Annotated in this window: 55 protein-coding genes and 1 riboswitch (2 of these 56 running past the window's edge); of the genes, 28 read left to right on the top strand and 27 right to left on the bottom strand. The window is 56.7% G+C overall.

Annotated elements, in window-relative coordinates; all coding sequences use genetic code 11:
- Together crtE and folD are read right to left on the bottom strand one after the other, a co-directional pair.
- Nucleotides 1-769 carry the 5' portion of a geranylgeranyl diphosphate synthase CrtE gene (gene crtE, locus H6F57_RS11670; RefSeq protein ID WP_190629768.1) on the bottom strand. The gene continues 161 nt to the left of window position 1, outside the view, so the window shows 769 of its 930 coding nt (coding positions 1-769); it begins with the start codon at nt 767-769; the stop codon falls past the left edge of the window.
- Between the two features lie 57 nt (nt 770-826).
- Nucleotides 827-1,687: a bifunctional methylenetetrahydrofolate dehydrogenase/methenyltetrahydrofolate cyclohydrolase FolD gene (gene folD / locus H6F57_RS11675; protein WP_190629766.1), complete on the bottom strand. Its 861-nt coding sequence runs from the start codon at nt 1,685-1,687 to the stop codon at nt 827-829.
- Between the two features lie 151 nt (nt 1,688-1,838).
- Here folD and H6F57_RS11680 point away from each other — a divergent pair, with 151 nt between their 5' ends.
- The 3 genes from H6F57_RS11680 (at nt 1,839) to nadB (ending at nt 4,645) form a co-directional block, all read left to right on the top strand.
- A complete protein-coding gene (locus H6F57_RS11680) occupies nt 1,839-2,267 on the top strand; it encodes a hypothetical protein (protein ID WP_190629764.1) in 429 nt (142 codons plus the stop codon).
- A gap of 115 nt (nt 2,268-2,382) precedes the next feature.
- Complete coding sequence (gene psbU, locus H6F57_RS11685) at nt 2,383-2,823, top strand: photosystem II complex extrinsic protein PsbU (RefSeq protein WP_190629762.1); 441 nt, start codon at nt 2,383-2,385, stop codon at nt 2,821-2,823.
- A 130-nt stretch (nt 2,824-2,953) separates the two neighbouring features.
- The gene (nadB, locus tag H6F57_RS11690) at nt 2,954-4,645 is read left to right on the top strand and encodes an L-aspartate oxidase (RefSeq protein WP_190629760.1); all 1,692 of its coding nucleotides are present in this window, start codon (nt 2,954-2,956) and stop codon (nt 4,643-4,645) included.
- Between the two features lie 121 nt (nt 4,646-4,766).
- On the opposite strand, the gene H6F57_RS11695 is transcribed toward nadB, so the two are convergent.
- The 12 genes from H6F57_RS11695 to H6F57_RS11750 form a co-directional block, all read right to left on the bottom strand.
- Nucleotides 4,767-5,294 (bottom strand): metal-binding protein, encoded by a 528-nt coding sequence (locus H6F57_RS11695; RefSeq protein ID WP_190629758.1) that lies wholly within the window; start codon nt 5,292-5,294, stop codon nt 4,767-4,769.
- Nucleotides 5,295-5,352: 58 nt separating this feature from the next.
- Entirely contained in the window at nt 5,353-7,425 is a 2,073-nt protein-coding gene (locus tag H6F57_RS11700; protein ID WP_190629756.1) for a response regulator, read from the bottom strand.
- Nucleotides 7,426-7,427: 2 nt separating this feature from the next.
- Nucleotides 7,428-7,997 (bottom strand): chemotaxis protein CheB, encoded by a 570-nt coding sequence (locus tag H6F57_RS11705; protein WP_190629754.1) that lies wholly within the window; start codon nt 7,995-7,997, stop codon nt 7,428-7,430.
- Nucleotides 7,997-8,812: a protein-glutamate O-methyltransferase CheR gene (locus H6F57_RS11710; protein WP_190629753.1), complete on the bottom strand. Its 816-nt coding sequence runs from the start codon at nt 8,810-8,812 to the stop codon at nt 7,997-7,999. Before H6F57_RS11710 ends, H6F57_RS11705 begins: the two co-directional genes overlap by 1 nt.
- Nucleotides 8,813-8,979: 167 nt before the next feature.
- Complete coding sequence (locus H6F57_RS11715; protein WP_190629751.1) at nt 8,980-12,639, bottom strand: response regulator; 3,660 nt, start codon at nt 12,637-12,639, stop codon at nt 8,980-8,982.
- A 369-nt stretch (nt 12,640-13,008) separates the two neighbouring features.
- A complete protein-coding gene (tkt, locus tag H6F57_RS11720; protein WP_190629749.1) occupies nt 13,009-15,015 on the bottom strand; it encodes a transketolase in 2,007 nt (668 codons plus the stop codon).
- A gap of 237 nt (nt 15,016-15,252) precedes the next feature.
- The gene (gene fabF, locus H6F57_RS11725) at nt 15,253-16,506 is read right to left on the bottom strand and encodes a beta-ketoacyl-ACP synthase II (protein WP_190629747.1); all 1,254 of its coding nucleotides are present in this window, start codon (nt 16,504-16,506) and stop codon (nt 15,253-15,255) included.
- A 154-nt stretch (nt 16,507-16,660) separates the two neighbouring features.
- Complete coding sequence (acpP, locus tag H6F57_RS11730) at nt 16,661-16,900, bottom strand: acyl carrier protein (protein ID WP_190629746.1); 240 nt, start codon at nt 16,898-16,900, stop codon at nt 16,661-16,663.
- A 236-nt stretch (nt 16,901-17,136) separates the two neighbouring features.
- A complete protein-coding gene (locus H6F57_RS11735) occupies nt 17,137-17,733 on the bottom strand; it encodes a nucleoside triphosphate pyrophosphatase (protein ID WP_190629743.1) in 597 nt (198 codons plus the stop codon).
- 263 nt (nt 17,734-17,996) lie between these two features.
- The gene (gene psbP / locus H6F57_RS11740; RefSeq protein WP_190629741.1) at nt 17,997-18,539 is read right to left on the bottom strand and encodes a photosystem II reaction center PsbP; all 543 of its coding nucleotides are present in this window, start codon (nt 18,537-18,539) and stop codon (nt 17,997-17,999) included.
- 59 nt (nt 18,540-18,598) lie between these two features.
- Nucleotides 18,599-19,375: a methyltransferase gene (locus H6F57_RS11745; protein WP_190629739.1), complete on the bottom strand. Its 777-nt coding sequence runs from the start codon at nt 19,373-19,375 to the stop codon at nt 18,599-18,601.
- A gap of 54 nt (nt 19,376-19,429) precedes the next feature.
- The gene (locus H6F57_RS11750) at nt 19,430-20,017 is read right to left on the bottom strand and encodes a DUF2854 domain-containing protein (protein WP_190629737.1); all 588 of its coding nucleotides are present in this window, start codon (nt 20,015-20,017) and stop codon (nt 19,430-19,432) included.
- Between the two features lie 166 nt (nt 20,018-20,183).
- Between H6F57_RS11750 and H6F57_RS11755 the strand changes: the two genes are divergently transcribed.
- From H6F57_RS11755 to purD, 7 genes are all read left to right on the top strand, one after another.
- On the top strand, nt 20,184-20,357 hold the full coding sequence (locus tag H6F57_RS11755; RefSeq protein ID WP_190629736.1) for a hypothetical protein: 174 nt from the start codon (nt 20,184-20,186) through the stop codon (nt 20,355-20,357).
- Between the two features lie 137 nt (nt 20,358-20,494).
- The gene (locus H6F57_RS11760; RefSeq protein WP_190629734.1) at nt 20,495-20,812 is read left to right on the top strand and encodes a 2Fe-2S iron-sulfur cluster-binding protein; all 318 of its coding nucleotides are present in this window, start codon (nt 20,495-20,497) and stop codon (nt 20,810-20,812) included.
- A 154-nt stretch (nt 20,813-20,966) separates the two neighbouring features.
- On the top strand, nt 20,967-21,158 hold the full coding sequence (locus H6F57_RS11765) for a hypothetical protein (RefSeq protein ID WP_190629949.1): 192 nt from the start codon (nt 20,967-20,969) through the stop codon (nt 21,156-21,158).
- On the top strand, nt 21,155-22,240 hold the full coding sequence (locus H6F57_RS11770; RefSeq protein ID WP_190629732.1) for a DUF3326 domain-containing protein: 1,086 nt from the start codon (nt 21,155-21,157) through the stop codon (nt 22,238-22,240). The genes H6F57_RS11765 and H6F57_RS11770 overlap by 4 nt, the downstream gene beginning before the upstream one ends.
- A 206-nt stretch (nt 22,241-22,446) precedes the next feature.
- On the top strand, nt 22,447-22,878 hold the full coding sequence (locus H6F57_RS11775; protein WP_190629730.1) for a response regulator: 432 nt from the start codon (nt 22,447-22,449) through the stop codon (nt 22,876-22,878).
- A 49-nt stretch (nt 22,879-22,927) separates the two neighbouring features.
- Nucleotides 22,928-24,202 (top strand): hybrid sensor histidine kinase/response regulator, encoded by a 1,275-nt coding sequence (locus H6F57_RS11780; RefSeq protein ID WP_190629729.1) that lies wholly within the window; start codon nt 22,928-22,930, stop codon nt 24,200-24,202.
- Nucleotides 24,203-24,365: 163 nt separating this feature from the next.
- Nucleotides 24,366-25,643 carry a phosphoribosylamine--glycine ligase gene (gene purD, locus H6F57_RS11785; RefSeq protein ID WP_190629727.1) on the top strand — a complete coding sequence of 426 codons (1,278 nt, stop codon included), beginning with the start codon at nt 24,366-24,368 and terminating at the stop codon, nt 25,641-25,643.
- A 195-nt stretch (nt 25,644-25,838) separates the two neighbouring features.
- Here purD and H6F57_RS11790 read toward each other — a convergent pair whose 3' ends face one another.
- The 4 genes from H6F57_RS11790 to H6F57_RS11805 form a co-directional block, all read right to left on the bottom strand.
- Complete coding sequence (locus H6F57_RS11790; protein WP_190629725.1) at nt 25,839-26,672, bottom strand: DUF3598 family protein; 834 nt, start codon at nt 26,670-26,672, stop codon at nt 25,839-25,841.
- A gap of 43 nt (nt 26,673-26,715) precedes the next feature.
- Nucleotides 26,716-27,204: a molybdenum cofactor biosynthesis protein B gene (locus tag H6F57_RS11795; RefSeq protein ID WP_190629723.1), complete on the bottom strand. Its 489-nt coding sequence runs from the start codon at nt 27,202-27,204 to the stop codon at nt 26,716-26,718.
- A gap of 14 nt (nt 27,205-27,218) precedes the next feature.
- Nucleotides 27,219-27,554, bottom strand: a complete 336-nt coding sequence (psb28, locus tag H6F57_RS11800) for a photosystem II reaction center protein Psb28 (protein WP_190629721.1) — start codon at nt 27,552-27,554, stop codon at nt 27,219-27,221.
- 123 nt (nt 27,555-27,677) lie between these two features.
- On the bottom strand, nt 27,678-28,337 hold the full coding sequence (locus tag H6F57_RS11805; RefSeq protein WP_190629719.1) for a hypothetical protein: 660 nt from the start codon (nt 28,335-28,337) through the stop codon (nt 27,678-27,680).
- A gap of 134 nt (nt 28,338-28,471) precedes the next feature.
- Between H6F57_RS11805 and H6F57_RS11810 the strand changes: the two genes are divergently transcribed.
- Nucleotides 28,472-29,896 carry an MFS transporter gene (locus H6F57_RS11810; RefSeq protein ID WP_242024978.1) on the top strand — a complete coding sequence of 475 codons (1,425 nt, stop codon included), beginning with the start codon at nt 28,472-28,474 and terminating at the stop codon, nt 29,894-29,896.
- Between the two features lie 248 nt (nt 29,897-30,144).
- Nucleotides 30,145-30,750 (top strand): fasciclin domain-containing protein, encoded by a 606-nt coding sequence (locus H6F57_RS11815; RefSeq protein ID WP_199294728.1) that lies wholly within the window; start codon nt 30,145-30,147, stop codon nt 30,748-30,750.
- A gap of 126 nt (nt 30,751-30,876) precedes the next feature.
- Here the strand turns inward: H6F57_RS11815 and plsY are convergent, their stop codons facing one another.
- Together plsY and H6F57_RS11825 are read right to left on the bottom strand one after the other, a co-directional pair.
- Nucleotides 30,877-31,527: a glycerol-3-phosphate 1-O-acyltransferase PlsY gene (gene plsY, locus H6F57_RS11820; protein ID WP_190629717.1), complete on the bottom strand. Its 651-nt coding sequence runs from the start codon at nt 31,525-31,527 to the stop codon at nt 30,877-30,879.
- 224 nt (nt 31,528-31,751) lie between these two features.
- Complete coding sequence (locus H6F57_RS11825) at nt 31,752-32,036, bottom strand: hypothetical protein (protein ID WP_190629715.1); 285 nt, start codon at nt 32,034-32,036, stop codon at nt 31,752-31,754.
- A gap of 115 nt (nt 32,037-32,151) precedes the next feature.
- Between H6F57_RS11825 and H6F57_RS11830 the strand changes: the two genes are divergently transcribed.
- The 6 genes from H6F57_RS11830 to H6F57_RS11855 all read left to right on the top strand — a co-directional run bounded on the left by H6F57_RS11830 (nt 32,152) and on the right by H6F57_RS11855 (nt 37,687).
- Nucleotides 32,152-32,553 carry a VOC family protein gene (locus H6F57_RS11830; protein ID WP_347279968.1) on the top strand — a complete coding sequence of 134 codons (402 nt, stop codon included), beginning with the start codon at nt 32,152-32,154 and terminating at the stop codon, nt 32,551-32,553.
- 206 nt (nt 32,554-32,759) lie between these two features.
- A complete protein-coding gene (locus tag H6F57_RS11835) occupies nt 32,760-33,842 on the top strand; it encodes a D-alanine--D-alanine ligase family protein (protein WP_190629711.1) in 1,083 nt (360 codons plus the stop codon).
- 178 nt (nt 33,843-34,020) lie between these two features.
- Nucleotides 34,021-34,698 carry a response regulator transcription factor gene (locus H6F57_RS11840; protein WP_190629709.1) on the top strand — a complete coding sequence of 226 codons (678 nt, stop codon included), beginning with the start codon at nt 34,021-34,023 and terminating at the stop codon, nt 34,696-34,698.
- Between the two features lie 313 nt (nt 34,699-35,011).
- Complete coding sequence (locus H6F57_RS11845; protein ID WP_190629707.1) at nt 35,012-36,028, top strand: ABC transporter substrate-binding protein; 1,017 nt, start codon at nt 35,012-35,014, stop codon at nt 36,026-36,028.
- Between the two features lie 61 nt (nt 36,029-36,089).
- Complete coding sequence (locus H6F57_RS11850) at nt 36,090-36,884, top strand: ABC transporter ATP-binding protein (RefSeq protein ID WP_190629706.1); 795 nt, start codon at nt 36,090-36,092, stop codon at nt 36,882-36,884.
- Nucleotides 36,885-36,976: 92 nt separating this feature from the next.
- Nucleotides 36,977-37,687, top strand: a complete 711-nt coding sequence (locus H6F57_RS11855) for an ABC transporter permease (protein ID WP_347279969.1) — start codon at nt 36,977-36,979, stop codon at nt 37,685-37,687.
- A 145-nt stretch (nt 37,688-37,832) separates the two neighbouring features.
- On the opposite strand, the gene infC is transcribed toward H6F57_RS11855, so the two are convergent.
- The 4 genes from infC to H6F57_RS11875 form a co-directional block, all read right to left on the bottom strand.
- A complete protein-coding gene (infC, locus tag H6F57_RS11860; RefSeq protein WP_347279970.1) occupies nt 37,833-38,327 on the bottom strand; it encodes a translation initiation factor IF-3 in 495 nt (164 codons plus the stop codon).
- 237 nt (nt 38,328-38,564) lie between these two features.
- Nucleotides 38,565-40,322 (bottom strand): CHASE domain-containing protein, encoded by a 1,758-nt coding sequence (locus tag H6F57_RS11865; protein WP_199294729.1) that lies wholly within the window; start codon nt 40,320-40,322, stop codon nt 38,565-38,567.
- 30 nt (nt 40,323-40,352) lie between these two features.
- Nucleotides 40,353-41,354: an adenosylcobinamide-phosphate synthase CbiB gene (cbiB, locus tag H6F57_RS11870; protein ID WP_199294730.1), complete on the bottom strand. Its 1,002-nt coding sequence runs from the start codon at nt 41,352-41,354 to the stop codon at nt 40,353-40,355.
- Nucleotides 41,332-41,775 carry an Rrf2 family transcriptional regulator gene (locus H6F57_RS11875; RefSeq protein ID WP_190629701.1) on the bottom strand — a complete coding sequence of 148 codons (444 nt, stop codon included), beginning with the start codon at nt 41,773-41,775 and terminating at the stop codon, nt 41,332-41,334. Before H6F57_RS11875 ends, cbiB begins: the two co-directional genes overlap by 23 nt.
- A gap of 234 nt (nt 41,776-42,009) precedes the next feature.
- Between H6F57_RS11875 and H6F57_RS11880 the strand changes: the two genes are divergently transcribed.
- The 10 genes from H6F57_RS11880 to H6F57_RS11925 all read left to right on the top strand — a co-directional run bounded on the left by H6F57_RS11880 (nt 42,010) and on the right by H6F57_RS11925 (nt 53,786).
- Entirely contained in the window at nt 42,010-42,414 is a 405-nt protein-coding gene (locus tag H6F57_RS11880; RefSeq protein ID WP_073608402.1) for an AbrB family transcriptional regulator, read from the top strand.
- A 271-nt stretch (nt 42,415-42,685) separates the two neighbouring features.
- A complete protein-coding gene (locus H6F57_RS11885; protein WP_190629699.1) occupies nt 42,686-44,194 on the top strand; it encodes a hypothetical protein in 1,509 nt (502 codons plus the stop codon).
- Between the two features lie 11 nt (nt 44,195-44,205).
- A complete protein-coding gene (locus H6F57_RS11890; protein WP_190629697.1) occupies nt 44,206-44,922 on the top strand; it encodes a C40 family peptidase in 717 nt (238 codons plus the stop codon).
- 33 nt (nt 44,923-44,955) lie between these two features.
- Complete coding sequence (locus H6F57_RS11895; protein WP_199294731.1) at nt 44,956-45,939, top strand: lysylphosphatidylglycerol synthase domain-containing protein; 984 nt, start codon at nt 44,956-44,958, stop codon at nt 45,937-45,939.
- Nucleotides 45,940-46,005: 66 nt separating this feature from the next.
- Nucleotides 46,006-47,013, top strand: coding sequence for a glycosyltransferase family 2 protein (locus H6F57_RS11900; RefSeq protein WP_190629695.1), 1,008 nt, complete (start codon nt 46,006-46,008; stop codon nt 47,011-47,013).
- A gap of 81 nt (nt 47,014-47,094) precedes the next feature.
- A riboswitch (cyclic di-AMP (ydaO/yuaA leader) is annotated at nt 47,095-47,248 on the top strand.
- Nucleotides 47,249-47,354: 106 nt separating this feature from the next.
- Entirely contained in the window at nt 47,355-48,692 is a 1,338-nt protein-coding gene (locus tag H6F57_RS11905) for an SLC13 family permease (RefSeq protein WP_190629693.1), read from the top strand.
- Between the two features lie 639 nt (nt 48,693-49,331).
- Complete coding sequence (locus tag H6F57_RS11910) at nt 49,332-50,198, top strand: hypothetical protein (protein WP_190629691.1); 867 nt, start codon at nt 49,332-49,334, stop codon at nt 50,196-50,198.
- 335 nt (nt 50,199-50,533) lie between these two features.
- Nucleotides 50,534-52,153, top strand: a complete 1,620-nt coding sequence (locus H6F57_RS11915; protein WP_190629689.1) for a 2-isopropylmalate synthase — start codon at nt 50,534-50,536, stop codon at nt 52,151-52,153.
- A 454-nt stretch (nt 52,154-52,607) separates the two neighbouring features.
- Nucleotides 52,608-53,333, top strand: a complete 726-nt coding sequence (locus H6F57_RS27150) for a tetratricopeptide repeat protein (RefSeq protein ID WP_199294732.1) — start codon at nt 52,608-52,610, stop codon at nt 53,331-53,333.
- 3 nt (nt 53,334-53,336) lie between these two features.
- Nucleotides 53,337-53,786: a hypothetical protein gene (locus tag H6F57_RS11925; protein WP_190629687.1), complete on the top strand. Its 450-nt coding sequence runs from the start codon at nt 53,337-53,339 to the stop codon at nt 53,784-53,786.
- An 81-nt stretch (nt 53,787-53,867) separates the two neighbouring features.
- Here H6F57_RS11925 and H6F57_RS11930 read toward each other — a convergent pair whose 3' ends face one another.
- The 3 genes from H6F57_RS11930 to H6F57_RS11940 form a co-directional block, all read right to left on the bottom strand.
- Nucleotides 53,868-54,380, bottom strand: coding sequence for a hypothetical protein (locus tag H6F57_RS11930; RefSeq protein WP_190629686.1), 513 nt, complete (start codon nt 54,378-54,380; stop codon nt 53,868-53,870).
- A gap of 334 nt (nt 54,381-54,714) precedes the next feature.
- Nucleotides 54,715-56,727: a response regulator gene (locus tag H6F57_RS11935; RefSeq protein ID WP_190629684.1), complete on the bottom strand. Its 2,013-nt coding sequence runs from the start codon at nt 56,725-56,727 to the stop codon at nt 54,715-54,717.
- Nucleotides 56,728-56,736: 9 nt separating this feature from the next.
- On the bottom strand, nt 56,737-57,671 hold the 3' end of the coding sequence (locus tag H6F57_RS11940) for an ATP-binding protein (RefSeq protein ID WP_190629681.1). It continues 1,195 nt past the right edge of the window; 935 of the gene's 2,130 nt are visible here — the last part of the coding sequence; the start codon falls outside the window, past its right edge — the gene reads right to left on this strand; the stop codon is at nt 56,737-56,739.

Genomic DNA, 57,671 nt, shown 5'->3' on the forward strand with positions numbered 1-57,671 from the left:
TAATGTCCTTGCCGACCGACTTGCCCAAAGTTTCAGATGTCGAGGTGATATCGAGAATATCGTCCACAATTTGAAAGGCCAAGCCAATGCGCTGGGCGTAGTGGCGCAGGCTTTCAATCGCCTCTTCATCAGCCCCCGCCAGTATGGCTCCGGAGGTCACCGAAATTTCGAGCAGGGCCGCCGTTTTGTGGTTGTGAATATAGTTGAGGGTTTCCAGCGTCACATTGGGGTTGCCCTCACTGGCCAAATCGACAACTTGACCGCCCACCAGACCTTCGCCCCCCACCGCTTTACCCAGTCCGGCAACCACCCGCAGCACGCGCTCAGGAGATGCCCCCTGGGTTTGGGTCGCCACATGTTCAAAGGCGTAGGTCAGCAGAGCATCGCCGGCTAGAATTGCCACGTCATCGCCGTAGACCTTGTGGTTGGTGAGCCGGCCCCGACGGTAGTCATCGTTATCCATCGACGGTAGGTCGTCGTGGATCAGCGACATAGTGTGGATCATCTCCAGAGCACAGGCCGTAGGCATGGCCATCGCTATACTGCCGCCAACAAGTTCACAGGTGGCTAAGCAAAGAATAGGGCGCAGGCGCTTACCTCCAGCCAGCAACGAATAGCGCATGGATTCGTAGAGGGTCTCGGGATAGCGCAGGGCCAGGGCCTGGTCGAGGGCCGCCTCTACTTGGGGGCGACGCTCCTTTAGATAGGCTTCTAAATCAAAGGGGCCAGCAGCAGCGGGTCTAGAATCGAGGGAGTTGGTTGGCACCATGGCGGCAGGCAGGTTGAAAGGCGACAAAAACGAGTTTGAAACTGGGTAAGCCCGCATTTATAGGCGGTTGCGGTAGCTGGTTACGGTGTTCTCAAGCAGCATGGCTACTGTCATCGGGCCAACGCCCCCCGGCACTGGAGTAATCGCCGAAGCCACCGGCTCCACCGAGGCAAAATCGACATCTCCCACCAGCCGAGCTGAGCCGTCGGACTGCTCGACTCGGTTAATGCCCACATCGATGACAACGCCGCCGGGCTTAACGTCAGCCGCTGTAATCATACCGGGGCGGCCCACCGCCGCCACTAGAATATCAGCTTGCCGCATCACCGCGGCTAAATCGGGGGTGTGCGAATGAGCCATCGTTACGGTGGCGTTGGCCTCTAGCAGCATCAGGGCCATGGGCTTACCCACGAGAATGCTGCGCCCCACCACCACGGCCGTAGCCCCAGCGGGGTCAATTTTAGCGGCCTCTAGCAGGCGCATCACGCCGTAGGGAGTGCAGCTGCGCAGGCCCGGTTCGCCGCGCACCAGCCGCCCTAGGTTGATTGGGTGCAGCCCGTCGGCATCTTTGTTGGGGTCGATGGTGTGGAGCAGAGCCACGGCATCGAGGTGGTCGGGCAGGGGCAGCTGCACCAAAATGCCGTCTACGTTGGGGTCGGCATTGAGCTGCTGAATTAGATCAGCGACTTCTTGCTGAGAAATCGTGGCGGGCAGGTGTTTACCGTAGGAGGCAATGCCCACTCGACTACAGGCCCGCTCTTTGTTGCGCACGTAGGCGGCACTGGCGGGGTTGTCACCCACCATGATCACTGCCAGCCCAGGGGGACGATGCCCCTGGGCGGTAAAGACCTGAACAGCGTCGGCTAGATCGGTTTGAATTTGGGCCGCTAGGGCTTTGCCGTCGAGCAGTTGGGTCATGGCCGGGTGCGCTAACCTGTATCTCGGAAACGATCGCAGTTGGAACCCCAGGGCGAACTTTGCCCAGGTTAGGATTCGACGCCTTCTCAGTGTCTCAGATTTTGATCCTCTAAACGCCTGCGATCGGCGCTCAGCGCCTTAAAAAGCTTTTATGAACTATCTAAAGCGTCAGTTTACCTACTATGGAGTGGTTGGCTTGGCCCTGGTGGCGGTCACTAGCTGCGGGGCCAGCGTCGATGCCACGGTGGGCTATTCACTGCGCGATCGCCTCAGCAACTGGCCTGGCCTCGCCTGGCTTGACCCCGTTACCCCCATCGGTGAAGCGATCCAGAGCCAGCGCGATACGGTTTATCTGGCTGGCACCGTCGGCCGCCATCTACCCCTAGTGGGCCAGGGACTGTACGAGCTGGTGGATGACTCAGGCTCCATCTGGGTGCTCAGCGCCGTCGCACCGCCGCCAGTGGGTGAGCCAGTCGCCCTGCGGGCAGCGATTCAGTACGAGCAAGTTTTACTGAGCGGGCAGGACATTGGCGAGTACTACGCTGAAGAGTTAGAACGCCTGCCCCAGGAATCTCGCTGAAGACTACAGCAACGGCGCGATAGCGTTCTTTCTCCGTTGTGGGAGCCTGGAAAATGGTAGTCTCTTAGAAATGCTGTGTATAGTCATTCACACTGGTAGGAGAGGATTAGGGTAAATGAAACAACTGGTTGGCCTACTCGTTGCGCTGGCAGTGCTGTTGGGCTGGGTGAGTAGCCCCGCTGTGGCGCAGCCTATCTCTGGGCCCATCTTTGGGGCAGACCTTCTGAGCACCCCCATTGTGGCTACGGCCTGGCTGGCAGAATCGCCGCAGAATTCGGTAGACGCCAAGCTCAAGACAGAATACGGGGCTAAGTTGGACCTCAACAACGCCAACGTACAGGGCTTTAGAAAGTTTCCTGGACTGTACCCCACCCTGGCGCGCAAGATTCTGCTCAATGCTCCCTACGAGAGCGTTGACGACGTGCTCGACCTGCCGGGTCTGAGCGAGGCGCAGCTTGAGATTCTGCGCAAGAACCTGGATAACTTCACGGTTACTGTGACTGACTCCGCTCTTGTAGAAGGTGGCGATCGCTTTAATAACGGCGTTTACAAGTAGACAGCGGGCCATCCCGCTGTTCGGCTTAGCCGTCCTTAGTAGCCCTGGTTGGTCAGGTTGGCCCAAGGTCAACGCTGATTAGCCAGGGTTTTTAGCACCCTAATGTTTGAATCATTCTTGGGAGTCGTCTTTGACCCAGCCTGATTTGTCGCCACTTGCACCCCCCCTAAATCAGCATTTCGACGTGCTGGTGATTGGGGGGGGCGCCGCCGGGCTTTACTCGGCACTATCGATTCCGCCCCAGTGGCGCATTGGCCTGGTGACCAAAGACACCCTGTCAATTTCTGCCAGCGACTGGGCCCAGGGGGGCATTGCCGCCGCCATTGGCGTAGACGATGCCGTCTCGCTTCACGTGGCCGACACCCTGGTGGCCGGGGCCGGGCTGTGCGATGCTCCGGCGGTAGAGCACCTGGCTAGCAAGGCCGCCCCCTGTATTCAGCGCCTGGTAGATCTGGGGGTTGCCTTCGATCGCACCGAAGGCCAGCTGGCCATGACCCTAGAGGCCGCTCACTCCCGCCGCCGCGTGCTCCACGCCGCCGACACTACCGGACGGGCGATCGTGTCGATTTTGGCGGAGGCGGTGCTCCAGCGGCCCAACATTACGGTGTTTGAAAGCGCCTTTGCCCTCGACTTGTGGATGGTCGAAGGCCGCTGCCGTGGCGCACTGGTGGCCCACAGTCAGCAGCTTCAGTGGCTGTCGGCCCAGGCCACGGTGCTGGCTACGGGTGGTGGCGGCCAGGTTTATGCCCAGACTACTAACCCCGCCGCCAGCACGGGCGATGGCGTGGCCATGGCCTGGCGGGCCGGAGCCCAGCTGCGCGATTTAGAATTTGTTCAGTTTCACCCCACGTCCTTAGCGGAACCGGGGGCACCGCCGTTCTTAATCAGCGAAGCGGTGCGGGGAGAGGGCGCGCACCTGGTCGATCGCCAGGGCTATCGCTTCGCCTTCGAATACCATCCTGACGGTGAGCTAGCCCCGCGCGATGTGGTCAGCCGCGCCATTTTTCACCATCTGCAAAAGACGGGAGACAGCCGCGTGTGGCTCGACATGCGGCCCATTCCCCGCGATCGCTTGCAGTATCGCTTTCCCAATATTTTGCAGGTGTGTCGCGCCTGGGGCTGCGACCCCCTCACCGACCCGGTGCCGGTTTCGCCTGCTGCCCACTACTGGATGGGCGGTATCACGACAGATCTCAGCAGTCAAACCACGATTCCGGGCCTCTATGCCGTGGGCGAAAACGCCAGCACCGGGGTGCATGGGGCCAACCGTTTGGCCAGCAACTCTCTGCTGGAATGCCTGGTCTACGGTGCTGAATTGGCCAACCTGCCCCTACAAGCGGACAGCGATTTTGACCTGAGAGCGGCCTCAGCAGTTTCACCTCTGGATGAGGCCGCCCTGTGGCCCCACAACACTGCCGAAGACGCACTGGCAACGATTCATCAACAGCGAGAGCAGCTGACCCAGCTGATGTGGGATGCGGCGGCGATTAGCCGCGAGCAGGTGCGGTTAGAGGGGGCGATCGCCGCCCTAAGCCAGTGGCGCACCGAGTGGCAGCAGCACCCCTGGCAGGTTCTCCATCAGCTATCTCCAGACTCCATCTATTCGCTACCCGAGACGCTAGACTGGCCCGCCGTGCGCGCCTGGGGCGAGTTGGGCAACCTCTACGACATTGCATGGCTGATTCTCAACAGCGCTGCCTTTCGCACTGAGAGCCGGGGCGGCCACTTTCGCCGAGACTATCCCCAGCCCAGCCCCCAGTGGCACGTGCATACGGTAGTTGAGGGCGATCGCTGGGAGAAGTCACCGCCGGTGGAAGGGTAGATGATGGGTATGAGACAGTTTTGAGTGCTTAGTTTTAAGCTTTGAATGTTTGGTGTATGGAAAGCATTCAAAGCTCAAACCTCAAAACTAGCTAGTATTTTGCCATTTACCCATCGCTCCGCTACCGTCGTCGCTTCTTCTTAGATCGCCCCCGCTTACCCTTAGACGCTGAGGATATCCAGTCGGTGACGTAATGACTCAGAGCACCCAGTTCTAACCCCACCACCAGGGCCAGCCACCAGGGCCAGTAGGTGACCAATGCCCAGCCCAGCCCGTCGATCAGGTCGCTCCAGGAAAGGGCGGTGCGCTGGGCGCTGTTGAGCAGATTGACGAGCAGCAGCCCGCCGCCGCTCAGCCAAAGCGACAGGTAGAGCACCCGCACTACGGTGCCAATGATCGGCCCGTGAGACCAGTGCGATCGGTGGCGAATGCGACCTCGGTAGGGGAGCCAAATCCACCGCAGCCAGCCCCAGCGCTTGTACTGCACCGAGTGAATGTCGAGATCGGGGCCGAGCATCCAGCCGCCCAGCAAAAAACCCAGGCAGACTACGGCGGTCAGCTGACCGCTGAGGGTGACGCGAAAGGCAGCCAACACCACCAGGGGTAGGGTCCAGAGAGTAATGCGATCGTGGGTGCGGCCTGAAGACATGGCACAGATGTACCAAGGTTTAGCCCTTCTGGCAAGGGGGCAGGGTTCGGTCGAGCAGCTAGGATGCCTTTAAACCGGCCACTTGAAGAATCGTTTGAATGAGCACTTCCGCCTCCACCGGCTTAGGCACATGCTGCTGAAACCCGGTAGCCAGGGCGTGGGTCTGGTCAGAAACGCGGGCGTGGGCGGTAATGGCGATCGCCGGAATCTGAGCCTGGGGTGCGGGCAGCTGCGTTCTAATTTTTTGCATCAGAGTGTAGCCATCCATATCGGGCATGCTGATATCGCACAGCAGCAGCGCCGGTTGGGTTGAGCTGAGCAGCTGAAACCCTTCCCCCGCCGTGGCCGCCGCCGTGACAATCGCCCCCTGGGACTCCAGCAGAAACGTTAAATAGTCGCGGGTGTCGTCGTCGTCGTCAACGATCAAAATGGGCACATTCACCAGGGCGCGCGGCCCGATCTCGGCGGGTTTATTGTCAGAGAAGGAAGCAGGCACAGGGTCAGAGGGGAAGGGCACCAGCGGCAGGGCCACGGTAAAGGTGGTGCCTTGATTTACGCCAGGGCTTTCGGCCCAGACGTAGCCCTGGTGCTGCTCTACCAAGTAATAAACGATCGCTAGCCCCAGGCCCAACCCTCCCTGGGCGCGGGTAGTACTGCTGTCAGCCTGGCGGAACCGATCAAAAATGTAGGGCAGAAAGTCGATGTCAATGCCCATGCCGGTGTCGCTGATGCGCAGCTGAGCATAGCCCGGCTCATAGGCCTCAGGGGAAGTCGCCAGGGCCTCGGGCAGCTCGGTCATCACCGAGAGATGCAGGTCTATCCGCCCCTGCTGAGGGGTAAATTTGATCGCGTTGGTGAGCAAGTTCCAGACTACCTGCTGCAACCGCAGGGCATCTCCGACAATCTCTAAGCGGGGAGTGTCTTGAACATTGTCCACTAGGGCGATCGCCTTAGCCTCTGCTGCGGGTCGCACCGTCTCTAACGCCGACTGGGCGATCGCCGCCAGATTTAGCGGTTGACAGTGGAGCTGGAGCTTACCCCGCACAATCTGGGACACGTCGAGAATGTCTTCAATCAGCTGTTTTTGGGCAACGGCGTTGCGCTCGATGGTGGCGATCGCATACTCCGTCTTTTGCGGATCTAAATTGCGCGATCGCAGCAGGTGCGACCAGCCCAAAATCGAATTTAGCGGGGTCCGTAGCTCGTGGGACAGCACCGCAATAAACTCGTCCTTCATCCGGTTGGCCGTCTCTGCTTCCTGGCGGGCCACCTGTTCGCGAATCACCTGGGCGTTGGCCGCCTCGGCCTGCTTGCGCTCGGTAATGTCTTCAACGGTGCCCACGTAGCCGAGAAACTGCTTTTGCTCCGACACCAGGCGCGCCGAGCGAACTGAAACCCAGCGGGAGACATCATCTCCTGCCTGAACCCGAAACTCTTGGGAATATTCCTGCCCGTCGGCCATGAAGGCATGCCAGGTCGATTGAGCGATCGCTGAGTCGTCGGGATGCACAGAGCCCAGCCAGTTCCGCTCAGAGATGGCCTCGGTCGAGTTACAAATGGACTGATAGCGGGGATTTGTGTAGACGCAGCGGCCTTCAGTATCGGTAACAAACACCCCCAGCGGGGAACAGGTGCTGAGCAGTCGAAACCGCTCTTCACTCATTTGCAGCTCAGTATTAATCGCTTCTAACTGGTTGGCCTGCCGCTGCAAGATTTCTGTTTTTTGCCGTAGGGCTTCAGTCTTTTTAAATAGCTCAATAAAAATGGCTACCTTTGACAACAAAATATTGGCCGCAATCGGCTTAATTAAGTAATCTACGGCCCCCAGGGCATAGCCCTTAAACATAAATTGTTCGTTGCTGCTAAAAGCGGTGAGAAAAATAATTGGGGTATCGCGCGATCGCTGGCGATGGCGAATTAACGTGGCCACCTCAAAACCATCCATCTGAGGCATTTGCACATCCAGCAAAACCACGGCAAAGTCGTCTTGCAGCAAACAGCGCAGCGCCTCCTCTCCCGAGGTTGATTTGACTAAATTGGCCCCCAACTCGCCCAAAATAGCCTCTAGGGCCACCAGGTTTTCGGGTTGGTCATCGACGAGTAGAATGTTGACTGACGGCTCGGTTTGCATCACTAGCCCCTCGCGGCGCAGAGGTGAATCAAGCGGGCCGCAATCTGCGGGAGGGGCAGCACGGCATCGACGGCGATCGCAGCGATCGCCGCCCTCGGCAGCACCGGGCTCTCCGCCGTGTCTGGGTCTTGCACAATCGCGACCCCGCCCCGCGCCTTCAGGGTTGATAGTCCCTTCACGCCATCTTGGTTAGCTCCGGTCAAAATCACACCAATCACACGTTCGTTATAACTGTCAGCGGCCGACTCTAGCAGCACATCAATCGACGGGCGCGCGTAGGAAACTGGCTCATCAACAGACAGAGAAAAATACCCGTATTCTACCAGCAAATGATAGTCAGCCGGGGCCAGATAAACATGCCCCGGCTGAATGCGTTCTTTATCTTCAACTTCATGCACTGGAAGAACCGTAAACTGTTGTAAAAACTTACCTAAACCCTGATCAGACTCGCGGTGGCGATGTTGCACAACGGCCAGCGCCGCAGAAAAATCTTGAGGGAGAGCGCCAAGCAAAGTTTTTAGAGCTGACAATCCGCCTAGGGAGGTGCCAATTACGATCAGGTCATAGGCCACTAATTGCGCCTCCTATACAGCTTTTCAGCCTTTGCTAAATCGTCGTAGACCATTTCATACTTCGTAAATCGAATGGTTTCCTGCTTGCCCAAACCGAGAATGCCAAACTTGCATAGGCTGTTATAAAACAGCCCATGAACCTGGTTTTGCAGGGTTTGATTGAAGTAAATCAGTACATTGCGACAGATGATCACATTGAACTCATTAAACGAGCCATCGGTGACCAAATTGTGTTCACCAAAAACCACCCGTTCCCGCAGGGCAGGCCGCAAAATTACATTGTCATACTTGGCCGTATAGTATTCCGAAAACGTGCGCTGGCCACCAGCTTTTAAGTACAGCTGAGTATAGTCCTGCATTTGCTTGTAAGGATAGATGCCCTGCCGAGCAATTTGCAAAACTCGGTCGTTGGCGTCGGTGGCGTAGATGCGGCAGCGGTGGTAAAGCCCTTCCTCTTGCAGCAAAATGGCCATGGAGTAGACCTCCTGCCCAGTCGAACAGCCCGCATGCCAAATGCGAAAAAAAGGATAGGTGCGCAAGAGCGGCACCACCTGCTGCCGAAAGGCCACGTAGAAGCTTGGGTCGCGAAACATGGCCGTAGTATTGACCGTTAGCCCCAGCAGCAGCCGCTCGGCACAGGCGCGATCGGTCAGCACCTGGGCTTGCAGCTCGGCTACGGTGGCGATTTTTTCAGTTTTAAGAAAGCTTTGAATGCGACGCTTGAGGGAGGCGGCAGCATAATTACGAAAATCGTAGCCATACCGATGATATAGCCCTTCAATAAGCAAGTGAACGTCCAAATCGTCTGGTTTCAAAATCGTCGCCAGCACCCCATAGCCCGTTCAAATTACTAGTTGAAATCCGTTGTCAACGGTGCGCCAATCTGAGCCCCAATGAGTCTCTTGGACTGGTCAAAAGCCTGTTCTATTGTCACGCAATTTTTCTCTTAAGTTGTACGTCAAAGGGAGGATTTTGGTCGCCGCTACTGGTATAGCCACAGGCGCAGCAGCGTTAACAGCTGCTCGGTATCGACAGGTTTAGTAATGTAGTCTGAGGCACCGGCTTCGATGCACTTTTCGCGATCGCCCTGCATGGCTTTAGCGGTTAGGGCAATGATTGGCAGCGATCGATACTGCTCCTGTTTACGAATCAGCCGAGTGGTTTCGTAGCCGTCTAGCTCGGGCATCATCACATCCATCAACACGAGGCCGACATCAGCGTTGGCGCGCAGGGTTTCGATGCCTTCGCGCCCGTTCTCGGCAAACACCACGGTCATGTCGTACTGCTCTAGCAGGCTGGTGAGGGCAAAAATATTGCGCACGTCATCGTCGATGATCAACACTTTTTTGCCTGCCAAGGCTGGATCGCTGTGCTGCAATCGCTCTAGCATTTGCTGCTGAGTCGGCGGCAGATTGGCCTGCACCCGGTGCAGAAATAGTGCCGTTTCATCCAGCAGCCGCTCGGGCGATCGCACGTCTTTAACGATGATGGTTTCGGCTAGTCGGCGCAGCTGGGTCTCCTCGGCTTCGGTTAGGTCTTTGCCGGTGTAGACAATGATCGGCAGACGCACCAGGGCCGGATCTTGCTTGATCTGCTCTAGCAGGTCAAAGCCATTCATATCGGGCAGGCCTAGGTCGAGCACAATGCAGTCGCAGGGCTGGGCGCGCAGGGTCTCTAGGGCGGCAGCGCCGGTGTGCACGGCGGTGCTGGTGACATCGCCGCCGCCAATTAACTCAATAATGCTCTGGGCCTGCACCGGGTCATCTTCAATCACCAGCAGGTAGCGCACCCGGCGCTCCACAAATTGTTTGATGTCGATTAGGGTCTGGGTCAAAATTTCTGGCGCTACGGGCTTTTGAATATGGGCGATCGCCCCCATTTGAAATTCCTGCTGCTGCTCGTCGTTCACCGTCAAAATGTGAACCGGAATGTGGCGAGTGGTGGGGTTGTGTTTCAGCTGTTCGAGCACCGTCAGACCGTCCATATCGGGCAGGTGCAGATCGAGGGTGATGGCGCTGGGCACAAACCGCTGGGCTAGGGCCAGGCCGGTCTGCCCTTGGAGCGCAATCAACACCTTAAACCCCTGTCCCCGCGCCATATCTAACAGAATGCGGGCAAAGTTTGGGTCATCCTCAATCACCAGCAGCACTTGCTTGGCCGAGTCTTGCACCCCAGGCAACAGCCGCGCCCGATCGTCTTCCAGGTTGGCCGGTAGGGGGGGAAGTGACTCCCCTATGGGGGAGTTGGGGACAGCGACCGGCAGTAGCTCAGGGGCAGCAGGGCGACGGGCTTGGAAAGTTAGATCTCTCCCACCCTGCGCCCTGATCTGCAGTACCTCTCCATCGGTCGAGGGGGCGACGTAGCGTAAGGGCAGGTACAGAGTAAAGGTGCTGCCCTGGTTAGGCTCACTTTGCAGCTCCAGACTGCCTCCCAGTAGTTGGGCCAGCTGTAGGCTGATTGACAGCCCCAGCCCAGTACCGCCGTAGCGGCGGCTGGTGGTGCCATCGGCCTGCTGAAACGCCCCAAAAATGGTGTGCTGCTTTTCCGGCAGAATGCCAATGCCGGTATCGGTGACCGCAAAGGCCACCTGACCCTCTGCTACCGCAAAGATATCCACCGTGACCCGACCGTGCTCCGTAAACTTGATGGCGTTGGAGATCAGGTTTTTGAGCACCTGCTGTAGTCGCCTGGGGTCAGTGGCGAGGGTAGTGGGCAAACCCTTGTCCACGGCGACTTCAAACCCCAGCCCCTTGCTGGCGGCGGTTGGCTGAAACGTGCGCTCTAGCTCGAACTGAATCGCCGTAAAGGCCAGCGATTCGATCGCTACTTCCATAGTTCCCGACTCAATTTTGGCCATGTCGAGAATGTCGTTGATCAGCGAGAGCAGGTCTACACCGGCAGAGTGAATCGTGCGGCTATAGTCAACCTGTTTCTCCGTCAGATTGCCGTCACTGTTGTCGCCGAGCATTTTGGCTAAAATCAGCAGACTGTTCAGGGGCGTCCGCAGCTCGTGGGACATGTTGGCCAAAAATTCTGACTTATAGCGCGACGACTGGGCCAGCTGACTGGCCTGATCCTCTAGCTCTTGGCGAGCCCGCTCAATCTCGTGGTTTTTGCGCTCCACCTGCTGCTTTTGGGTTTCTAGCAGCTCGGCCTTCTCTTCTAGCTCCTCGTTGAGCTGCTGTAGTTCTTCGTTCGACTGCTGCAATTCTTCCTGCTGCTGCTGTAGCTCCAACTCGGACTCTTGCAGCGATTGGGTGCGCTCTTCGAGCAGCTGATTGCTCTTTAACAGCTCTTCTTGCTGCTGGCGCAGTTCTTCGGTCAGCACCTGCGATCGCTCCAGCAGTCTCTGGGTTTGCATGTAGGCGGCGATCGCGTTGATCATCACCCCCGTCAACTTGCTAGCCTCATCTAAAAAGGTTAGCTGTAGGTCATCAAAACGGTGAAAAGACGCCAGTTCTAGCACCCCCTTCACCGCGTTCTCAAACATCAGGGGCAGCACCACAATGGTGAGGGGTGGTGCCGAGCCCAGCCCAGAGCGAATTTGAATATAGTCCTGCGGTACCTCGGTCAGCACAATGCGCTGCTTCTCTAGGGCGCACTGGCCTACCAGCCCTTCCCCTAGTTTAAATTCGTTCGACAGGTGCTTGCGCTCCTGGTAGGCATAGCTGCTCAGCAGCTTTAACCGAGGGGGGGCACTGGTAGGGTCGAGCAGATACAGCACCCCCTGCTGCGCGTCCACCAGAGTAGCCACGTAGGTCAACATCAGTTCCGCCAGGGTTTCGAGACTGCGCTGACCCTGCAACTGCTGAGACAAATCCGCCAAGTTAGACTTCAGCCAACGCTGCTCTTCGTTGGCGCGAATCGTTTCCCGCAGGTTGGTCACCATCTGGTTGAACGTGCGGGTTAGAATGCCGGTTTCATCCTGATCGGCACTGTCCAGCAGGGTAACGGCCAGGTTGCCGTCAGCGAGCTGTTCTGCGGTATCTGACAGGTTGCGCAGCGGTCTAGAAATATTGCGTGATAGCCACCATCCCACCAGCGACAGAAGCACAAACGACGCTGGCACACCAAGAGAAATAGTATAAAGCGTTCTTTGGGCCGACAGTTGAGACTGGGCCGCACGCTCCTCAAGCAGCTGCCTCTCTTGCTCTTCCAATTCAGCAATCAGGTCGCGGAGCTGCTGCATTAGCTCGTGACCGGCATTCGTCAAAACAAAGTCTTGGGCCGCTGTAAATCCATCTGTCTCTCGCAGTTGAATACCTTGGCGCAGCCGGGCAAGCCTAGCGTCGATTACCGGCTTGAGATCTACCAAACGGCTGTGGATAGCCGCATCGTCTACAGTAAGTTGACGCAGCAACTCATAGTTACTGGCGATTTCCGTTAGGGCATTTTCGTAGGGCTCTAGGTATCGCTGCTGCCCCGTAATTAAATAGCCACGTTGCCCAGTTTCAGCGTTGACCAGATCGGTTTCAAGGTCGTTGAGATACCCCAAAATTTGGTAAGACGCCTTCTCCTGCTGGGCATTGCGGATTAGATCAGTGGTGGTGCGGTAGGCAACTGCACCGAGTACAGCTAAGACGGTCAGCCCCAGGGCAAACCCGGCCCCAATGCGCGTACCAATTTTAAAGCGGTTGACCATAGCCTGCCATCACCGAGCGAATGCACTATTCCAGGAATCACCAGAGGGTGTGTTGCTCCCTAGGGCAAAGTCAATCAACCCCAGGGTTTAGTTCACCAATCCATACTGTAGTCTTTGCCCAACCTCACCTAGCGGCCTCAGCAGCCGGTCGATTTTACAAACGCCTTGCCCATAGCAAATAGAGTCTGGGTTAGAACAGTCTGAAATGCAAAAATTCAAACCTATCGGTCTTTTTTTAGTTTTTTGCTCTTCTATTTTCGTTCTTTTGCGATGGCAAACCGAGCGAGCAGATAAACAAAGGCCCCAGGGTTTTGGCTCAACCCTAGGGCCTTTAGCTGGTCAGTCTAAGCAGAGACCGATCGAGAACCCTTAGCCCAGCAGTGCCTTAGCTCGGCTGACTACGTTCTCGACTGTGAAGCCAAACTTCTCCATCACCAGGTCGCCAGGGGCAGAGGCCCCAAAGCGATCGACGCCAATCACATCGCCTTCGGCACCCACGTAGCGGCACCAGCCCATAGTGATGCCCGCTTCCACCGCCAGGCGCTTGGTCACTGCCTTGGGCAGCACCGACTCCTGGTAGGCGGCATCTTGGATATCAAACAGTTCCCAGGAAGGCATGGAAACTACGCGCACCTTGGTACCTGCGGCCCGCAGTTCTTGGGCGGCATTGACGCAGAGGCTAACTTCGCTGCCCGTGCCAATCAAGATTAGGTCAGGGGTGCCGTCGCAGTCATCGACGGTGTAGGCCCCCTTGGCGACGCCCTCGATTGAGGCACCAGGCAGGTTGGGCAGGTTTTGACGGCTAAAGGCCATCAGTGTGGGAGTCTTGCGATGCTCCACGGCGATCTTGTAGGCCCCAGAGGTTTCGGTGCCGTCGGCAGGGCGAATGACGATCAGATTGGGGATGGCCCGCAGGGAGGCGATGGTTTCCACTGGCTGGTGGGTAGGGCCGTCTTCGCCCAGACCAATGGAGTCGTGGGTCATGACGTAGATCACCCCAGCCTGGGAGAGGGCCGACAGGCGAATGGCCGCCCGCATGTAATCGGCAAACACCAGGAAGGTGGCGCAGTAGGGAATCAGCCCCGAGTTGTGCAGGGCAATGCCGTTGCAGATCGCGCCCATGCCGTGCTCGCGCACGCCAAAGCGCAGGTTGCGGTTTTCGTAGGCCCCTTTCTGGAAGCTGCCGGAGATTTTCAGCTCGGTCAGGTTCGAGTGGGTGAGGTCGGCAGAGCCACCGATCAACTCGGGGATAGCCGGAGCCAAAGCGTTGAGGGTAACCTCAGAGTTCTTGCGGGTCGCTAGGGCCTTATCTTCGGGGGTGTAGGTAGGCAGGGCGTCGGCCCAGCCGTCGGGAAGCTGGCCGGAGAGCATGCGCTCAAACTCGGCGGCCTCGGTGGCGTACTTGGTGCGGTAGGTGGCAAGGGTTTCTTCCCACTCGGCTTGAAGGCTGGCCCCGCGATCGACGGCCTTGCGCATGTGGCTGAGGGCGTCTTCGGGAATTTCAAATGCGCCGTAGCTCCAGCCCAGGTTTTCGCGGGTGAGCTTGATCTCGTCGCCGCCCAGGGCTGCACCGTGGACACCAGCGGTGTTTTGCTTGTTGGGGGAACCGTAGCCGATGGTGGTAGTGACTTTGATCATCGAGGGGCGATCGGTGACGGCCTTGGCCGCTTCGATCGCCTTGGCAATGCCATCCAAATCCGTATTGCCATTCTCTACGTGCTCCACGTGCCAGCCGTAGGCCTCAAAGCGCTTGCTCACATCTTCGGTAAAGGAGATATCGGTGGAGCCATCGATGGAGATGTGGTTGTCGTCGTAGAGGGCAATTAGCTTGCCCAGGCCCAGGTGCCCTGCCAGGGAGCAGGCCTCGCCGGAAACCCCTTCCATGTTGCAGCCGTCGCCCAAAATGACGTAGGTGTAGTGGTCTACCAGGGTGGCGTCGGGCTTGTTGAACTTAGCGGCCAGGTGAGCTTCGGCCATAGCTAAGCCGACGGCGTTAGCTATGCCCTGACCCAGAGGGCCGGTGGTGACTTCGATGCCGGGGGTTTCAAAGTTCTCGGGGTGGCCGGGGGTGCGAGCACCCCACTGGCGGAACTGCTTAATGTCATCCAGCGTCACGCTATCAAAGCCGCTTAGGTAGAGCAGTGCGTATTGCAGCATGCAGCCATGGCCCGCCGACAGCACGAAGCGATCGCGGTTAAACCACTGGGGGTTTTTGGGGTTGACCCGCAAAAACTTATCCCACAGTACGTAGGCCATGGGCGCAGCCCCCATGGGCAGACCGGGGTGGCCAGACTTGGCCTTTTCCACCGCATCAATCGCTAAGAAGCGAATGGAATTAATACAGAGTTCTTCCAGGGATTGGGTTGCAACAGCCATAGGTTCAACAGCTTAACGACGGTTTTTTGAAGCAGCAGCACGCAGCACTAGGACTAGCCCAGGGGCTAACAAAGTTATCGGCCTAAATCGATCAAGACCCCACACACAGCCTTGCCTTTCAGCAGACCCCGCAACCAGACGATTGTCAATACCTTCTGGCTAGGCAAGGCACAAAGCTCAAGTGCCGGACGGCACATTTTAGGTCATTATACTTATCAATCGATTCAATCCGTAGCTCTAGCTACGGTATTTCTTAAACACTAAGGTAACGTTGTGGCCCCCAAAGCCAAAGGAGTTAGAAATCGCCACCTCAATCGGCATGGGGCGACTCTGGTTGGGAATATAGTCGAGGTCGCAGTCGGGGTCAGGGCCGTGGAGGTTGATGGTAGGGGGAGCGATGTCGTTGGCGATCGCCAGACAGGTGGCCACCGCCTCAATTCCCCCAGAGCCTCCCAGCAAGTGCCCGGTCATCGACTTAGTCGAACTCACCGCTACCTTATAGGCCACATCCCCCAGGGCGGTTTTAATCGCCTGGGTTTCGGTGGGGTCATTGGCACCCGTGCTGGTGCCGTGGGCGTTGATATAGCTAATGTCGCTCGGCACAATTCTCGCATCCTTGAGAGCTAGCTGGATGCAGCGGGCCGCCCCGGCCCCACCGGGCACTGGTGAGGTCATGTGATAAGCGTCGCAGGTCATGCCATAGCCAACTATTTCACCGTAAATAGTCGCCCCCCGGCTCAGGGCGTGCTCTAGCTCTTCGAGAATGAGAATGCCACAGCCTTCGCCAATCACAAAACCGTCGCGGGTTTTGTCAAAGGGGCGGCTAGCGGTGGTGGGGTCGTCGTTGCGAGTCGAGAGGGCACGGGCCGAGGCAAAGCCTGCTACCGACAGGGGCGTCACCGCTGCCTCGGTGCCACCGCAGATCATCGCCTGGGCGTAGCCGTGCTGAATCAGCCGGAAAGCGTCGCCAATGGCGTTAGACCCAGCGGCACAGGCCGTGACAGCACAGGTGCTTGGCCCCTTAGCCCCGGTATGGATAGCAGTTAACCCCGCCGCCATATTGGCGATCATCATCGGAATCATAAAAGGGCTGCAACGGCTAGGCCCCCGGTTGAGATAGATCTCCTGCTGGTCTTCTAAGACCTTCAGGCCGCCAATACCAGAACCAATGCAGGTGCCGATTTGCTCGGCATTGAGATCGGTAATGGTCAGACCCGAATGCTTGAGGGCGCGCTGGCCAGCAACCACCGCAAACTGGGAGAAGCGATCCATGCGCTTGACTTCTTTCTTATCAAGAAAGTCGCCTGGATCAAACCCTTTGACTTCCGCAGCAATTTGCGACGCGTGCTGGGATGGGTCAAAGTGGGTAATGCGGGCCGTGCCGCTGCGCCCAGCCACTAGTCCAGCCCAGTACTCCTCCAGGTTGTTGCCAATGGGGGTAATGGCATCCATGCCAGTTACCACAACGCGCTTTGAGTCAGAGTTTGCCATAGCCAAATTTCAGGTAAACCAGGTCGAGGTTAAAGGGGGGCGGGCCAGCCAGCTATAGAACGAAGATCACGGGGGGCACCCCTCGGTTTCCCCCCATGTCTGTAGGTACAGGCATTGTCCTATTCCCAGGCCGATGGCTGGGATGGGGAATGGCCTAGGCGGCTTTTTCTTCGATGAAGTTAACGGCATCCTGCACGGTGGCAATACCCTCTGCCGCTTCGTCGGGAATTTCGATGCCAAATTCTTCTTCTAGAGCCATCACCAGCTCTACAGTATCGAGAGAATCGGCGCCCAGGTCGTTGGCGAAGCTAGCTTCGGGCTTGACGTCAGCCTCTTCAACCCCTAGCTGCTCGCTGACAATCTTTTTGACCTTTTCAAAAGTCTCTGCGCTCATGGTTCTCCAACGCCTCTTTGTACAGATTAATTAATCGACAACAAAAAACCTTATCACCCTGCGACCCCATCGAGACGAATATCTGACTCAAGCCCCAGCATAAGGTCGCTCAATTTTGGCCATCGTCCCCCGATCAAAGTCAGAAGGGAAATGTTACAGAATTTTGACTTCGACGGCGCTTGGCCAGCTACAGTCACCAATTTTGAGCATTCCTTCATGATATCGGAAAAAGAACCCTACCAGAACTCTGTTGCCCGATAGCCGAGTTCCTCAAGCATAGAGCGCAGCAGCGGCAGACTCAGGCCAATGACGTTGCTGTGGCATCCCTCAATTTTCTCAATCATCAGCGCCCCTTTACCATCGCTAGAAAAAGCTCCGGCACAGTCTAGAGGTTCGCCGGTGTTGACGTAGGCGGCAATGGTAGCGTCGTCAATATTGGCAAAGTAGACTCGGGTAACTGCACTATGCACAAGCATGCGGCCACCGGGGGCGATCAGGGCATGGCCGGTGTGAATTTCGCCCATCTGACCCCGCATGGCCTGCCAGCGGGCGATCGCATCGTTCTTATTCGCTGGTTTGCCATAGATCTGACCGCCAAAGGCCATTACCGAATCGCACCCCATCACCAGGGCGCTGGGAAACAGGGGGGCAACTACCTCCGCCTTGCAGCGGGCCAGCGTGGCCACATAGGTGGGCGGATCGGTAACTTTCACCTGGTCTTCGTCAAAATTGCTGGGATACACGAAGGGATGAATGCCTGCACCCACTAACAGAACGCGACGGGCCTTTGAAGCCGAAGCGAGAACAAACTGGGGTCGAGAAGAAGTGGGCATAGCTGAAGTTGAAGGCAGGTGAGAAGGATTGCTTCGGCATAGAGATTTTTATGCTAGAAGGTTTGCCGTCAAAATTCCTCTGCTTTCTTAGCTAGGGGATGGACTCAGCGTGAAACCTCTACAGCAATGGGGTGGAGATTCGGTGAAGCTAGGCTGCATCTGCCCAAGTGAAAAGTTTTCCATCTCCAGACACTGAGTCTCCAGGTCTTGACTCAGATGACCCGAGGGCTATCCTCGAAACTCAGCACCTAAAGGCTTGATATCTAGGACACCTTAAACGATGCTACCGACTGCTTCATCAGATCTCGAACTTTGTCCCACCGGCCTTCGTCAGTGGAGGCGTTGAAGGTGTAGAGCTTGCCTCGGCGCACAATAGCGCTGGCCAAATTGTGGCGCGGCCCAGCAGGCAGATCGGCTAGATACTCTAAAATGTAGTAGGTTTTGTCATCCACTGTGTCGATGCGCTGGGCGCTGAGCAAATCGACGTTGCTGTCGTCTCCTGCTAGGGCGCTGAAGCTTTTAGAGAGTTTGTAGCCCACTTCGGTGGGGGTACCCAGGGCATCGAGGTCTTTACCCTCGGGCACTTCGCTGATCACCACGCTGATGTTTTCGGTCTCGTGGATGATGTCGTGAAAGACGATCTCGGCAGCGCCGGGCACTTTGACCTCAACCCAGCCGGTGGGGTACATAAACTCGTAGCCCGAATATTGGTCGGCGTAGGCCTGAAGACCACCGCTGCCACCCGCACAGCCCTGGAGGGTGACAGCGAAAACAATCAAAAGCACCGTGGCCAGACGCTTCAGCATGGGTCAATATCCTTGGATCTCTATTTATCAATAATAATTAATTGTCTCACACGGGCTGCTTAAGCCGGCTTCTGAAAAAACAGCAGATGCTGCTCGGGTAGGCGGTCATCGGTCTTGACCCAATTGAGGCCTACGGCGGCCATTTCGCGGCGCACCTGGGCCACGCTCATCTTGTGCAACCGCTTGATCATGACCATGGGGTTTTCGGCTTTGTACTCGGCCAGCACGACCCGCCCACCGGGCTTGAGGGCCGCCACAACCCCCTCCATCACCTCGCGGGGGTGGGCAAATTCGTGGTAGGCATCGACCATTATTGCTAGGTCAACAGAGTTAGGCGGCAGATTGGGATTGTCAGGCTGCCCCAGCACCGGCTCTACATTCTCGATGCCCTTAGCCGCTAGCTCGGCCTGAAGCATGTCCAGCATTTCGGGCTGAATATCTACGGCTAGCACCTTTCCTTGTGGCACAAGAGGAGCAATGCGACGGGCGAAATAGCCGGTGCCAGCGCCCACATCAGCAACGACATCGGTGGGGGAGAGGTCGAGGGCAGCGATCGCCGCCTGGGGTCGTTCTTGCAGCACTCGACTGGGGCGATCGAGCCAGCCAGCACCCTGGTGGCCCATGGTCTGGGCAATTTCTCGGCCTAGGTAAACACGGCCAATGCCGTCGGCACTGGGGTTCACCGTTTGATACTCAGTGCTGACCTGGAGCGTCGTCGTGCCACAGGCGGTTAAGCCCCACAGCACAGCGACTAACACCAGGCGGCGCAGGGCCAATACCGTATGCCTGAGAAGCTTGCGCCCGTTGGACTGGGCTAGAGAAGGGCGACCCGTCATAAAACAGCTACTGAACAACAAAATCTATCCACCCAAGCATCCACTGATTAACGCTCAGGCCTCCACCGGAGCGGGAGCAGGCTCTAGCAAAGTCACCAACGCCAGATTCACCTGGTCTTCAGTGGGCTGGCTGAGCTCAGCGCGCACGTTAGGGCCAAAGAAAGATTCTATTTTGGCTTTCTTTTCTACCCAGGTAGAGAAAGGCACCATAGACGAGTCAAACTCCAGTACCAGGGTATAGTTACCGTCGATTTCAGTCTCATGCAGGCCGCTGAGTTCAGGACACTCTTGCCCCGAGGGGCTCAGCCCCAGCTTTTGTAGAGCGACATCGAGATGGGCTTCCTGGCCGTAGCGGTAGCGGGTGACGTCGAGGCGCACCTGGTTTTGGGTGGAGGTGGCCTGCTCCTCGCGTAGCTTGAGCACCTCAGGCGAGGTGGGCTGGGTATAGGACACCGGCTCTAGCTCAGCGGCCCGCAGCGCTAACCCACCCAAGAGCACAGGAATGCCGTAGAAGAAACCGACCAGGTTGAGGGTGGAATTGTCTTGAAAGTAGGCAACGAATCCGACGATGGTGAGCACCCCGCCCACCGCCAGCAGCACCAGACTCAGGTTGATTCGCCCTAACTTAATTCGCCCCAGCATAGAACCCTCGGTGGAAAGATTACCTCTGACTATCATGCCGCCTTGTGGATGAGAAGGGTAGGTAGGGAGTGCGTCAGCTACCTAACGCACTCCCTACCTACCCCTGCCCGATGCACCCCGCTACAAATTTGTTTATGCTGTCGGAGGACATCTCTAGGGGGACGCTATGGAACTGCAAATGATTCGCGATCGCATTGCCACCATTCGCTCTAAGCGAGAGGCGCTGATTCAGCTGCTAGAGCAGCCTGATCTGGGCACCCTGCGCATTGATGTCAACCAGGCGATCGAGGAAATGGACGATCTGCTAGAAGAATTTGACCGCACTTTTCCGGTGGGATGATAGGTTGAGATTTGGATTGCGATCGGCCAAGGCCCAGTCTAAAGGTTGAGTTTTGCTGGTAGGAAAACTTAAGTCTCTGACCTGGATTGGCTACTGTCCTCTAAACAATTACTCACCTAAACTTCCGTCAACTCGCTATGGCCACTAGCTACTCCGTCGAAATTCACCACCAGGGCACCACTCAGACCATCACTGTTCCGGAAGACCAGACTATTTTGGCGGCGGCCCAAGCGGTGGGGCTAGACCTGCCTACTTCCTGTGGGGCGGGGGTGTGCACGACCTGTGCGGCCCTGGTGCTGGAGGGCGAGGTCGATCAGAGTGAAGGCATGGGGGTGAGCACCGAGCTTCAGGCCGATGGCTACGCGTTGTTGTGCGTCGCCTTCCCGCGATCGGATATCAAGCTAGAGACTGAGAAGGAAGATGTCGTCTACCAAAAGCAGTTTGGCCAGGGTTAGACCCAATGGTGGGCAATGCCCACCATTGGGTGATTTTTGGCAGACAGGTATCCCATCTCGACTAGGGTTGTCCAGTCTTTGCGACGCTCTAGCGGTGGGCGATGCTCACCCTACGCCGAACAGAAATTACTCTTTTTGTGGGTAGACGATGGCATTGGCCACTCACTTTATTATTTTGGATATCAATCTGGGAGAGGCTCAGGAAGACCTGGTTGGGGCGATCGAATCGGCCCTGGCTGAGCAGGGCGAACCTCTGCGCTGGGCGATTACCCAGGTGAACTCTGCCACCCAAACCGCCACCGTCGAAGCCGTGGTGACGACGCACGTCAATTCTGAGCTGCTATGAATGCCAATCCGAGTCGTCGTCCCTACACTGCGGTGCTGGTAGTGCCCACGGGCATTGGGGCAGCGGTGGGGGGCTACGCGGGGGATGCGCTGCCGGTGGCGCGGGCGATCGCCTCGGTGGTTGACACTCTGATTACCCACCCCAACGTGATGAATGGGGCTCAGCTCTACTGGCCGCTGCCCAACGCCTGCTATGTCGAGGGCTATGGGCTAGACCAGTTTGCCGCTGGACGCTGGGGGCTGCGCCCAGTACACCGCAACCGTATTGGCCTAGTGCTAGATGCGGCGATCGAGGATGACCTGCGCTGGCGACACCTGCAAGCGGCGGATGCCGCTCGGGCCACCCTGGGCTTAGATTTGACTGACTACGTCGTTACCGATGCACCCCTGGGGGTAGAGCTGCGGACGGCGGCTTCGGGAGCGACCTGGGGCACGATTCAGCGGCCTGACAGTTTGCTACGGGCGGCAGAGCGGGCGATCGCCGCTGGAGCTAATGCGATCGCCGTTGTCGCCCGTTTTCCCGAAGACACCGATGCTGAGACGCTGCAAGACTATCGCCAAGGCCACGGCGTCGACCCATTGGCGGGGGCCGAGGCGGTGATCAGCCATCTGGTGGTGCGCACTCTGCAAGTGCCCTGCGCCCACGCCCCAGCTCTCAGCCCGCTGCCGCTAGATCCGTCGATCTCGCCCAAATCTGCCGCTGAGGAACTGGGCTACACGTTTTTGCCCTGTGTGCTGGCGGGGTTGAGCCGAGCGCCGCAGTTCTTGACAGAGCCAGCCCTGGGCTACCTTGGGGGACAATCCAGCCCCACCCTCTGGGCCGACCAGGTCGACGCCATTGTAGTGCCCGCCAGCGCCTGCGGGGGCAGTGCCCTGCTGAGCCTGGGGTGGCGATCGCTGGCGATCGCCGTCGAAGCCAACTCCACCGCCCTAAATGTCAGCCCCGAAGCCCTCAGTATCCCGGCGGTGCGGGTGTCGTCTTACCTGGAGGCAGTGGGGCTACTGGCGGCCCATCGGGCGGGGGTTCATCCCCAGGCGCTGACGGCCCAAATGCCGCAGATTCAGGTTCTAAGCTCTCCCTAGGCGGGTTCAGCCTTTGGGCAGATAGAAAACATCTCGCCAGTTCCTACAATTGCACCTGAAGGAGGCTGGATTTAGGCCAACATCTACTGTCAACCTATTGTGCAAGAGCAAGGCCGCAGATCGCCCCTGGTATCAACCCGTTAAGGGCACGCCCTGATGCCACTGCTGATGCGATCGAGCCTCTGCTGTCGTCGCAGGAGCATGCTATGGCAAAGCGTACCGTCAACGTTCTACTCGTCGAAGACGACGAGGTAGATGTAATGAACGTTCAGCGAGCCTTTAAACGCAACCGCATCGAGAATCCTCTCTATATCGCTAGCAATGGGCTGGCGGCACTCGATATGCTGCGCGGTAGCGACTCTGAGCCACCGTCGATGCCAGAGCATCGCCGTTTGGTGCTGCTCGACATCAATATGCCCAAGATGAACGGGCTAGAGTTTCTCCAGGAGCTTCGCCAGGATGAATCGCTAAAGTCTACGCCAGTCGTTGTGCTGACTACCTCTGACGCCGACCAAGATCGCCTCGAAGCCTATCGATTAAATGTAGCAGGCTATATTCTAAAACCAGTTGCTTTTGCTACCTTTGCAGATGTAGTGGCGGCCCTCAACCAGTACTGGGCGCTGTGTGAAATTCCATAACCAGACTTGTTGGAATCCGCCGTGGGTAGCAGAGGTAGGTATTGAGCGGATGGGCAAAGCGCTAGAAATTCTGTTAGTGGATGACGATGCTGTCGATCGCATGGCCATCTGCCGGGCTCTAGCTCGCGCTGATTTACGAGTTGAAGTCACTGAGGTGACCAGTGCTGAGCAGGCGATCGCCAGCCTCAAAAGTCGCACCTACGACTGCGTTTTTCTAGACTACCGCCTGCCCGAGCAAGACGGCCTATCGCTGATCCGTCAGTGGCGGGCCGAGGGTGTAACCATTCCGCTGGTGGTGCTGACTGGCCAGGGCGACGAACAAATTGCCGTCGACTTGATGAAGGCTGGTGCTAGCGACTACCTCATCAAAACTCGGGTGTCGCCCGATCGCCTAGCCCTGCTGTTGCGTAACGCCCTGCGCATGTACGAAGTGGAGCGACGAGAAGCTAAAGTCATGGCCCAGCTCCAGCAGACCAATAAGCTGCTCACCCAGCAGAACGAAGAACTAGAGCGCCAGCGTCGCTACATTGAAGACCAAAACCTCAAGCTGCTAGAGGCCTACCGGGTCAAGTCTGAGTTTTTGGCCACCATGTCCCACGAGCTGCGCACACCGCTAAACGCCATTTTGGGGTTTTCGCAGATTCTCGACAGCCAGTCGAAGGGGCCTCTAACCTCCCATCAGGCCGAGATGATCAGGCGCATTTTCACCAATGGCAAGAACCTGCTCAACCTGGTGAACGACATTCTTGACCTGTCTAAGCTAGAGGCCCAGCGATTGACGCTGAACCTGACCCAGGTCAATCTCCACAATCTGGTGCAGACTACGTTGTTAGATTTGCGATCGCTGGCTGACGGCAAAGCCCTCACCCTAAAGAGCACCCTCCAGCTCAACAACCCAGTAGTGACGAACGACGAACACCGGCTACGCCAGGTGCTCACCAACCTGGTATCTAACGCTATCAAGTTTACCGATCGCGGTCAGGTACACGTCACCCTCACCGAGACCGCCTCTGATCAAATTTCTCTCACCGTCGCCGATACCGGCATTGGCATTGCCGAAGAGCAGCTGCCCCACATTTTTGAGGCCTTTCGCCAGGTCGACCAAACCATTCGTCGCCAACGCCCTGGCACCGGGTTGGGGCTGGCCATTGTCCAGTCGTTGGTCGGCATCATGGGCGGCACCATTGTCGTTAATAGCAAGCAGGGGCAGGGGACGACCTTTGTAGTCACGCTGCCTCGGCAGATTTCACTACCGCCAGAAACCTTTAGCCTAGATGCTGATCTAGTTGCTCAGCCGCTGAGCCTGAGCCTGAACACGGAGTAGGATGGGGCCAGGGTTGCAAAAGAGGGGGCTAGAGAACGGACGAACGCCCCAGCGATCTAGGATCTAGGCCATTTCAGTAGCATCTATCCACCCTGAGTAAAGCCGCCATCCATTTACGGTGGCAACGTGGGAAAATAAGGTTCGCATTTTTGGAAAATTGCCTGTGAAAGCTCTTGTGGTCGGCAGCGGTGGCCGTGAACATACCCTGGCCTGGTCGCTGCTGCGATCGCCCAAAATCACCGAGGTGGTCTGCGTGCCGGGCAATGGTGGCACTGCTACCCTGCCCCACTGCCGCAATCTGGCTATGGCCCCCACCGACTTTGAGGGCATCGCTCGCTTTGCCCTAGTCAACAACCTAGAGCTGGTCGTGGTCGGCCCCGAGCAGCCCCTAGCCGAGGGCATTACTGACTATCTGCAAGAGCAGGGGCTCAAGGTGTTTGGCCCCTGCCAAGCGGGGGCGCAGATCGAGGCCAGCAAGGCCTGGGCCAAGGCGCTGATGGTTGAGGCGGGTATTCCCACCGCTAAAGCCGAGGTCTTTGAAGCAGAAGCGGCTGCCCTCTCCTACCTAGAGCAGCAGGGTGCCCCCATTGTGGTGAAGGCCGACGGGCTAGCGGCAGGCAAAGGCGTCACCGTGGCCCACACCTTAGACGAGGCGATTCAAGCCGTCAAGGATGCGTTTAGCGGCAAGTTTGGGGCCGCTGGCCACCAGGTAGTGATCGAAGAATTTATGACCGGCCAGGAGGCTTCGGTGCTGGCCATCACCGATGGGAAGTCCATTCGCCCCCTGGTGCCTGCCCAAGACCACAAGGCGATTGGCGAGGGCGACACTGGCCCTAATACTGGCGGCATGGGAGCCTATGCCCCTACCCCGGTGGTGACCCCTGCCATTATGGAGCGGGTGCAAAAGGAGGTACTAGAACCGGCGATCGCCACCCTGCGCGATCGAGGCATCGACTATCGCGGCATTCTCTACGCCGGGCTGATGATTACCCCCCAGGGCGAACCCAAAGTGGTGGAGTTTAACTGCCGATTGGGCGACCCCGAGACCCAAGCCGTGCTGCCCCTGCTCGAAACCCCGCTGGAAGAAGTGATGCTAGCCTGTATCGAAGGGCGGCTCGACACCCTAAAGCTGCAATGGAAGCCGGAAGCCGCCGCCTGTGTGGTGGTGGCCGCCGAGGGCTACCCCGACAAATTCCCTAAGGGCATGGAAATTGTTGGCTTTGAAGAAGCGGCCGCCACCGGAGCGCTGGTGTTTCACGCGGGCACGCGCCGCCGGGGCAACAGCATTGTCGCCGATGGCGGCCGCGTGCTGGGGGTGACGGGTCTGGGCGAAACCTTTGAGGCGGCGATCGCCAATGCCTACGAGGCGATCGACAAAATTTGCTTTGAGGGCATGTACTATCGCCGCGACATTGGCTACCGAGTGAAAGGGCTGTCTTGAGGCGAGAAACCGGGTTTTTGCCATAGGAAAAGAGCGAAGCTAGAAAAGCGAAAAATGAAAAAAGTGCCTGACAGGCTCGGATCCTGGTACTTTAGGCTGTCCTGACCCAGGCTCACCTACTGTAAGGCTTGGGCGGAGCCGTTCTCAAAGTGTCCCTAGAGGAGAAAGCTACCAGGACAATCCCTGTCGGGATGGCTATAGTTTTTGCTCAGTCACCAGGGTCAGACTTTCCCAAGTGCCCTGGGCATTGTAGGTGCGAATTAGCCGCTGCCGCAGAGTCGGCGTAATTAGCCAACCCGCTTCTAAAAACAGCGGCTGCCCCGACTGAATCTCGGTGGGAAAAGTGGCCGAAGCCCCTGCCGGTAAGAGTAAGACTGTAACAGGCTGGCTACCCTGCTCAAATCGCAAGGTCGAGCCCACCAGCTGGCCCTGGGACTGGATAGCTGGACTGTTGCCAAAGGTGAGAGTTTGGGTAATCACGCGATCGCTCTCCCGCTGAATCTCTAGCCGGGTCGCCATTGACTGCTGGGGCTGCCAGTCAGGGAATACCGTGGTGGCCTCCCCCACCCAGGTGCCGAGCAGCTGATCCACTGTGAGCGCGGGGCGAGGGGTGGGTTCGGTGCCGGCCAAATGCTCTCGGATCAGCGTCAGACTGCCGAGGGTGGGCTGACGAGGAAAAATTTGGGCTACGCGCAGGCGATTGCTACCGTGGATCAGGCCCAGCTCGGCCCCAAACTCGCTCACCGGGCTACGCTGAATCGACCCTTGAGAAAAGGCACCAGTTTCACAAAACAGCACGCCCCGCCCGAGGGAGCTGTATTCCAATACCGTTTCGCTGGGAGGCTGGCCGAGGGGGCGCTTGCGAATCTCCTGGCGCATCGTGTTGCCCTCGTTAAGCGGAATCAGCGCCACCTCCGAGGGCGTGTCTTGCAAAATTTCCCCCGTCGGCGACACCTGGGTAAATGACCCGACCCAGGTGCCCTGGTTTTTGAGTAAACGCGCCCACTGAGTCGAAGTCGCCGAGGTCATAGTGCGGTGAAGAGACAATCGCGTGAAGAGTTTAATGGCAAATTTAGCTTTGCATCAGGCTAACCAGGTGAGGCAACTCTGGCAAAATGAGTGCCTCCATCGCCAGGGTCACCGCCTTGCTAGACCCCGGTAGCGAGAAAATTAGGGTGGATTGGTACACCCCGGCCACAGCGCGGGAGGCCATGGCGCGAGAACCAATTTCTTGAAAGCTGAGATGGCGAAAGATTTCCCCAAACCCCGGCAGGGTTTTCTCTAGCAGGGCGGCGATCGCATCGTAGGTAGTGTCGCGAGGGGCAATGCCCGTCCCCCCGGTGAGAATGATGCAGTCAACCTGCGCGGCCAGGGTCTCGCACAGCGGGCAAATCTGCTGCGGCTCGTCGGGGATGATGCGATAGTCGATCACCTGGTGGCCTGCCTCGGCCAGCAAGGTTTGCAGGAGTTGCCCGCTGCGATCGCTCTCGACGGTGCGGGTGTCGCTCACGGTAACTACCGCACAGCGCACCGGTCTGCCTAATGCCGGGGGATGGGCCATGGCTAGAGTCGTACCTAGCTTTTGGTAAAGCCCAACCCGTTTTGCTCGGCGTAGCGGTTCATAAACCGCATAAAGCGATCCCACTCGGCTTCGCTCTTCATCACGTAGGTGGCCTCAATGCCCGCTGGTTCGCCGTTGACAAATTTGCCGTTGACATCGCGGCTCGACATCTCACCTTCTTCGTCTACCAGATACATGCCGGTGATTTCAACTCCATCCTGCTGGGAGAGCGCCTGGGGGTGGTCGAAATAGAAGGTAGCAGTGCCGTCTGAGCCATCCTTGGCGCGAGTGAGGCGCACATCGGGAATGACGGGTTCTGCAATACCACGGGAAAATTGAATCTCGGCCATGCCAAAGGTCCTAATCTAAGAATGCCATTTATTAAGGTTTATTCTCGCACGATACCGGAACCGGATCTGACGCGGGAAGTAACTCTGCCGCAGTCGCGGGCTCAAGCCGCCGACTCAGTATCTTTAAGGGGTGCTGCTGGGGGGATCAGCCATCGGCTCGGCGGTCAGCACCGTGAATGATTCAGCTAGGGCCACGGCTTCCTCGGGGCTGACGTCTTCACAGGTCTGGAGCGACTCAAACAGGTCGCCAATGTAGGTCGCCCCAACCAGGCGGTAAGCGCCAGAAGATCCCAACATCCAGTCGGTGAATAGGTTGGAGTCAGGGAACTGGGCCCGCAGATTGGCATCGGTATAGGGGCCATAGTTGAGACCGTAGCCCTGGTCACCAAACAGCGGCGGCTGAATGGGGGTGCGGCTTTCGGTGGCGGGGGAGTCGCCAATGCCCTCGGCGGCAAACTCGACGGCAAAGCACTGGCTACGGTCGTTTTGGTAGACCACCAGATAACCGGGGCCTGTATTGCTGGAGTCAACTCGCATTTCTGCGATCGCAAAGGACGGCGGCACCTGCCCTGGCACCACCACCTCAACCCCTAGACTGGTGAGCTGGCTAGTTTGGGTGGGCGACATTTGAGCTAAGAAGGCACCTTCAGGGGGCGGCGGCGGGCCTTCAGCGAGAGGGGTATTGAGGGGGGCCGAGGGGTTGGCGGTTGGGGGTTGGCGATCGCAGGCACTGGCCAGCCCTATGACCAGCAGCGCCGCCGCAACCTTTGTCTGGGTTGTCATGGTGGCTCTATCACCCGCTAAACGATATCGCCGCTATCTTATCGCGTTGCTCGATCGCCCCGACCACCTTAAAAACCGCCATCCCAGTTGAACCTATGACATGATATTGCTCTGTTGATCTGGAGTTCCGTTCGTTGGCTAAGCTATCGCCTCTGCCTTTTTCGGTCAAAGTGTTCTACGGCGTGGGCGAGCTAGCGGCAGCGGTGCCCGCCAGCATGTCAGCGTTTTTTGTGCTGTATTTTTTTACCTCCGTGGCGGGGCTGAGCCCGGCGCTGGCAGGCTCAGTGCTGCTGTTTGGCCGCGTGTGGGATGCCATCAACGACCCGATCATTGGCTGGCTGAGCGATTGCACCCAGTCACCCCTGGGTCGCCGCTTTCCCTGGATGTTGGGCGGGGTAATTCCGCTGGCGATCTGCTCGGTGCTGCTGTGGGTGGTGCCGCCTTTCTCAACCCAGATGGGGGTGTTTGTCTACTATATTGTGCTGTCAATTTTTGCTTTTGCGGCCTTTACGGCGGTGCAGCTACCCTACACGGCCTTGGCGGCGGAGCTGGCCGACGACTACGACGAGCGCACTGACCTGATTGGCATGAAGTCGGCGTTTAGCATTGGGGCCAGCATTTTGGCCCTGGTGATGGCCCAGATTGTATTTGCGCGGGTAGCCGACCCGGCCCGCCAGTACGCGCTGTTGGGAATGCTGTCAGCCAGCTTGGCCCTGGGCGTAATCGGCATCTGCGTGGCGGGTACCTACCGACGCTACTGGCAGGTGCAGCAGGGCCGCCCCTCGCTGACGGGCGATGTGGCTCCCCCGGCGCTGCTCAACCAGCTGCGCACCGTATTTCGCAACGGTGCGTTTCGCCAGGTTTTGGGCCTCTACCTCTGCGGTTGGATGAGTGTGCAGGTGACCGCCGCCATGCTGCCCTATTTCGTCGGCGCTTGGATGGGCTTGCCGGCGACTCACTTTGCCCAGATGGCTCTGGCAGTGCAGGGAACCGCGATCGCCATGCTCTGGGGATGGGATTGGGTGGCCAAGCGCACGGGCAAGCGAACGGTATTCTTGCTAGGAGCGCCTTTGGCGGCGATCGCCCTAGGCGGCCTGGCCACGGTGCAGCCAGGACAGGTGATCTGGATGTATACCCTGGGGGTAATTGCGGGCATTGGGGTAGCGACCCTCTACATGGTGCCCTTTGCCATGCTGCCCGATGTGATTGATCTCGATGAACTCAACACCGGCCTGCGCCGGGAAGGGCTGTACTTCAGCGCCCTGGTGTTTTTGCAAAAGCTGGGGTTGGCCCTGGCGCTGTTTGTCTCTGGTCAACTGCTGAGCTGGACCGGCTACGCCGCCAACGCTAACCCCCAGCCCGCTGCTGCGCTCACCGCCATTCGCCTGCTGATTGGCCCGCTACCGGCACTGCTGCTAACCGGGGGGCTGTGGTTTTGCTACCGCTACCCGATTACTCGCGATCGCCATCAGCAAATTTTATTGGCCCTACAGCAGCAGCGCCAGCAGCGGTTTGATAAAGAAGCCAACCTTGGCTCAGACGCCGCCTCAGGAGAATAGTGTCTCAGGCCCAGCCCGGCTCTCGAACCAGGTTTTCTGGCGGAGATTTTTTTTTGGCAGCGATCGGCAACCTAGGGTTCTACCCTGCGGTAGAGGAAGCGATCAATAGCGATCGTTAAGGTACGTTAAGTGTTTTGACGAAGCGCTTTAATAATATCGTTCTCATGAGGCGTGCCCCTTGAGGCGTGATTATTCGCCCCCGATTTCGCACTTCTGTGCATGCAACTTTGAGCGTAAGGATTGTTTTTATGGCTATTATGCGTTCCTCCAAGACAAAGCAGTGGATGGTTGGTTTGGCCAGCGTGGGCGCTGCAGCGCTGCTAGCGGCCTGTGGTGCGTCTGAGCCTACCGTTGAGACGGAAGCCACCCCTGGACAAGACCCCATGGCCACCGAAGAGCCCGCAGTCGGGACTGATTCCATGGCTGAAGGCGACACCGTAGTTGATGTGGCCGCCAGTGACGAAGATTTCAGCATTTTGGTGGAAGCGATTGAGGCCGCTGATTTGACCGAGACCCTCAGTGCCTCTGGCCCTATGACCGTGTTTGCCCCCACCAACGAAGCTTTTGAAGCCCTGCCCGAAGGCACCCTAGACGAACTGCTGCTGCCTGAAAATCAGGATCTGCTGCGTCAGGTTTTGACCTACCACGTGCTTCAGGATGAAGTGCCCGCCGCTGAAGTCACCACGGGTGAACTGCCCACTGCCGCTGGCACTCCGGTCTCCATCCAGGTGGACGATGCCACTGGTGAGGTTATGGTCAACGAGGCCATGGTGGTTACTCCCGACATTCAAGCCAGCAACGGCGTCATCCACGCCATTGACCAGGTCATTCTGCCCCCTGGCCTGACTCTCTAAGATTAGTTAGTGGGTCAGACGCTGATGCTAGCGTTTGACCCAACCTCGTCAACTCTCTGACTCCCTGTAAAGAATCCCCAGACGCAACTTCTAACCGAGTCTGCTCCTGGGGATTTTTTGGCTGGGTTAGCCACTTTGATCGGAGGACTGCTGACCTAAACGCGGTTCGGTACCAGCTAGTAGGCGATCGATATTGCTGCGGTGGCGCAAAATCACGTAGAGCGCTCCCAGCGCGCCTAGCACGGCGTAGGGCAAGGGCTGGCCAGTGATGACCATGAGCAGGCTCGCCGCGATCGCCGCCACTATCGAACTCAGCGACACAATGCGGCTCAGGGCCAGGGCCAGGGCAAAGGCGATCGCCGCCCCCACGGCCACCGGCCAGGCTAGACCAATCAGCACTCCCAATCCCGAAGCCACCGATTTGCCGCCGCTAAAGTTAATCCACACCGATTTGCTGTGGCCCACCAGGGCTAACAGCCCGGCCCCAACCGCCACCCACGGCTGCCAGAGAGCATCGAGGGCAGCCAGAGCCGCCACCTGGGGCCAGATTAGCGCTACCAGCAGCACCGCCATCAGCCCCTTGAGCAGGTCGATGATGAGAACGGCGATCGCCGCGCCTTTGCCTACAGTTCTCAGCACGTTAGTCGCCCCCGTGCCCCCCGAGCCATACTGCCGAATATCAATGCCCTTGACCCCCTTGGCCACCAGATAGCCAGTAGGAATCGAGCCCAAGAGATACGCCGCCACCAACAGCAGCACAATTGCTAGAACTGCCAACGCTCTATGTCCTTAAATACGTGGTGTAACCCAACCCAGTGTGACTCGGAGCATCTCCCACTACGTCTGGCCCAAAAGGGCTGTGGATGCCGCTCACCAATTCCAGTCTAGGAGGATTAGGACGCTACATTGGGGGGGCGGCAAGAAAAGTCTAAGGACGAGCCTGGTCTACTGGCCAAAGGCTATCTCCATTAGGGCTAAGCACCCCAGAGAACGTCTGGTGCTTAACCCGCGGCGGCGCACAGGCGCTCGATCACCTGTTCAGCTGTAATCAATCGCTTGAGCACCACTTGGCCAATCGGTTCGCTAGTCACGCCCTCGGGTTTAACCTCGATCATCAGCACGGTTTCTTCGACTTGGTAAAGCCACAGGGTCTCTCCCTGCTCTTGAATTGACAGGTTGAGGCGGCGTATATGGGGCTTGCGCTGCCAACCTAGTTCATTCCATAGGCCACCAAACTCCCATACCCGGCCCGTCACCCAACCATCTGAAAGAAAAAAGTATTTCACCGCTCACTCTGCCACACCATATATCAATGGCATTATGCACCGTGACGACCCACTGGCCGCAGGCCTCACCGATTTAAACGCTAATGATAGTTAAATCAGCCGGGGTTCGCCCATGATTCAGATTGCCGCACTCGACCATCTGGTGCTCACCGTGGGCGATATCTCCCGCACCCGCGAGTTTTATCAGACTGTGCTGGGCATGACAGCGGTGACCTTTGGCGACGATCGCCAGGCCCTGCGCTACGGCCAGCAGAAAATTAACCTGCACCAGGCCGGAGCGTCCTTTGCCCCCCACGCCCAAATACCCACACCTGGTTCAGCGGATCTGTGTTTTCTTATGACCGGCTCCCTGGATGCCGCCGTGGATCACCTCCGGACCAGCGGAGTGCTTATTATTGCTGGGCCAGTGCAGCGTACTGGGGCCACGGGAATGCTGCTGTCAATCTACATTCGCGACCCCGATGGCAACTTAATCGAGCTGAGCGTACCGGCAGGCCCATCGGACGATAGCGGTTGAAGGCCCTGGGGCGAGCCAAACTTTTTGGCAATTGTCCGGATGGAAGCTATCTCATTCGTATTAGAGAAAGGTAGATGCACCCTGATTGTTAGCCCTAGGATACCTGGAGGGATCCTAGGGCTTTTTTTTGCCTAAAGTTAGGGGCTGGTTATCCAGCAGCGCTGCTGTGATACCCTATCCGCAATTGGCGCGATGGTGAGGTTCACATGGCAATAACGGTAGGGCTATTGTTTGGTGGCTGCTCTGGGGAGCATGAGGTGTCGATTCGCTCGGCCCAGGCGATCGCCCGCGCTCTGGCCAGCGGCAGCAATGCCCAAAAATATACTGTGCTGCCGGTCTACATTCGCAAAGACGGCGTTTGGCTAGCTGGTGCCATCGCTGCGTCAGTCCTGACCGCTGGTGTGCCTCCCCAGGAAATGCCGGAAGCTTCGGCGGCCACCGCCCGCGATCGCCTGCCTCAGTTTGATCAGATAGCCGATATTGATATCTGGTTCCCAGTGCTGCATGGCCCCAACGGCGAAGACGGCACGGTGCAGGGTCTCTTGACCCTAATGCAGCAGCCCTACGTCGGTGCTGGGGTGTTGGGCTCGGCGCTGGGCATGGATAAAATTGCCATGAAAACGGCTTTTGCCCAGGTCGGGCTGCCCCAAGTAAAGTACCTGGCGGTGAGCCGAGCGGAGGTGTGGTCTAACCCCTGCGTGTTTCCGAAGCTGTGCGATCGCATTGAAATCGAGCTGGGCTACCCCTGCTTTGTTAAACCCGCCAACCTGGGCTCGTCGGTGGGCATTGCCAAAGCCACCAACCGCAAAGAGCTAGAGGCCGCCCTCGACAATGCCGCCAGCTACGATCGCCGCATCATTGTCGAAACCGGGGTGGTCGCCCGCGAGGTAGAGTGCGCTGTGCTGGGCAACGACAACCCCAGAGCCTCGGTGCTGGGCGAAATTACCTTCCAAAGCGATTTTTACGACTACGAGACCAAATACACCAGCGGCCAGTCGCAGCACACCATTCCGGCCCAGGTGCCCGAAGCGATCGCCCGCCGCATTCAGGAGATGGCAATTACGGCATTCCAGGCGGTGGATGCCGCTGGCATCTCGCGAGTCGATTTTTTCTATGTAGAGGCGACTGGGGACGTGCTGATCAACGAGATCAATACCCTACCCGGATTCACCGCCACCAGCATGTACCCAATGATGTGGGCGGCCAGTGGCGTAAGCTTTGAGGAACTGGTAGACACCCTGATTCAGCTTGGGTTTGAGCGCACCAGCACCGTAGATTCAAAGGAATAGTCCACGGCTTCACGGCGTCCTGTCAGTGGATTACGCCTGTCTTCGCTTCTGGCTAACGCCGCTATCTAAGTGGCAAAGACAGGTGATTCTTTGTGTCGTAGATAACAATTGAGGGCGAAGTACTGGGGCAGCATACCCCTGGGGGCGGTTGAGTCTTTGAGGCCCCATAACTAACCCCATGCGTATTTTGCTGATAGAAGATGACGGACACCTGGCCGACTCCCTGGCCGAAATTTTGCTGGCCCATCGCTACATCGTTGACTTTGCCCGCGATGGCGAAGCCGGCTGGAACCAGGTTAGCGCGATCGCCTACGACCTGATTTTGTTGGATGTCACTCTGCCCAAGCTCGACGGCATGGGGCTGTGTCGGCGGATGCGCGATCGCGGCTTCACCACTCCCGTGCTCATGCTCACCGCTCGCGACACCAGCTCCGACAAGGTCATGGGCCTTGATGCCGGGGCCGATGCCTACATGGTCAAACCCTTTCACCTAGAGGAACTGCTGGCTCAGGTGCGTGCCCTGTTGCGGCGGGGCCAGACCAGTTTTGTCCCAGTGCTGAGCTGGGGTGCCCTCAGCCTGGACCCCAGCACCTATGAGGTCAGCTACAGCCACACCCCCATTCACCTCACCCCCAAGGAATTTGCCCTGATGGAGGCGCTGCTGCGCTACGGGCGGCGGGTGCTGAGCCGCAGTGCGATCGTCGAGCACATTTGGACTTGGCAAGAAGCCCCTAGCGAAGACACAATCAAAACCTACATCAAAAACCTGCGCGCCAAACTCAGGGCCGCCGGAGCCCCCAAGGATGTGATTGAGACGGTGCACGGGCTGGGGTATCGGCTAAGGGCGATCGAGTAGAGGGCGATCGCCATAAAGCCTTCGGGTTGGCTACGCCCGAGGCAAGGTCTACTCAAGAATTCACCATAGCTAGAACCTAGGGGTTTTCAAAACCTCTGGGTTTTTTAATAAGAATTATTGTTGTAAGGAATCGCCCACATTCTCCCCGATTCCTTCACCAATTAATCCTTAAAACCTTCCCGCTAGGTCTGTAAATTCAGTTCCCAAGTCCTAACGATTTGGGCACTACGTTATTTCCTGAATCAGAAAGTTTTACTTATTTTCTGTATCCGTTGATGCAATCGTATCGCAATTTTAGGAGTTTGTGGAAACCATGGTGAATATTCGTAGGCGACATTTTCTTCAGCTCAGCGTCGGGGCAGGGTTGGCCATAACCGCCCATGCCTGTAGCCAGCCCCAGCCAAAGGTTACTCAGGGAGACGGCAGCGAATCTCCAGGTAAAATTGCGATCGGTTTTTGGCCGGTAGCCTCAGGGCTGCCGTTGTTTGTGGCCGTTGAGAAAGGCTACTTTCAAGCAGCGGGTTTAGAGGTGGAAGCAGTCAGGTTTGCCAACCCCAACCAGGTAGCTGAGGCACTAATTGCCGGACGGTTGCAGGGTACGGGCAATGGTGTTGCCAGCGGGGCGTTGGGCCTGGCCGAAATTACGTCACCAGGGCTATTTAAAATCCTGACCTCTAACCCTAGCAACGTTGATTATGTTCTCGACCAGGTGATTGTGAGGCAGGATAGCGATATTAAAACGATTCAAGATCTCAACGGCAAAGCCTTTGCCACAGGGCCGGGGGCGCAGAATTTGGCGATCGCAGAGGCCATCCTCAGCGCTGCCGGGGTGGCTGACCCCAAGGTGCAGCAGCTGGAGATTAGCCAGCACGTGGCGGCGATCGAGTCAGGACAAATTGACGCCGCCTACACCCTAGAGCCGACCGGCACCGTCGGGGCCGTCAAAGGCATTACCCGCGTGCTCGAAAATGGCGTCGTGTCGAAGTACATTTTGGGCGACGCCAAAGCCCCGTGGTTTGGGGGGTCTGCTGCCCTGAGCAGCAAGTTCGTCGAGCAGTATCCCGAGACCACAGCTGCCTACGCCGAGGCCTATCGCCGTGCTGTGCAAAACATTCGCGACAACCCCGATGAAGTGCGCCAGTACCTCACCGGCTATACCGCCATTGAGGGCCAACTGGTGGAAAAGGTGCCTTTGGTGGGCTACACCATGTACGACGAGTTCACCCCTGAAGACATCGCCTACTTCCAAAAATACTTTGACTTTATGACCGAGAAAGAAATTTTCTCGCGCCCCATCGATGTGGCTGCGCTGATGTACAAACCTGCGTAACTCACCAGCCTACAGAAGATTTAGAGCAACTTAAACTCTTCAGCAATCGGGAAGACCGCCCATGATGCTCGATACTCAACCCACTCAAGCGATCGCGCCGCCAGAGCACTTTGTCTCGGTCAAGGGGCTGTGCAAATCCTTTGGCAATGCCGTTCTATACGATAACTTCAACCTTGATCTGGCCAGCAACCAGCTAGTGTCGGTTTTTGGCCCCAATGGCTGCGGCAAATCGACGCTGATCAACATGATCAGTGGCCTCACACCCTTCGACTCTGGGGAAATTCTGATCCACGACAAGCCGATTCGCCGCGCCCGGATTGGCTACGTGTTTCAGAACTACCGGGAGGCGATGCTGCCCTGGCTTAGCGCCTTCGACAACATTGCCTACCCGCTGCGGGTGAAGGGGGTGCCCGAGGCAGAGTGCCGCGATCGCGTCGAAACCCTGATTCAAACCTTCAATATTCAGCTCGATCTGAAGCGCTACCCCTATAGCTTTTCGGGCGGGCAGCAGCAGCTAATTTCCATCCTACGGGCGCTGGTCGCTGACCCAGAGGTGTTGTTTCTCGACGAGCCCTTCTCGGCGCTGGATTTTGAAACCACGCTGTTTGTGCGCGACAAGCTCCAGGAAATTTTTGAGACCACCAAAATTCCCATGTTTATGGTGGTGCACAACCTGGAAGAGGCAGTGTTTCTGGCTGACACGGTGCTGCTGCTCAGCAAGCGCCCTACCCGCTTAGTGGAAATGGTGTCGTTCACCGCTCCGCGCCCCCGCACCCTTGATACCCTATCGTCGCCAGAGTTCATTGAAACCAGCCGCCACTGCTTAGATATCTTTCGCCAGGAGATGCGCAAATGACCGCTACCCTCTCAAAGCCCCAGCGCCGCACTGCGGGCCGCCCATTCCTGCAAAACCTGGATCGATTGTTGCCCCTGGTGGGGGTGGGGGTGATGTTTGGCCTCTGGTGGCTAATCGCCGTGTCGGGTTGGGTCAACCCGGTGTTGCTGCCCACCCCTTGGGCTACCCTCGGCGCCCTGATCACCGCTATGACCACTGGGGATATGTTCATCGACTTTTTCGCTAGCGTGGTGCGCACCTTTAGCGCCTTTTTGCTGGCGGCGGTAGTGGGCGTACCCCTGGGGGTGCTGCTGGGCAGTTCTGAAAAGCTTTACCGCAGCGTCGAATTTTTGATCGACTTCTTTCGCTCGACCCCGGCCAGCGCGCTGATTCCCATGTTCATTCTGTTCTTTGGGGTGAGCGATTTTTCGAAGGTGATTATTGCCGCCTTCAGCGCCCTGCTGCTGATTGTGTTTAACAGCGCCTACGGGGTGTTGAATGCTCGCCAGTCGCGCATTTTGGCGGCCAAGGTAATGGGGGCCAACCGCTGGCAGGTGTTCAAAGACGTGCTGGTGATGGAGAGCCTGCCGCAGACCTTTATCGGCCTGCGCAGCGGCATCAGCATTGCGCTGGTGATTGTGATCGTGGCGGAAATGTTTATTGGCACCGAGCAGGGCTTGGGCAAACGGATTATCGATGCCCAGCAGGTGCTAAATGTGCAGGACATGTACGCGTCGATTTTGATTACCGGGCTGCTGGGCTACGCGCTCAACGTGCTGTTTTTGCTGGGCGAAAAGCGCGTGATTCACTGGAGCGGTAAGTAGCCGGGTGGGTGGCGGTTTGCGATCGCCCTGGCGCTTGTGAGCAGGCCCATCTGGGGATACTAAGTTTAGCTATTGAAACAGTCCTTCAACACAAAAACAGGGGTCGAACGGCCCCTGCTTTTCTTTGGTAGACTGTGCCGACAGGCTACGACGGCGATAGGAATAGGGTGAGGGCACGGTGGTCAAGGGATTGCACCTTACCGGCATTGTTCAGGTCTTCTACCACCCGGTTCAGCAGATCGGTGGCGCGATCGCGGTGCTGGTGTTCTCGTCCCCGCAGCCGCACTAAAAACTTGACCGAATCCCCTTTACTTAACCACTCAGTGGCTCGGTTGATGCGCAAGGTATAGTCAGATTCGCCAATATTGGGGCGAAACTTGACCTCTTTGACGGAGGGGCGAGAAGTCTGTTTCTGGCGCTTATTCTGCTGATACTGAAGCTTGCCGTAGTCCATGATTTTAGCCACGGAGAGGCCATCTTCACTGGGAGAGACGACCACCAGATCGAGCTTGCTCTCTTTGGCCATTCTGAGGGCCTCTCTGGTGTCGGTAACGCCCAAATTTTCGCCAGTCTGAGTGATCAGTAAAACCTCAGGGTCTCTAATGTCGCGGTTGACAATGGCTTTCTGTTTTTTAGCGATAGGTCAAATCTCCAAATTCTGCAAGAAGTACGTAGGGAGCGTCTCTGGAATGAAGCTTGTCCCAACAGCCCTCATGATCCTCACGTGAGGAGGTCGAATAGACCTGAGACAGCTCAACCTTAAGATACTCTCAGAGCTTAGCCTGTAGGTATTTCAGCTAGCCTATGGTTAATGTACTCTTAATGTCTACACTACGTTGGGCCGATCCCAGCCACATCCCTCCACCGATGGGTTCCCTCACTCTAGCGGCAATGCCACGGTGACGGTAGTGCCCTCGCCCTCAATGCTGTCGATGTGCCAGGTGCCTCGGTGCAGGGTTACAGCCGCGTGAACGATCGCCAGCCCCAGTCCGCTGCCAGGCCTGTCGCCCACATTGCTGCCCCGCTGAAAGGCCTCGCGAATGGAGGCGAGGTCGGCGGTAGGAATGCCCCGGCCAAAATCCTGTACCGTCAGCGTTGCCACCTCCCCATCGCTATTGAGCGAGATTTGAATGGAACTGTCGCTGGGGGAATAGTTGGCGGCGTTGAGCAGCAGATTGGTGAGCAGCGATCGCCCCAGCCGACGATCCCAAAAGGCTTTAATCGGCTCAGCTGGGTGGCTAAAGCTGAGGGGCTGACTAACTTGGGGCTGCACCTCAGCGATCACCTGCTGGCAGAATAGGACCGTATCTAGCAGCACCGGGTTAAACTCCAGCTTGCCCGCCTCGGCTCGGGTGAGGGTGAGCAGGTCGGCAATCTGCTGCCCCATATGCTGAGCCGTGATTAAAATGCGATCGAGTTTGGTTTGGGCTGGGCCGGCCTGCGATCGCGCCATATCCTCTCGCAGCGACTCTGCCGACAGCAAAATGGTGCTCAAGGGCGTGCGCAGCTCGTGGGAAGCCATAGAAAAGAACCGCAGTTTCAACTCTCCCAGCTGTCGAGTGTGGACTAGTTCGGCCTGTAGGTTGTGCAGGAATAGCGCCAAACTGGCGGTTAGCAATAGCCCGGTTAGCAGGGTGAGCGGTGCGCCGTAGCTGCGGCGCAGGCCGTAGGTGGCAGTGGGGGCAAATACCACCTGCCACTGGCGCTGGCCCAGGGTCAGCAGGCGGGTGCAGTCTTCTGGGCGAAGGCACACCGCTGAGTGTGGTTGCACTAAACTGGCCGGCCCAGCCACTACGGTTTTGCTCACCGCCTCGTATTGACCCAAAAACTGCCGTTCTGGCGCAGCATTTTGGTCATAGAGGACAAAGTCAATTTCATAGCTTAGCGGTTGCAGCACCTCCTCAACCACATCTGCCACGCGAAACACCCCCAGCAAAATGCCCTCAAACTCGGCCTCGCGGGTCGGCTGATCGGGTGGCACGACCCCGCCGGGGTAGAGCGGCAGCACCACCAAAAAGCCAAACTGGTCGCGCGGCTCTTGCACCAGGCGAATGCGCTCGGTGGCCATAATTCTGCCGCTGGCTCGGGCGGACGTAATGGTAGCGGCGCGGGCCGTGTCGGAGCTGAGGTCGTAGCCCAGCGCCGCCTCGTTGTTAAGAAATGGGGCCACGTAGGTGACTGGCAGGTATTCCCTGCGATTGGCCGCCCGCCGCAGCTGGTTGTCTGGCGAAAGTTCAGTAATCTCAAAGTTGGGATAGCCCTCGGCCTGCACCCTGGCCTCAAAGGCGGCGCGATCGCTTTGGCGTACCAGTGGAGCCCATTCTAAGGCCTGGATACCGGGGTAACTGATCAGCGATCGCGCCACAAACCCAGCAAATGACTGCCGCGATACGGGTTCTTCCGCCACCTGGTAATAGTCCTGCAAAAACGTCAGCACGTCGGTGTAGCGGTTGAGACTGCGTTGCAGAGCCGTGGATAGATTCTCGATCTGCTGCTGAAACTGAGCCTGGCGTTGCGAAGCCTCCCACTGACTGATTAATAGAGTCGCCGCCACCGACAGCCCAGCCCCCAGCCCTAGGGTCAGCCCCATAATTGTTGAGTAGCGCCGCGAGGACTTAAGCAAAACATCTTTCAAGGCAGCATCCAACCGCAGAGTAGTGCCCTATTATCCTTGACCGAGCATCCCTAGGCCTGCTATGACAGCTACGCCCAGGCCAGTCCACAGCAGGAAGCCATGGCGGGTGAGGGTAAGGGCCGCGAGGATGCGATCGCCCGTGATCGGCACCACCGCATCCCCCAGCAGCGGCTTCTCCTTCACCTGCCCTCTATATACGTTCCGTCCGCCCAGCTGCACCCCTAGGGCGGCGGCGTAGGTGCACTCGCTCCACCCCGCATTGGGGCTGGGGTCAGCGGACGCATCGCGGCGGCAGAGGTGCCAAACCTGCTGGGGCCGTCCTGATAACAGGGCAATGGTAAGCACTGTCAGTCGGCACGGCAGCCAGGTCAAAGCGTCCTCAAACCGGGCGCTAAACCAGCCCATGTAGGTGTAGGGCGCTTCTCGGTAGCCGACCATCGAATCCAGCGTGCTGGCGGCCTTGTAGGCCAGGGCTACGGGCACGCTGCCTAAGGGCAGCAAGGCCCCCACGAGAGCGTAAAACAGCGGGGCCATCACCCCATCGGTGGCGTTCTCGCTTACGGTTTCTAATACGGCTCGCAGTATTTCAGGCTCATCCAGACTGGCGGTGTCGCGGCCTACATAGAGGGCCAGACGCTCCCGCGCCAGGGAAATATCGCCCAACTCCAGCGGGGCCAGCACATCTTCCGCCGCCCGTCGCAGGCTGCGTCCGGCAAAGCAGCTAGCCAAGAGCACCACTTCGCAGCCTATCCCCACTACAGGATGAACCATTCCGCTCAGGCGCACCATGCCCCACCCGACAGCTCCACTGCCGAGAATGACGCCTAGCCCAAGCATGACGCCCAGCGATCGCTCCCCCAACGGCGATAACTTGAAACGAAAAATACTTTGAGAACCCCAAGTAATCGCCTGGCCGATCGCCTGCACTGGATGGGGCCAGCCCCAGGGGTCGCCAACGATGCGATCGAGGGCGGCTGCCAGCCCCACTATCGCTGCCCGTTCAGCCCAGCTAAACCACAAAACTGACATCATCCCCCTGGGCCGCCTGCCAACTGCGGGCATCAAAATACAAGTCTTCCAGGGAAATACTATAGAGGGCTTCCTTCAGCTTTTGGGATAGTCGGTTCCACACGGCAAAGGTAACCCAGTCCTCGGCCTGGTCGGCCTGGGGGCTGTGGCGAGGTAACGGGTCAACCTGTTCGCCTACGGCTGCTAATATTTGGCCCAAAAAAATTTGGTCAGCGGGCTTGGCCAGGCGATAACCACCTTGGGGACCGCGCACCGATTCTACAATGCCCGCCCGCCGCAGCTCAATCAATAGCTTTTCCAAATAAGGCGGCGGTAGCCCCTGACGCGCCGCAATGGTGTGCACCGAAACCGGGCGACGGGAGGGATGCAGCGTCAAGTCGAGCAGTGCTTTAACACTGTAATGTCCGCGAGTTGTTAGTTTCATCTAGTTAAATATCCCGTCGGTTGTCACTATTCTACGGTGTTCATGAAAGACAAAAAGAGGGCTTTTTGTGCCTTGGGGTTACACAATTAGGGAGCTAAAAAATAGAGAGTGCAAAAAACTATTTCGCTGTAGTATCATTTTGCATGTTGTCATTAAAGTAGAGCCAGGTAGAACAGTTTTGCTGTTTCTGCTCAAAATGTCTGGAGCAAACCGTTGTGAACGAGAATAGAGTTAATGGCTAACGCAACTCAGGTAGAACCCCTAGTCGGTCAAGAGCTACTGCAAAAGGTCAAAAATCTTGACGAACTCAGCAAAGAAGAGAAGGCTAAAGCCTGCGGTTATTACACATTGACCAAGGCGGGCAATCCCCGGGTCAACATGATGAAATTTCTCAACGCCTTGATTGAGGCGGAGGGCATTCAGCTTGACAGCGCCCAGAATGGCAACGGGCGCGGCGGTCGGAGCGCCAGTTTTCGCATTACGGTGCAGTCTAACGGCAACCTGCTAATTGGCTCAACTTATACCAAGCAAATGGGGCTCAGACCCGGCGATGAGTTTGAAATTACCCTGGGGCGTAAGCACATTCGCCTCAAGCAGTTGGGAGAAAACGGCGCTTTGCTGGATGACGAAGACGAATAAAAAGCTCTGGTAACCAGTACTCTCTTCGGCTTTAGAACAATGGTGATCCGTTTTTAGATCGCTTGAGTACAATGGGCGAACCAAGTCTACGATAGGTTGGTTCGCTCTTTTTTAGTGCTCTCTAGCCACCGACCAGGCTTACTATTTGCTCTTCTTTGTAGAGTTTAAATAGCCTGAGCGGCGATTTTTTGCTGTTGAAGTCTAGGGCATGGGTAGATCGTCAGCATCGGGTAGGTTGAGGTTTAAAGATGCAGAATTGTACGGTTAGTCTATGAACTTTCCTATAGTTTTAGACATTGCCCTGGGGCTAGTCTTTATCTTTTTTGTGCTGAGCCTGCTGGCCAGCGAGGCTCAAGAAATTATTGGCACGCTTTTGCAGTGGCGGGCTGAGCACTTGAAGCAGTCAATTGAGGTGCTGCTAGCGGGCAATGACCGAGATAGAGAAGCGTCGGCCCAGGCCTTAGCCGATGCCCTTTACGAAAGCCCTTGGATTCGCAGTCTAAACCAGGAGGCGAAGGGGTCGATCGCGCGATCATTTCGGCGCATTTCGCACTTGATTGGCCGCGTTTACCGCACCCTGACAGGTCAGCGCAATGTGTTTGGGGCGGGCAAAACCAGCGGCCCGTCCTACATTCCGCCCGAGGCTTTTGCCAACAGTCTGCTAGAGCGCATGCAGCTGGGCAACCTGTGGCAGGTGCTGGCCAACGATCGCATCCACGGTTTTGCCCGCGATCGCGTGCTCGGCCCCGTAACCAACATTCTCAGCGACCTCAAGGCCAGCACCGGCAACGAGTTTCTGCTCAACACCGAGCTTCAGCAGCTGGAGCAGGGCATTCACACGATTATCGACGACTTTCGGGCGGGCATTGTCTCGCTGCCTGAAAGCCTCGATCGCGTCGTCAATCGCCTAGATGAGTTTGGGCTGATGGCGGCGGATGTATTACCTGACGGCCATCCCCTCACCGAAACCTTTTTGCGTCGCCTGGAGTACATCAAGCGTGGGCTGGCCAGTACCCCCACCGAGCGGGCGGCGATGCTCAGCAAGCTGCGCCCCAACGTGGCCCAGCTGCTCGACATTTTTGACGATAAAAGCCCCGCCTATAGCGAACTGAGACGACTGGCCCAAGGCGGCAACCTCGATGCCCAGGCTCTGATCGATCGCTTAGCCCAGACCCCCATTACCCCGGCTTTGCGCAGCAGTCTGGCAGCGATCGCCCGCAAAGTCGAAATCACCGCCGACACTGCCCGCGACGATGTCAAACTGTTTGGCCTCGAACTCGAAAAGTGGTTCGATCGCGGCATGGAGCGGGCCACTGGTGTCTACAAGCGCAACGCTAAGGCGGTTGCGCTGCTGATTGGCATTGCCACAGCGGTATCCATCAACGCCGACTCGTTTCACATCGCCACGCGACTGGCCGTAGACCCCATTCTGCGCAACTCGATTACCCAAACCGCCGACCAGCTCGTAGCTGAATCGACCGGCGATTTTAACCAAGAAATTGAGCAGGTGAAAACCGCTGTCAACCAGGCCCTCGACGAGATTCCCTTTCCGTTGGGCTACAGCGAGGTAGTGGTGCAGCAGCAGCTTGCCGCCGAGCAGTCGTGGCCGGTCCCCTTTGTGCCGCGCCGTCTGCTGGGCTGGCTGGTCAGCGGGTTCGCCATTTCTATGGGGTCGACCTTCTGGTTTAGTGTGCTGAAGAAGGTGGTGAATGTGCGGAATACGGGGGATAGGGAAGGTGAGGGAAAGGGGGGGAGGGAGAGGGAAAGATGGGGAAGGTGAGGGTGGTGACTATGGATTCGAGTGCGGCATTCTCTAGTCAAGAAGCATTATCGGCATCCTTAGGGAAGGAATATGTCTGTGGTCGAGCGTTGAACCTCTACAAAACGGACGAGTTCGAGGGGTTAGTGACTCAGGCGGCGGTGGGGAGGCACTTACGGCTGGTGGAGGCCTCTCCCCAGGCCTACGCGGTGATACTTTGCGAAGACGACTATCCAGGCTGGATCAGCGCTACCGATGGGGATACGCTCAAGCTTGCTGAGCAGCCCTATCAGCCTGTCTCCCTCGATCGCAGCGCCATTGAGCTTCGCCTGCCGGAGGCGATCGCCTTTACACAGCGGGCAATGGCCACCCCCAATACCTACCTCTGGGGCGGCACCGTTGGCCCCAACTACGACTGCTCAGGGCTGATGCAGGCGGCCTTTGCCTCGGTGGGCATTCGCCTGCCCCGCGACTCGTACCAGCAGGAGGCCTTTACCCAACCCATCAGCTGGGATGAGCTGCTGCCGGGTGACCTAATCTTTTTTGGCACCCCAGAACGCACTAAGCATGTGGCCCTTTACCTGGGTCAGGGCAACTATATTCACAGTTCAGGAGTTGATCAGGGCCGCAACGGCATTGGCATTGACTCGTTAACCGATCTGTCGCACCCTGTGAGCGCGGCTTACCATCGGCAGCTGCGCCGAGCGGGGCGGGTAATGACCAGCTACTGCTCGGGAGTCGCGGTATAGTCCAAGCAGCGTTTGCCTGTTTGAGGGTTGCCCTTGTCGTTTTTGAATGCTGCTGGGCTAAAGCGGCTGAAGCCCCTGGCTCGCTGGGTAGTGGTAGGTGCGGCGATCGCCTTCTTGCTCCACACCCTGGTGCGCCACTGGGCCGACATTAGCGCCCTGCGCATTAGCGCCCAGGGCTGGAGCCTGCTAATGCTGGCCCTTGGCGTGACGCTGCTGGCCCACATCTGGGCCGGCTGGGTGTGGAGCTGGGCCCTGCAAGCTTTGCAACAGCCTATCACCGGCAGCTGGAGCGCCCCCGTTTATCTGCAAACCAACCTGCTAAAATATCTGCCCGGCAACGTCTGGCACTTTTTTGGCCGGGTGCGTGCCCTGCGCAATGTAGGGGTTGACAACGGCTCCGCCATTGTTGGCGTCGCCCTGGAACCCCTACTTATGGCCGCCGCCGCCTTGGTAGTGGGCATCGCCACCCCCACCCACTACTGGCCCTTTCAGCTCCTAGGCCTGGGCATCGTCCTCGTTACCCTTTCCCCCCGCTGGCTCAACCCCCTAGTCAATCGCCTCAGCCGCTCCAAAACCGCCAACCAACCAACTGAAGATTCTCTCCCCTCTCCCCCACCCTCCCCATCTCCCTCACCTCCCTTACCCCCTATCCCTCACCCCACCCCTGGCCTCCGCCACTATCCCCTCAAACCCCTATTCGGCCAGCTCGGCTACGTAGCTCTGCGCGGCGTCGGCTTTTGCCTAGTGCTGAGCGCCGTGACACCGCTAGCGGCGAGCAATTGGCCCAGCACTATCAGCGCCTTTAGCCTGGCCTGGCTGGGGGGGCTAGTGGTGCCGGGCGCACCGGGTGGGCTAGGCGTGTTTGAGGCGATCGCCCTCAGTCTGCTACAGGGCCAGTTCTCTGCTGCCGTGGTGCTCAGCGCCGTGGTGCTTTACCGGGTGGTCAGCACCCTGGCCGAGGCTCTGGGTGCGGCATTGGCCACTTTTGATCAAGGCCTTTCCAGTACACTCAAATAAATTGTTGTATGCCCAGGCGGCATAGATTGTCGTTTTGCCGGTCTCACCTGTTGTGCTGAAGCTGCCATGACTACCCATTCTCCCTCGGTTTCTGCACTGCCAGCTTTGACTGTCCCTATCGACATTTCGGTGGTGGTGCCGGTGTACAACGAGTACGACAGCCTACCCACCCTCGTCCAGGCGATCGCCGCGGTGCTCGATGGGCTGGGCTACACCTATGAAATTTTGGGAGTAGACGACGGCTCCACCGATGGATCGAGCGATCGCCTGCGCGAGCTGGCCCAGCAATATCCCCAGCTGCGAGCCGTGATTTTGCGCCGCAACTACGGCCAAACCGCCGCCATGGCCGCTGGTTTTGACCATTCTCGGGGCCAGATCGTCATCACTATGGATGGTGATCTGCAAAACGACCCCGCCGACATTCCCCGCCTGCTCGATCGCCTCAACGAAGGCTACGACCTGGTCAGCGGCTGGCGCAAACACCGCCAAGACAACACCTTCACCCGGCTGATTCCCTCCAAAATTGCCAACTGGCTAATTGCCGGGGTCACAGGCGTTGAGCTACACGACTACGGCTGCTCCCTCAAGGCCTACCGGGCCGAAGTGATCCACGACCTCAATCTCTACGGCGAGCTGCACCGCTTTTTGCCCGCCCTGGCCTTTATCGAAGGGGCCCGCATTACTGAAATGCCCGTCACCCACCATGCCCGCCGCTTTGGCACTAGCAAATACGGCCTGGGCCGCACCCTGCGCGTGATGATGGATATGCTCACCGTTTACTTTATGAAGAAGTTTCTCACTCGGCCCATGCATGTCTTTGGCAGCCTGGGGCTGGTGTCAATGGCGGCAGGTATCATCCTGGGAGTTTATCTCACCCTGCTGAAGATTTTGGCCGGTCAAGATATCGGCGATCGCCCGCTGCTGGTGCTGGTCGTCGTGCTGTTGCTGGCTGGCATTCAGCTATTTAGCTTTGGCCTACTGGCCGAACTGCTCATGCGCACCTACCACGAATCGCAGCAGCGTCCGATCTACCGGGTACGTGAGGTGGTCAGCAAGACTTCAGCCAAAGCTTAGCTCGCCCTCAGCATCCAGTGGCCCGTGGGCATTTGCGGATTGTTGATCCGGGGCAAATGTGCTAAATTCGCATGCAACTCAATAGTTACGCGGCCTAATTCAGCGCTCGTTAAGAGCGAACTGGTGCGGAGGAACCAACTTTTGGGGCTTATCTCAGGGCGAAACGCATCGCCAGAGAAGGGGATCTCTCACCCCTCGCCCGTCAGCTAACTCCGTCGGCCTTGGGAGAGAACGTACTGGAAGCTTTTCTAACGCTACCCGTGGTTCTCCTACGATAGTTAACCTCTCGATGATATTTTTCATCGGAAGGTTTCGCTTAGCACCACAACAGGAGACAGGCTATGGAAACCTGGTCTGCGATCATCGCTTCGGTGATCTTTTTTGGGGTCTTGGCCCTGATTGCCACTGAGCGCATGCACCTCACCGTTGCGGCCTTTTTGGGCGCAATGCTGCTGATATTTTTTCATGTGCTGACCCTCGATCAAGCCATTGGCTACATCGGCAATAGCCACGCTACCCTGGCGCTGTTCTTTGGGGTGATGGTGATGGTGCGCGCCTTTGAGCCCACCAAAATTTTTGAATTCTTAGCCACTCAAATGGTGATTATGGCGCGGGGCGAAGGCAAGCGACTGCTGCTGGGCATTGTGGCCATTACCACCCCGGTCTGCGCCATGTTGCCCAACGCCACCACGGTCATGCTGCTGGCACCACTGATTCCGCCCATGGCGGCAGAACTCAACATCAACTTTGTGCCCCTGCTGATTTTGATGGTGTTTGCGGCCAACAGCGCTGGCCTGCTGACCCTGGTAGGCGACCCAGCCACCTTTATTGTGGGCGACGCGATCAACATGAGCTTTTTGGACTATCTCACTAAGCTCAGCCTGGGGGGTGTGGTGGCGATCGCCACCATCGTCGTCATGCTGCCCATTCTCTTCCCCGACACCTGGAACAAAAAGCTGGCTAACCTCGACCACCTGCCCCACCCGGTCGTTAACCATCCCCGCATGCTGGCCTTGGGCGGGCTGATTGTGGCTCTAGTGCTGGTGCTGTTTGTAGTAGGCGACACGTTGCCGGTGCCCATTTCTCCGGCGGCGATCGCCCTGCTAGGGGCCGCTCTCTGCCTGCTGCTCACCCACCACAGCGGCATCGACACCGTGCACAACATTCTGCGCGATGTCGACTGGAGCACACTGATCTTTTTTATGAGTGTGTTTGTGCTGATCGGCGGCCTGCAAGAAACCGGGGTGATTAGCTCGGCCTCAGGTCTGCTGGGGGTTGTGATTGGCCAGAACATCGCCCTGGGCGCAATGCTGCTGCTGTTTATCACCGGCATTCTCTCTAGCCTGATACCCAACATTCCCCTGGTGGTGGCGATGGTGCCCCTGCTGAAGGAATACCTGGTCAACGTCAATTTGGCGGGGCCGGAGCTGCTGTCGCCCGACTTCGCCGGGCAGATTCCGCCCGAGATTTTACCCCTGTTTGCGGCGATGATGTTTGGGGCCACCCTGGGCGGCAACGGCACCTTGGTTGGCGCATCGTCAAACATTGTGGCGGCGGGGATTGCTGAGCAGCACGGCAAGCCAATCTCGTTCCGACAGTTTTTGAGTTACGGTCTGCCGATCATGGCATTACAGTTAATCACCATTAGCGCCTACGTGGGCATCCGATTCCTGCTGTAGGTGATAACTAAAACAAACTCGACTTGCTTGTAGTCTGTCAATAGCTAGATCCAGTTAGGGCAATTCTCTACGAGTCGTCAACGGTATTAAGGGTGCGTTACTTCTTTGGGTAACGCACCCTTTTTTAGTCTGGAGGCTTTGGGAAGCGTCAAAGGACGGATTTCTGCTGAGAAAAGTCTGTGCGCTTAGAAGAAAAGGCTCCCTTTGTGCGGGTAATACTTAACAACGGGGAACTGGAATAGCCCCATCAGCCGAACAGTATTCGAAGGCACTGTCGAGGGATAGATATTTGGGAAAAATCGCACAACTCCTAATCGACCACTACTATCTTTTCACCAAAAAAATAAATTATTTTTGTGTTTTCATCCTGAATGTAGATCTGCCAAATTTGTGGGGATCATCTCATCCTTGCGAAAGACTTCACTTTTTGAAATTGTCCTTAGCTTGGATTGAGAGCTTGTGAAGCTTAGAGTTTGATCTCTCGCTTTTTCGATCTGTTTTTCTAGGCTCAAACCTTCTCAGTTTAGAGAAAACCATCAAAAAAGCAAGAAGCACAGAATTCTGGGTCACAAGCCAAGATTCTTTTGCCGTCGAAAAGCCGTCGCGAATCTTGTACAAGATCCAAATTTGAGGTCCGTTATGAAACGACTATCCATAGGAACGATTTCAGCACTCTTTCTAGCAGGGGCAGTTGCGCCTGCTGTCTTAGCCGATACCCACGGGACTTTGCAGACGCAAACCCCCCGCCAAACGCAAACTCCTGGGCAGACACAGACCCCTCGCCAAGGACAAACTCCTGGGCAGATGCAAACTCCTGGGCAGATGCAAACCCCTCGCCAAGGACAAACTCCTGGGCAGATGCAAACTCCGGGCCAGGCTCCTATCCAAGCTCCTGAGCGGGTCCCTGGGCAAAGCCCGGGCGCGTACCCTAACCAAACTCCGGGGAACGAAATCCCCAGACAACCCGACAACTCTGGGCAGATGCAAACCCCTCGCCAAGGACAAACTCCTGGGCAGATGCAAACTCCTGGGCAGATGCAAACCCCTGGCCAAGGACAAACTCCTGGACAGATGCAAACTCCGGGCCAGGCTCCTACCCAAGCTCCTGAGCGGGTCCCTGGGCAAAGCCCGGGTGCGTACCCTAACCAAACTCCAGGCAACCAAGCCCCTAGACAGTCTCCGAATTCTGGGCAGATGCAAACTCCTGGGCAGGGCTCTTCGCCCAGCGCTGAGTTTGACAGCATGGGCATGGGTTCATCTCTCTCCAGCGATCTAGTGAGCCCGTTCCAGCTGGCCTACATGGCCGTTAGGGGTGAGCTAAACGCAGGCGGTGGCGATAACGGTTACTCACCTTACAGGGCGCGCCATGGTACTGCTGAGGGTCGCAACATTGTTGAATCTGCCATCAACCAAGGCTATATCAGCCGCAGCCTCATGGAAGACCAGGGCTACATTGACAGCGTTAACCAAATTCTGAGAATGCAGGCTGAAACCTGGAGAGATTAACGCACTCTGATGAGCAGGGCTCTAGGGCCAATCTGCCATTCATAGGCCATCCCTGCCGAGTTCGATCGCGATCGAGCCGGCAGGGATGGCCTGTTTTTAGGGGCGCTAGGGGTGACTGGGCAGAAACTCTGTCTGGATGCAGCGGCTGTGTCACCGATCGCTCAAAATGTTTAGGGCTAAGTCGTAGCGATTCCGACTTTGTACCGGTAGAATAGTTAGACCCGATACATTTGTCTGATCTGCTTCAGAACCGGATAGCCTTGCGATGGCCATCTTCTGGAAAACGATCTGCCGTCGATCTAACATCCTCTACCGTTTACTCCGTGGAAGTCACCATGAGCAACCCGCCCAGCCCCGATCGCATTCTCATCTTTGACACCACCCTACGGGACGGCGAGCAGTCGCCCGGTGCCACCCTAAATGTGGAAGAAAAGCTGGTGATTGCGAAACAGCTGGCGCGGCTGGGGGTTGACATCATTGAGGCGGGGTTCCCCTTTGCCAGCCCTGGCGACTTTGAGGCGGTGCAGAAAATTGCCCGAGAAGTCGGCACTGCAAACGGTCCCACAATTTGCGGTCTGGCCCGCGCCACCAAGGGCGACATCGAGCGAGCTGGAGAAGCAATTAAGCCTGCGGTGAAGGGGCGAATTCACACGTTTCTCGCCACCTCCGACATTCACATGCAGTACAAGCTGCGCAAGAGCCGCGAGGAGGTGCTGGCGATCGCCCCAGAGATGGTGGCTTACGCCAAGACCTTCACCGACGATATCGAGTTTTCGCCCGAAGATGCGGGCCGCTCTGACCCCGAGTTTTTGTATCAGGTGCTGGAGGCGGCGATCGCGGCTGGGGCCACCACCGTCAACATCCCCGATACCGTGGGCTACCTGACGCCGAGCGAGTTTGGCGACCTGATTCGCGGCATCAAAGCCAACGTGCCCAACATCGATCAGGCCGTCATCTCTGTCCACGGCCACAACGACCTGGGCATGGCGGTGGCCAACTTTCTCGAAGCGGTGAAGGCTGGGGCGCGCCAGCTGGAATGCACCATCAACGGCATTGGCGAGCGGGCAGGCAACGCCGCCCTCGAAGAACTGGTGATGGCTATGCACGTGCGCCGCGCCTTCTACAATCCCTTCCTGGGTCGTCCGGCCGAGTCGGAGGAACCCCTCACTAACATCGACACCCGCCAGATCTACAAAACCTCGCGCCTAGTGTCGAATCTGACCGGTATGTTTGTGCAGCCCAACAAGGCGATCGTGGGGGCCAACGCCTTTGCTCACGAGTCGGGCATCCATCAAGATGGCGTGCTCAAAAACAAGCTCACCTACGAAATCATGGACGCCCAGTCCATTGGTCTGACCAACAACCAGATTGTGCTGGGCAAGCACTCGGGCCGCAATGCCTTTCGCACTCGCCTGCAAGAGCTGGGCTATGAACTGGATGACCAGGCCCTCAACCGCGCCTTTTTGCGGTTCAAAGAGTTGGCTGACAAGAAAAAAGAAATCACTGACTGGGATATTGAGTCGATCGTCAACGATGAAACCCAGCAGGCCCCGGAGCACTTTCACCTTGACCTGGTGCAGGTTTCCTGTGGCGACAGCGCTAAGCCCACTGCCACCGTCACCATTCGTACTCCTGATGGGCAAGAGCTGATGGATGCTGCGATCGGGACTGGCCCGGTGGATGCGGTTTACAAAGCCATTAACCGTGTGGTGGATATTCCCAACCAGCTAATCGAGTTCTCGGTGCAGTCGGTCACCGAGGGCATCGACGCCCTGGGCGAAGTCACTATTCGCATTCGCTACGAAGACCGGGTATTTTCAGGCCACGCGGCGAATACCGACATTGTGGTGGCCTCCGCCCATGCCTATCTGCACGCTCTCAACCGTTTGCACACATCGTTGCAGACCGGGCAAGCCATCCATCCCCAGCGAGAAACGGTGACGGCTGCGCTGTAACACTCACAGAGCAAATGGGGGGCTGATTCGCTGTGGGGGGAAGAATCCTAATGGCGTTTCAGCTTCTCACACCCAATCTTGAGGGGCCAGGCGAAGGTTATAAAGTCTAGGGCTAGGCTGCTCAAACGCCCCTAGGTTATGCCTTGTGAGAATTAGGGCAGTGTGATCTAGATTTGATAACGGTTCGGGTCAGGGGTTGCCAGAGTCCTTGCATCCTACCCAGTGGTTTCGGTCAATCTACTGCACCCGAATTGTTAGGCTGCTGTATGCTCGCCTCTCATCAACCGAAACTTTTCCAAATCATGATGTTTTCCTTTCCAAAAACCACACCGGAGCTAATCTAAGGGAGTATGCCTATTCTTGTATAAAAAACAACTAACAAACGGTAAATGACAAGCATCGAATAATAAATGTAAGATTCAGTTTGGGAACCAATTTGGGATAGATGATAGTTATGCGACTACCCATTGGCAAACTAATCGTCAGCCTTGGCGTTATCCTGGCAGTCGGAACGCTACCAGCCCAGGCACAAGTTTCAGAACGTCAAGTTGCAGCATTGGTCGAGGCGCTTCGTCAAGCAGCCCCTCAAACGGGGCGTGCCGATGACGGGCTCTATAGTGACTGGCAGATTATGCCAGGAAACATCCCTCGGTGGTCAAGGTCATGTATTGGTCGAGAGCTTTCACCGACTGAGTTTGAGGCTAGCCCAGACGTTGCCCGTTCGGTTGTGACCTGTGTGATGCGGGATATCCTGAAAGAGGAATATGGCGCTAGCGGTAACGATGAAATGCTAGCGGTGCGGCGATCCGCTGCCTGGTGGATGCGGGGTGACCCGTCTCAGTACAACAGTTCTGAAATCGCAGAGTATGTTCAAAAGGTTGTGACTGCCTACGAGGGGCAGCAAGGGACAGCAGCAGCAGCGACTGCGCCCGCGTCTCAATCTTCGCCACCTTCGGCACAACGACCGCCTCAGTCATCAGAGTTTGATCGCTATATGGGGGCAGGATATGCGGCAACGGAGCAACGCGATTATGAAACCGCGCTGCTCTATTTTCAACGGGCATTAGACGAACGCCCTAATAATTCCTTTGCTCAGCGAGCCATACAAAATGTTGAGCAGTATCGCACGGCCCCTTCTGAAGATGCGTCTGATAGTCAATCTGAGCCTAATCCCCAGTAACCTATGAAAACTTTGCTTGTTGGTTTGGCCGCGATTATTTCTGCTGTCGGTGCTTCTGGTGCGCTGGCTCAGTCTAGTCCAGTAGACTGGGTTGAGGTGACGCGCAATGCTGTGGGCGATCGCTTCATGGTAGAGCGTAACTCGATTCAATTTAGGGATGGAGCTGTTTGGTACTGGGAACATCGCAGCTTCCCTGAACCGAACAACGCCTTTGTCGGGGTTGAACTGGAGCAGCCAGTTCATGGTGCCATGCTGTATCGCTCTGTCGATTGTGCAGGCGGTGTTTCTCGGCTCAGGCAAATCATTGCTCGTGACAAAGATGGGCAGGAGATTCAGCGCATTAACTATGGGGATGCTGGTCAGTTGACACAACCTCAGGCAGGCAGTAGCGCCGCAGCCGTCTTGCGCTTTGTCTGTGACCAACCCCAGGCAGGACCACCTGCATCCTCATGATGGCGCTGTAGTGCAGCTCAAGAGCAAAGAACTTTGACTTAATAAATGTTCAAGCTCTAAATACATTTTCTCATATTAGAGTTATGCATCTTCTGTATTGCGTTGATAAAAGAAGGTTTTAACGGTTTCTGCCGAGATAAGAATTGAAGCACCGAAATGAAAGTCGATGACTAGATAGTTGTGCCAATCCTCCTCAGCTATTTCGTCGGTACGAAATAATCCTTCGACTTCAACAATCGGCCATTGAGCTTGTCCAACTATTTCATCAATAGTTTGTATTGAAGCAAGTCTGGCTTCGAGATATTTAAACGAAGAGGTAGGATCTATAGCTCGTAGCCTTTCGTCAGTAGCAGCAGGTGTTTCCTGAAGGCGTACAAAGTTTACCTGATCAAATATGAGGTTTAGATCAATTGTTATTTCGTTGGTGAAAGCTGCTTCATTCCAGTAAACTTTTCCTTTAAGATCGAGAGTGAATGCACGCTTTCTTACGTCATAACTATAATTTTCGAGTGTGAAGGCGTTATGTAGATCAAATATTTGACCGGCAATGTGTAAATAGATTCCCTGGTCGATGGAAAAGTTAAGCAGTTTCATAATATTTTGCCTCCAAGCTTTTTATAGCTGTTGTCCAACTACATACTCAGTGCTAAATGTAACGGGTAAGTCCCGGCCTTTAGGATGTTATCTCTTACTTTTGGTGGCTAACTTGGAGGAGCATGTAGTCGTCGATTATCCTGAATAAGTGCTTATCAGGCAGCTTTTGGTCGTACAGCTTAGAAGCGCTTGCATTGGTAAGCAAAGTGCTGCTACATGGTTGGCGAAAGCGATCGCACCCATAACCCCTCCAACAGTCGTTATATATGGGTTGAGTTCTGAGACCACCCTACCCTTTGTGTGTTCTTACAACATAACCACCATTTCTGCGACACTACCCCTCTTTTTGCACTAGCGTCCAAATCGTTTTCAACAGGGTTTCTGGCTCAATCGGTTTAGTAATGTGCTGCTGAAATCCGGCTGCTAATACTTTCTGCTGATTACTTTCTCCAGCATAGGCGGTAATAGCAACTGCTAAAATATCTCTGGTCTGGTCGGGCGATCGCTCCCTGATATGACGAATCAAATCGTAACCATCCATATCGGGCATGCCGATATCACTAATGAGCAAATCAAACTCTGCTTGCTGCAGCTGATCTAAAGCTTCACGAGCCGACTCTACCTGAGTAACCTTTGCGCCCTGCTGCTCTAACAAAAAAGTAACTAGCTCTCGCGAATCTCTTTCATCATCAGCAAAAAGCACTCGCAATCCATTGAAATGCAACTCTGAACTGTTGCGCGTCGACGGATGATCTGGATGCAATTTTGAAACAGCAATAATGGGAAGCCTCACAATAAAAGTTGAGCCTTGCCCTTCTCCTAAACTTGCAGCCTGAACGGTTCCGCCATGCAGGTCAACCAGGTGACTGACGATCGCCAGCCCTAAACCTAGCCCGCCAAAACTTCGAGTCGTTGTGCTGTCAGCCTGGCGGAAATAGTCAAAGACATAGGGCAAAAAGCTAGCGGTGATGCCTTTACCAGTATCACTGACCGTAATTTGAGCGTAGGTAACGAGGTGATGGGGGGATACGTGTTCTTCAACCTCTTCAATCTGCTCTAACCGCACCTTCACGCTGCCACCCTGGGGTGTGAATTTAACGGCATTGGAGATCAGATTCCAAAGGATCTGCTGTATGCGACTAGAATCTCCTAAAACTTGCCCAACATCAGGATCAAAGATTGTCTCAATTTGAATGGATTTTGCTTCAGCTGCAAGCTGCACAGTCTCAAGCGCGGATTTAATTGTGAAGGGTAGATTGACTGGAACTGTGTTTAAACTCAGCTTGCCCTGAAGGATGCGAGAAACATCGAGTAAGTCTTCAATTAGCTGCGCTTGTAACCTAGCATTTCGCTCAATTGTTTCTAACGCGTACTGCGTTTTTGCGGCGTTTTGCTGTTTGGTTTGCAGTATTCTTGCCCAGCCTAGAATTGGGTTTAAGGGCGACCTAAGCTCGTGAGATAACACAGCCAAAAATTCGTCTTTGATGCGATTTGCCTGCCGCAGTTGATCTGCTTGCTCACGAGTGGTTTCATACAGTGAATCCAGGCGTTGATTGCGCTCTTGCAGAGTAATTTCTGCCTGCTTACGTTCATCCTCGATCTGCTTGCGATTGGTAATATCTACCAAAATCAGAACGGCACCGGTGAAGGAGCCAAACTCATTTAGCACCGGGTCCATTGTTTTGGCAAACCAGCGTTCTTGACTTTGCAGTTCTAATAGCTGTCGCTGGTACGTTTCTCTAGCGCGGTAAAAACAAGTGCCGTCTCCCACCCCTAAGCTGGCATTCATCAACTCATAGTGGCTTTGCCCTAAAATCTCTTCAGCAGGCTTATCAAAAAGCCGCGTCATGGCCTGGTTACAGCGCAAAATTTTGCCCTGTTGATCGAGCAGGCAGACGCTATCATTAATGGCATCAAATGTGGTCTGCCACTCCCGCGCTGAAATTAGCGCTAACTCCTCTGCCTGTCGAATTCGGAAGAGCGATCGCACCGTCGCTAGTAGTTCAATCGGTTCGACAGGCTGAGCCAGATAACCGTCAGCACCGCTGTCTAATCCTTCTGCCTTATCCTGACTTTTGACAAAGCTGGCTGAGAGATGTAGCACTGGAATAAAGCGAGTTCGCGGGTTGGCTTTGATCTGGCGACAGACTTCAAAGCCGTTTAGATCTGGCAATTGTACGTCTAGAATGATCAGCGCTGGTTGATGTAGGGCAAGCGCCTCTAACCCTGCGGTTCCGGTCGCCGCTTCTACGACGGCAAACCCGGCATTCTGCAAAATCCGCCTCACGATGTAGCGATTCGCTTCGTTGTCGTCAATATGCAGAATCGTTTCGCTGGGCACAAACATCACGCATCCTCAAGCATCTAAAACGAGTCCGGCTTTAGCGAGGGCTTCTCGAAGGTGAGAGGCGGCTTCTGCTTGAGATGTTTTCTCCTTAGAAAGGATAGCGACACCTTGTTGAGCTAAACGGCTCCGGGTTTCTAAATCTAACTGGGTCGATGAGTGGATGATAACAGGGATGGACTGAGTAACGGGGTTATGCCGCAGCTGCTCAAGCGCCTCAAACCCGCTCAGCTCTGGCATTTCCAGGTCAAGCAGAATTGCTGTGGGTTGTTCATTCTCTGCCACGGCCAATCCTTCCCGTCCACTTGCCGCTTCTAAAAGCTGTAGCGGAATATTGGTCAACAACTGTTTAACCACGTAACGGTAGGTTGGGTCATCATCAATAAGTAAGAGTTTTTGAGCTTTGCCTTGACTAACCAGCGTGTTGAGTTTGGTGAGCAAGGGCAATCGATCCACAGGTTTAATCAGGAATCCCTCGGCTCCTAGGGCGATCGCCTGTTTTTCGTTATCCACGACCGTGATTACCAATACGGGAATGTGGCGAGTGGCTTCGTCACTTTTAAGCTCTCGCAGGAAGGTCCAGCCGTTTTGCCCTTCTAGCAAAATGTCTAGCACGATCACCGCTGGCTGAAGCTGCTCTAAGGCCTGTCTAGCCTGAGCCAGGGTGCGGGTGGCGATCAGTTGATATCTAGATGCTTGCAGGTGTTTTTCGTAGATAAACAGCGTTTCGATATGATCTTCGATCGCTAAAATGGGCAGGCGGGCTGGGTTCAGGGAGGTGATCGGTTGCAGTGAGTCCGGCAGCTCTGTCACTTTGGGGTAAACAATCGGAATGGAGACTGAAAAGGTAGACCCTTGACCCAATTCACTTTGAACGGAAACGCTGCCCCCCATTAGCTCGGCTAGCTTAGACGATATCGGCAGTCCTAGTCCTGTCCCTTTCACCT

This window comes from Leptolyngbya sp. FACHB-60 (assembly GCF_014695775.1).
Taxonomy (GTDB): domain Bacteria; phylum Cyanobacteriota; class Cyanobacteriia; order Phormidesmidales; family Phormidesmidaceae; genus Nodosilinea.

Coding starts and splice junctions, on each gene's coding strand:
- folD (WP_190629766.1), bottom strand. CDS start 1,687: ATGACCCAACTGCTCGACGGCAAAGCCCTAGCGGCCCAAATTCAAACC.
- H6F57_RS11680 (WP_190629764.1), top strand. CDS start 1,839: ATGAACTATCTAAAGCGTCAGTTTACCTACTATGGAGTGGTTGGCTTG.
- psbU (WP_190629762.1), top strand. CDS start 2,383: ATGAAACAACTGGTTGGCCTACTCGTTGCGCTGGCAGTGCTGTTGGGC.
- H6F57_RS11695 (WP_190629758.1), bottom strand. CDS start 5,294: ATGTCTTCAGGCCGCACCCACGATCGCATTACTCTCTGGACCCTACCC.
- H6F57_RS11700 (WP_190629756.1), bottom strand. CDS start 7,425: ATGCAAACCGAGCCGTCAGTCAACATTCTACTCGTCGATGACCAACCC.
- H6F57_RS11715 (WP_190629751.1), bottom strand. CDS start 12,639: ATGGTCAACCGCTTTAAAATTGGTACGCGCATTGGGGCCGGGTTTGCC.
- tkt (WP_190629749.1), bottom strand. CDS start 15,015: ATGGCTGTTGCAACCCAATCCCTGGAAGAACTCTGTATTAATTCCATT.
- fabF (WP_190629747.1), bottom strand. CDS start 16,506: ATGGCAAACTCTGACTCAAAGCGCGTTGTGGTAACTGGCATGGATGCC.
- acpP (WP_190629746.1), bottom strand. CDS start 16,900: ATGAGCGCAGAGACTTTTGAAAAGGTCAAAAAGATTGTCAGCGAGCAG.
- H6F57_RS11735 (WP_190629743.1), bottom strand. CDS start 17,733: ATGCCCACTTCTTCTCGACCCCAGTTTGTTCTCGCTTCGGCTTCAAAG.
- psbP (WP_190629741.1), bottom strand. CDS start 18,539: ATGCTGAAGCGTCTGGCCACGGTGCTTTTGATTGTTTTCGCTGTCACC.
- H6F57_RS11745 (WP_190629739.1), bottom strand. CDS start 19,375: ATGACGGGTCGCCCTTCTCTAGCCCAGTCCAACGGGCGCAAGCTTCTC.
- H6F57_RS11750 (WP_190629737.1), bottom strand. CDS start 20,017: ATGCTGGGGCGAATTAAGTTAGGGCGAATCAACCTGAGTCTGGTGCTG.
- H6F57_RS11755 (WP_190629736.1), top strand. CDS start 20,184: ATGGAACTGCAAATGATTCGCGATCGCATTGCCACCATTCGCTCTAAG.
- H6F57_RS11760 (WP_190629734.1), top strand. CDS start 20,495: ATGGCCACTAGCTACTCCGTCGAAATTCACCACCAGGGCACCACTCAG.
- H6F57_RS11770 (WP_190629732.1), top strand. CDS start 21,155: ATGAATGCCAATCCGAGTCGTCGTCCCTACACTGCGGTGCTGGTAGTG.
- H6F57_RS11775 (WP_190629730.1), top strand. CDS start 22,447: ATGGCAAAGCGTACCGTCAACGTTCTACTCGTCGAAGACGACGAGGTA.
- H6F57_RS11780 (WP_190629729.1), top strand. CDS start 22,928: ATGGGCAAAGCGCTAGAAATTCTGTTAGTGGATGACGATGCTGTCGAT.
- H6F57_RS11790 (WP_190629725.1), bottom strand. CDS start 26,672: ATGACCTCGGCGACTTCGACTCAGTGGGCGCGTTTACTCAAAAACCAG.
- H6F57_RS11795 (WP_190629723.1), bottom strand. CDS start 27,204: ATGGCCCATCCCCCGGCATTAGGCAGACCGGTGCGCTGTGCGGTAGTT.
- psb28 (WP_190629721.1), bottom strand. CDS start 27,554: ATGGCCGAGATTCAATTTTCCCGTGGTATTGCAGAACCCGTCATTCCC.
- H6F57_RS11805 (WP_190629719.1), bottom strand. CDS start 28,337: ATGACAACCCAGACAAAGGTTGCGGCGGCGCTGCTGGTCATAGGGCTG.
- H6F57_RS11815 (WP_199294728.1), top strand. CDS start 30,145: ATGGCTATTATGCGTTCCTCCAAGACAAAGCAGTGGATGGTTGGTTTG.
- H6F57_RS11835 (WP_190629711.1), top strand. CDS start 32,760: ATGGCAATAACGGTAGGGCTATTGTTTGGTGGCTGCTCTGGGGAGCAT.
- H6F57_RS11840 (WP_190629709.1), top strand. CDS start 34,021: ATGCGTATTTTGCTGATAGAAGATGACGGACACCTGGCCGACTCCCTG.
- H6F57_RS11845 (WP_190629707.1), top strand. CDS start 35,012: ATGGTGAATATTCGTAGGCGACATTTTCTTCAGCTCAGCGTCGGGGCA.
- H6F57_RS11850 (WP_190629706.1), top strand. CDS start 36,090: ATGATGCTCGATACTCAACCCACTCAAGCGATCGCGCCGCCAGAGCAC.
- H6F57_RS11855 (WP_347279969.1), top strand. CDS start 36,977: ATGTTTGGCCTCTGGTGGCTAATCGCCGTGTCGGGTTGGGTCAACCCG.
- cbiB (WP_199294730.1), bottom strand. CDS start 41,354: ATGATGTCAGTTTTGTGGTTTAGCTGGGCTGAACGGGCAGCGATAGTG.
- H6F57_RS11875 (WP_190629701.1), bottom strand. CDS start 41,775: ATGAAACTAACAACTCGCGGACATTACAGTGTTAAAGCACTGCTCGAC.
- H6F57_RS11880 (WP_073608402.1), top strand. CDS start 42,010: ATGGCTAACGCAACTCAGGTAGAACCCCTAGTCGGTCAAGAGCTACTG.
- H6F57_RS11885 (WP_190629699.1), top strand. CDS start 42,686: ATGAACTTTCCTATAGTTTTAGACATTGCCCTGGGGCTAGTCTTTATC.
- H6F57_RS11890 (WP_190629697.1), top strand. CDS start 44,206: ATGGATTCGAGTGCGGCATTCTCTAGTCAAGAAGCATTATCGGCATCC.
- H6F57_RS11900 (WP_190629695.1), top strand. CDS start 46,006: ATGACTACCCATTCTCCCTCGGTTTCTGCACTGCCAGCTTTGACTGTC.
- H6F57_RS11905 (WP_190629693.1), top strand. CDS start 47,355: ATGGAAACCTGGTCTGCGATCATCGCTTCGGTGATCTTTTTTGGGGTC.
- H6F57_RS11910 (WP_190629691.1), top strand. CDS start 49,332: ATGAAACGACTATCCATAGGAACGATTTCAGCACTCTTTCTAGCAGGG.
- H6F57_RS11915 (WP_190629689.1), top strand. CDS start 50,534: ATGAGCAACCCGCCCAGCCCCGATCGCATTCTCATCTTTGACACCACC.
- H6F57_RS27150 (WP_199294732.1), top strand. CDS start 52,608: ATGCGACTACCCATTGGCAAACTAATCGTCAGCCTTGGCGTTATCCTG.
- H6F57_RS11925 (WP_190629687.1), top strand. CDS start 53,337: ATGAAAACTTTGCTTGTTGGTTTGGCCGCGATTATTTCTGCTGTCGGT.
- H6F57_RS11930 (WP_190629686.1), bottom strand. CDS start 54,380: ATGAAACTGCTTAACTTTTCCATCGACCAGGGAATCTATTTACACATT.
- H6F57_RS11935 (WP_190629684.1), bottom strand. CDS start 56,727: ATGTTTGTGCCCAGCGAAACGATTCTGCATATTGACGACAACGAAGCG.